The following is a 57,671-nucleotide window of genomic DNA, read 5'->3' on the forward strand; positions in this document are numbered from 1 at the left end:
TGTTTTTTTATACCTCTGCAGAAAGTGAAGATTTAATTGCCCGTAAACATGAAGTGATGGATAACGTTATCCCGGCCTCAAACTCCACCATGGCGCAGAACTTAAAGAAACTGGGTTTGCTTTTTGATGTAGAAGAATATACTGAAAAAGCTTCTGAAATGCTCGCTGCGGTTCATCCGAGGATTAAAAGCTATGGTTCTGCCTACTCAAACTGGGCCATTCAGTTGTTAAATGAAATTTACGGTATAAATGAAATTGCCATAACCGGTTTCGAAACCGATAGTATTAAATTAGCATTAAGCGGCCATTATATTCCAAACAAAATTACATTGGGTGGAACAAAAAGTAACCTCCCGCTGTTAAAAGGTAAGCAAAGCAATGAAACAAAAGTTTATATTTGCCGAAATAAAGTATGCCAGTTGCCGGTTAACACTGTTGAGGAAGCATTATTGTATGTACAATAAATTAATTTAAATGAATATTTCACCAAACTCTGTAGTAGCGTTAACTTACGAATTGCATACTACTAACGAAGAAGGACAACAAGTTTTTGTAGAAAAAGCTGACGAACAAAATCCTTTAGTATTTTTATATGGCGTTGGCATGATGTTGCCTAAATTTGAAGAGCATTTAACCGGTTTAAAAACTGGCGATGAGTATGCTTTCGAGCTATCTGCAGCAGATGGTTATGGCGACATCGATCCAGGGGCTTTTGCCGACCTGCCAAAAACAATGTTTACCGAAGCAGGTGGCGAACTGCCAAATGTTGGTGATGTAATCCCTCTACAAGATAATAACGGTAATCAGTTCAGGGCAGGCGTTACTGCAGTTCACGATGAAACCATTTCAGTAGATTTAAATCACCCAATGGCTGGTAAAAATTTATTGTTCAGCGGCGTGATTTTAAATGTACGTGAAGCAACTCAAGACGAATTGGCGCATGGTCATGCACATGGAGCTGATGGACATTCAGGTCACTAAATAATATAACATATCGATTTCAAAGGAGTCAGGTTTAAATAGCAATTGCCGTTTAAACCTGGCTCTTTTGTTGATATCTATGCCTAATCCTGAAAAACCTCTTCTAAAACAAGTTTAAAGCCGGGTATTATCCTGGTAGTGACTTCTTCGCCCTCGGTAAGCAGTTTGGTAGGCTGAAACTTGCCTTTGTCATCGAGGATATACCTGAAAAATGTTTTATCCGAAGAACTTACAATCCAGTATTCTTTAACACCAGCTTCTTCGTACACTTCATATTTGTTGATCAGTTCCTTTTTATTATTGCCAGGTGATAGAATCTCTACAACGATATCTGGTGCTCCAATGCAGCCCCGTTTATCGAGTTTAGCAGGATCACATACCACCACAATATCGGGTTGAACTACGGTAAAAACATCTCTGTCATCTTGCGTTTTCTTAGCTAAACGTACATCAAAAGGTGCTGAATAAACTTCGCATTGATGGCCATTTAAGGCATTGTAAATTGGTACATAGATTCTTCCTGATATTTTCTGATGAATCCTGGAAGGAGCTGGGCTCATTTCAAAAATGTAGCCTTTAATAATTTCTAAACGCTCTTCAAATTCAAAACGCATATAGTCTGCATAACTGTAAATAGCAGAAAAATCTACCTCATTAAGGGTTTTAATAGGAGGAAGCTCTTCTTCGGTAGGATATGGCTTGATATTTTTCATATGAGGTATTTAACCAAATATACTAAATATCTTAGTTTTTTAGAAATCAATTTTCAGCCGCAGTCCACCATTGGTAAGGTTAAGGTTTTCTTTAGAAAAAGTTTTCATAGGCAGCCTTAAAAAGGGCTCTATCGAAATATTATTCTTTTTGGATATTTTTTGCTTATAGCCCAGAGAGAAATTGTAAAATCCGATATATTTATCAGGGTCTATACTGGCTTCGGGCTGTGGCTCAACCGTTTTTTCCTTCACGATTAGGGTTTTGGAATCGGCATAACCATTTACTGCCGGGGAAGAAAAGCTCTGAACCTGGTTTACGATATAACTGTTTTGCTGCGAATTGTTTAAAACGGCAAGTGCAGAAACCCCAATATTCGTATAAAGCTTATCACTGATATTGTATTTTAATTCTAAAGGAATATTAATTCCGCGTACTTTAGCATCAACAGCAGCCAGATTTTTGCCTGATAGGGTTTGTGGTGCAGAAGCGTCTAGCGATTCTGTTGCACTGATTGAGGCATATGATATACCAGAGCTTATTGATAACTTGTTGGCAATGGCATACGATAAAGAAAATCCGTAATTCATGTTTACTTTATTGTCGTTACCCATAGCAGGGGCAACATATACATCAGGTTGCCATTTCGAATTTTCATTGGTTTTAGAGGAGGCCTTTTGCTGATCTGCACGACTATCCTTTGCTAACAATTCCTCAAATGTTATTTTTTTATTTGGCAGCGTTTTTTTGTTTTCGGTTAAAATCTCAAAGTTTTTAGAGCTAAAAGCCGAAATGCGGTTACCCGCAAGCTTATTGTCTAATACATTATCGTTTACAGGCACTAAATAACCCGAATTATCGGCATCACCGAAGTGATTGTTTGCTTCAAGGGGTAAAGTTGTTCTTTCTGCAGTTTTAATTGGAAGCTCAGTTCCATTAAGGTTGTTTAAAACAATGGTATTTTCATTTAATCGGTCGGCGCTGTTTTTTGCAGGAGCGTGGTGATTAAGCCCGGTGATTGAGTTTTGTGGTGTTTTAGGTTTAACAGTTGCAAGATCAGTTTTTTGACTGACATTGTTCAGGATGAAAAATACGCCGCCAAAAACCAAAATCAGGGCAGCAGCAGCCCAGAAGGGCCAATATACTATTCCCCTTTTCTTCTTTTCTTTCTCCGAAAAGCGCTCCCAAGCACCAGCAGGATAAGTTTCCTCATGGTTTTTGAGCTGCGTGGCAATATGCTCAATTAATTCCTTATCCATTTTTCTCGTATGAATTGACCATGGTATTTAAATAAAGGGTACGTAACTTATTTTTAGAACGCGTTAAATACACGCGGCTCGAACTTTCAGGGATATTCAGCATCTTCGATATCTCATCGTGTGCAAAACCTTCAATTTCGTATAAGTTAAACACCAGTCTTTGTGTGTCTGGTAAGTGATTTAATAAATTTAAAATATCGTTAACATGAAGTTCTGAAGCAACCGAAACCGGTGCAACCGGATGTTCATTTTCAGCCAGGTCATCTACGTAGTACTGCACCTTCGAACTCCGTATTTTATCTATTGCAGTTCTTGAAGCAATCTGGGCAATCCAGCCTTTAAACGACCGAAGCAGTTCTTCAGGATTATTGGGGGCCTTAAAGCCGGCAACATGTTTAAAAATCTTGATAAAACTGTCGTTTACAAGCTCTTCACTGTCTGAAGTGTTCTTGGTATACCTTAAAATAATGCCCATTAAATAGCCATAAAATGATTTGTACATCATTTCTTTACAGCTATTGTCGTTTTTTACACAGCCTTTTAAAATTTCCTCAAAACTGAGTATTTTTTTTATCACCCTTGTAAAGGACTATTTATTAAAGGTTTATCATGATTAATTGCTTGCAAATTTAAGAAAATAACACCGCCCAATTTTTGGACGGTGCTAATTTTCGATCTCACAGGTAGAGTGGATTTTCTTATTTATTCGTCATTACCGATAAACCCAGTCCGGTACTATCCGTTTTACTGGTTAAACCTTTCGCCCAAATGGTATAAATCTTTCCTTTTTCAATTTTAATTGAGGGTAAACTTACCTTAACGGTACCGCTTTGCTTCAATTGAAAAGTATAACTGTCATTAGGTGCAATATTGGTAAAGGTGGTAAATTCTTTGAAAGCTTTTGCGGTAAATAAAGGCGCATCGGTTCCGGCTATCGCTAAATCGTAGGTAGCCGTTCCAGGACTTAAGTTTACAAAACGAACTTTGGCCTTATCTGTTTCAGGTGCTTTTAAATCATCTTCAAGAACTAAGAGTTTTGTCGATTTTAACGTGTCAACAACAAATACCGAATAAAATGATCCTGATTTTAAACTGACAGAAGAAGTTGTTAAATATTTTAAAGAATCTTTTTTAGCCACACCTGCCAGTCTTATTCCCGGGTAAGCTGCATAATATCCTAAATCCTTAGTGTAGGTAAAAAAGTTTATTTTTTGATTGTCCAGAATAAAATCCAGGGGGCCTGTACCTGGCGATGCATGTACAAAACCAATTCCTGCTGCTTCTATCGGATCATTATTGAAATCCTTTTTACAGGCGGTAATGGTTAAAGTTATTGCAAAGAGAGAGAGTATAATTTTTGCCGTAATGCTAAAATTTTTCAAATTCGTTTTCATTTTAATGTTAAATCAATTTATAAAGCAAATTGGTTAATGGCCATTAACGTTTTTTCTTGTAAAACGGTTTATGAGACGAAAACGCTACAGTCGTTCTAAATTTTTTATAAAGAAAAAGCCACATGGTGTTGCATGTGGCTTTAACGCTGTATTTTATAACGAAGGCTTACGCATACATTTCTTCGCGGAGTTTGGCAACATCGCTACTGTTAATGTACTCATCATAAGTCATTAATTTATCGATCGTACCTTTTGGTGTGATCTCGATAATGCGGTTGGCCACCGTTTCCGTTAACTGGTGATCCCGTGAAGTAAACAGGATGGTACCTTTAAAATCTTTCATACCGTTGTTCAGGGCTTCGATAGATTCGAGATCAAGGTGGTTGGTAGGCTCATCAAACATTAATAAATTGGCCTGTTGCAGCATCATTCTGGAGAACATGCAGCGCATTTTTTCACCTCCCGAAAGCACTTTTACGTTTTTAAGTACCTCTTCACCTGAGAATAACATCCTGCCTAAAAAGCTGCGCACAAACTGCTCATCGGCATCCGTTCCGGAGTATTCGCGTAGCCAATCAACAAGGTTTTCATCTTTACCGGCAAAATACGCAGAGTTATCGTTCGGGATATCGGCTGTGCTGATGGTAACACCCCACTTAAATTCTCCTTTATGATCTGTATCCCTGCCGGTTAAAATATCATAAAAGGCCGCGGTGGCTAAACTGTTCTGAGATAAAACGGCAATTTTATCCCCTTTATTTACCATGAAAGTGATTTTATCGAACAATACACCATCGTTCCCGTTTTTGCTCAGGTTTTCTACCTGTAAAATCTGGTCGCCGGCTTCACGACCGGTATTGTTGAATATAATAGCCGGGTATTTTCTGCTCGACGCCTTAATTTCCGCGATATCAATCTTATCCAAAGCTTTTTTACGGGAAGTAGCCTGTTTTGATTTAGAAGCATTTGCACTGAATCTGCGGATAAATTCCTGAAGTTCCTTTACCTTATCCTCCATCTTCTTATTCTGGTCGCTGCGCTGTTTTAAGGCCAGTTGGCTCGATTCGTACCAGAAAGAATAGTTACCGGTATAAATACTCATTTTAGCGAAGTCGATATCCACAATATGGGTACAAACAGCATCTAAAAAGTGCCTGTCGTGAGATACAACCAATACAATATTCTGGTAGTCGGCCAAAAAGTTTTCTAACCAGGCAATGGTTTCAATATCCAAATCGTTGGTAGGCTCATCCAATAACAAAATATCCGGATTGCCAAACAGGGCCTGCGCCAATAACACACGTACTTTTTGCGTATTATCCAGTTCTTTTAACAATTTATAGTGGTCTTCTTCGGCTATGCCCAAATTGCTCAACATGGTGGCAGCGTTGCTTTCCATATTCCAGCCATCCATTTCTGCAAAAAGATTTTCAAGCTCTCCGGCGCGTTCGCCATCTTTCTCTGAGAAATCTTCCTTCATATAAATGGCATCTTTTTCTTTCATGATGGCATAAAGTTCTTTATGGCCAATCATTACGGTTTCTAATACCGAAAACTCATCAAATTCATAGTGGTTTTGTTTTAAAACCGCCATTCTTTCGCCCGGAGTAAAAGCTACGCTACCCGAGGTTTGACTAACTTCTCCTGATAAAATTTTCAGGAAAGTAGATTTACCTGCACCGTTAGCCCCAATTACACCATAGCAATTGCCCTGGGTAAATTTTAGGTTAACATCTTCAAATAATGTGCGTTTGCCGTACCGTAACGATAAATTAGAAACTGAAATCATGCTATAATTGAAATAAGCCGCAAAGATACGCAAAAAGGTTGAGGGAAGGAAAGTGTTTAATAGTTTGGTTGTTGGAAAGTTTTAATACTGAACTTTTATAAGTTGGAAGGGGTAGGAAATGTAGGGCCTGGTTCTTTGTGGCAGGTGGAGCCCCGTTATCCGCTTTACTCCGTTTAACTCCGTGTTCGCTGCTACCGGGTTTATTTTACAAAGGGGGCAGCTTTTGGCCAGTTGTTAAACCCCAAAGCTTTAAATTAAGAAGATAAATAAATGGTCTTAAGTCAGAATCTTAATTCAGACAGCGTATGGTGTTAAGCTTCCCAACCCAGTTGGGAATGACAATTTATCTTGAGGTACTCTGTTTTAAAATATTTATTTTAGCCTCATGCTAAACCACACCTTGCTCGAAAACATTAAAACTACCCTTCAGAAAAGCAAAGTAGAAAAATTAGCGGCCATAGCTTCTGAAGAAACCTTTTCGGCGAAAGACCTGATCGATTTAAGTTTTTATCATGATGAACAGGTCGGATTCCGGGCCGCATGGATTTTAGAGCATGTATACACCGCCCATCAGCATAGGTTTTTACTCTTTGTGCTGTATTTCCTGGAGAAATTTCCAAAGCAGGCCAATTTATCGGCATTGCGGCATTATGTTAAAATACTGGCCTTTATGACCAGGAAAAATGCCCCGATCGAAATCAGGAAGGTTATCGCCGGTTATGATACCGGTCATTTGGTTGAGGTTGTTTTTGCCTGGTTGATTGATGAGAAGATCCCTGTGGCTGTAAAATCACATTGTTTGAATATTTTAGCCAATTTAAATGTCAAACACAGCTGGATCAGGGAAGAATTGTTGCAAACCATGGATTTCCTGGTAGATAAAGAAAGTATAGCTTTTTTTGCAAAAGTTAAACAGGTCAGGAAACAGTTATCAATTCGCAGCTGACAGTTTTCAGTTAACAATTGGTTGGCAATTTTAGTTGGTCTTTTCTTAGCCCTCAAATTTTTCTTTGGTTAACGCAGAGTCAAATCTTAGTGCATTTAGCCCTAAACCCTACACCTCCAACCTTACGCCTTATCTAACTTCCGCCTTTTACCTTATATTTACCAAATGAGCGCAACATACGATATTGTATCAAAAATTATAAAAGAACGTCGCAGTATTTTCCCTGCCAGCTATATAAAAAAAGAGATTCCGGTTGAGGTAATCAACCAGATTTTAGAAACAGCCAATTACGCACCAACACATAAGTTAACCCAGCCCTGGCGTTTTGTGGTTATCCGCAAGGCTGGACTGGCCAAATTGGGTGAGGAGCTCGGTAGACTATATAAGGAGCTGGTTTCTCCACAGCAATTTCTTCAAAAAAAGTACGATAGTTTTGCAGAAAAAACAAGTCAGGCCGATTGTATTATCGCCATCAACATGAAAGTGAGTGGTAAAATACCCGAGTGGGAAGAGTTGGCTGCCGTTTCCTGCGCGGTTCAAAATATGGCTTTAACTGCAGAAAGTTTACAGGTTGGAGCATATTGGAGCTCTCCTCCATTAATTAACGATTTAGGGAGTTTCTTAGGCCTGGGTGAGGATGAAAAATGTATCGGCCTGTTCTATATGGGATATCATAACGAAAAACCCTGGACACCCAACCGGACTCCGATGGCAGAAAAGGTGAGGTGGATAGAAGGGTAGTTTTACAGTCCTGAGTCTTTAGTTCTGAGTCTAATTTAGCAATGGTTTATGACCATTATACTATGGACCATCAAACCATGAACCATTCTACATCGTCCATCTTACATCATCCATGAATTAAATGTCTGTTTTAAAATCTAAACTCTATCAGCTTTGCTTAACTTTTATCCAAAACAGGATAGAAAACATCGAATATTCGCTGCAACAGGCCCGGCAGGCATCTAATGACGACACAAAAAGCAGTGCTGGCGATAAATATGAAACCACCCGCGAAATGATGCAGCAGGAAATAGACCTTAACAATAAACTGCTTTACGAGGCCGGGCAGCAGAAAATTGCCCTGCAACAGATCGAACATGTAGAATCAGATCAGCTGGTTAAAAATGGCAGCGTGGTATTAACCTCCGAAGGTAATTTCTACATTAGCATTAGTGCCGGAGAATTAAATACCGGTGGACAGAAATTTTTTGCTGTATCTCAGGCTTCGCCCATCGGTAAATTATTGATAGGTAAAGCGAAAGACGAAGGCTTTAAATTTAACGGGAAAGATTATATTGTGAAAGCAATATTATAGTTTACAGTTGGCATTGGCAGTTCCTATTTAAATAATTAACCAATGCAGTTCCCGCTAATTTAAGATGATAACCGCAAAATTCGTTTTCAGTTAACCGGTTTAAACAATTAACCGATTAACCAATCGCTAATTAAACTGATAACTGCCAGCTCATTTTATTCCCATCCGCTGCGCAAAAGCCGGTACCAGGTAAGCCTTTAAGTCGATATAAGGAATAAATACAACAATCTGGCCTTGCGCATAACTGGCTACTTCGTAAGGGTTGTACATAAAAGCTATGCCATTGGCATTAAAATAAAAGTTGTTATTGGGTTTAATGAAATCGTCAAAAAGTACAGTGCTTAAGGCATCATTGGCTTTAATATTGTATTCTTTACGGAGATTGCGTTCTAAAATGCGTTGCAGCGTATTGGAATCTATTTCAACAATGTCGCTCAATACCAGTTGTTTTTTATTCTTAACATCCAAACAATACATGATGCTGCTGTAATTGCCATGTGCCCCACCGGTATAGGTATCAGCCAGGAAATCGATCACTACGTAACCGTTATCGTTATAATTTACAGCTTGCTGGCTGTTGTTGGTATAGTTCAGCCAGGCCTCAAAATCATTGCCACGGCTACCTTTTGATTGTTCTGCTACCTGCAGCTTATAGTCTTTAAAATAATCAGCAGCAATATTTTTAAAGCCGGTTGTAAGGCCTGTCTGAGCTTTGATGCCGTAAATTTTTTTAAGTTCGGTAGTTAACCAGTTGCCATATTCGTCTGTATTTTTGCTTTCCAGGTACTCGAAGCTGATTTGTGCTGCAGGCGATTTGGACTGATTGGCAAATGCCTTTACCGAATCTTCGTAAATGCCGGCATTGAACCGGTAACTCCCATCGGGATATTTTTCTGTTAAGGCTATCGGATATTTTTTTGTTTTGTCGCCGCTTTCCCAGGTGCCATTAAAACCATTCCCGGTCCATTTTAAGGTTAAATGTGGCGACTTAAAATCCTGTTTAAAGTAGGGTTCATAATAACTGTATTCAGTAAGTAAAATGCTGTCTTTACCGATCAGGGTATCGGTTGAGAGGTTAAGCCATGAACCATCATAATAATAACTCCCACTTACATCATCATTAACCTTTTGCAGATGCACAACTACTTTTTTCCCGGCAATGCTGCCTTCCAATCTCTTGTAGAACGTTTCGGTAAGTTCGGCTTTGCTTTGCGTAATGCTGTCCGTTTTTCCGGCATTATTATTCCCGTTTTTGGAGTTGTTACAGGCCGAGAGTATTGCTAATCCGAAAAAACATAATAAAAAAGAGTATTTCATAGGGCTTTTGTTATAGGCGTCTTAATGCTGCAAGGTTTTCATGTTAGCATTCATTTTTCGACCTTTCAACTTTAAGCTTCTTTTAATTAACCTTTTTACTTAGATTTTGTTTTATTAAAGCTCTTGTTAATACTGTAATAAAGGTTTTTTGCAGTGTATCTTCCGGGGTCAATTATCCTCCTGATGGTATAAAGCGGATAGTTTTCATCTCTCGCGGTAGATAGGATAAATGCAGCCTTAAAGCCATGTTCTTTTAGTTTATGCAGGGTAGAGGATTTGAAAACTCCGTAAGGAAAAGCAAAATATTCTACTTTTTTTCCGGTAATCTGCTCCAGTTTTTTGGTTGGTTCATCGATTTGTGTTGTCCAGTCGGCATCAGTAAAAGTGGCAAAGTTTTTATGATCGTAGGTATGGCTGGCAATTGTATTTCCCTCTTCAGCTAACTGTTTAATCTGCTCTTTCGTCATGTAATTGATACGGCCTTTTCTGCCAATCGATACCGTCATGATAAAATAAACCCCTTTAAAACCATATTTTTTCAGTGTAGTGTTTCCAACCGTAAACTGATCTTCATCTGTATCGTCAAACGTAATCATAATTGGTTTTTCGGGTAATTTAGCGCCGTAAACCAAATATTGGTATAACTGATCAGGTAAAATAGAATGGTAACCACTATCAGCCAGCATTTTCATATGTTCCCTGAATTTATCAGGGGCGATAATATCATCGTGTGCTCTTTTACTATCGCTGGCAATATTGTTCCTGATCTGGTGGTAACACAGAACAGGCACCTCTCTTCTTGCCAAAATGGTTTTGTTATCGGCAGGTGGGGTAGTTGCAGTATCTATTTTAGCCGTTTCAGCAGTGTTGATAACCGCTGTTTTTTCTTTTGAAGCTTTGGAGGGCTGGCAGGAGGTTAAAAATAGGGTAGAAACCGCCGCACAGAGCAAGAAACTCTTCATCACGTATTGTCTTATTTAAAAGCTGTTTTTAATGCTGTTGCTTAATGTTTTTGGCGACCAGTAGCCGCTGGCAATTATCCGGCGAATGGTAAACAATGGGTCTTTTTCATCACGTTTGGTTGACAATTGGTAAGCCATTCTAAAACCACGTTTTTTAAGTTCGGGGATACCTTCTGCATTCCATAAACCAAAAGGATAAGCAAATTCTGTCATTTTTTTGCCGGTAATTTCTTCCAGTTTTTTTGTCGGTTTATCCAATTGCTCTTCCCAATCCTTACCCGCATATTTTTTAAAGTTTTTATGATCATAGGTGTGGCTGCCGATAACATTTCCTTCATCCGAAAGTTGTTTGATCTGCTCCTTGGTCATATAATCAACAAACTTTCCTTTTCTTCCGATCGAAACGGTCATGATAAAATAAACAGCTTTATAACCCAGTTTCTGTAAAGTTGGTCGTACAACGGTAAACTGGTCCATGTCGGTATCATCAAAAGTTAACATAATCGGCTTGCTCGGTAATGCAGCACCTGTATTCAGGTAAGCATAAAGCTGGTCGGGCAAAATAGTGTGGTAACCGCTATCGGCCAGCATTTTCATCTGGTCTTTAAAGTTTTGTATCTCAACGATATAATCTTTACCCACCTTTCCATCGGTCGGCTTCCAGTTTCTCACCTGGTGATAACATAAAATAGGTACCTGTTTACGGGCCAGGATGGTTTTGGCATCGGCAACTTTTATCTTCGAAACATCCACTGGTGTATTCGCTTTTTCAACGGTTTTAACGGTAGAATCTTGATCAGCAGAATTTGCTGTTTGTGATTTAGACTGGCAGCTGGCAGCTAAAATGGCGCAAGCACTTATAATGGTTAAAAAACTGTATTTCATTTTTAGGATATAGGTTTACAAAACTATAAAATCCACCAATTATTCAGCTATCAAAATAAATAGTGTTAATAATTATTTTAAGCGAATAAATTACACTAACTATCTCTTTTATTACATACTAAAGTGCATTTAATGTGCTTTATTAAATAATTTAGCAGCTCAAACAAATTTTAATGAATAAACTTTATAAACTCCTGCTGGGTGCGCAGTTTTTATCTTTAACGATAGCCGCACAAACCAAAACATTTACCATAACCGAAAATATCCAACCACAGCCTAAGGCAAATTATCAACTTGCATCGCGTTTTTCGCCGAATAAGCTGAAGAAAATGGTGTACTCTACTGCAGTAGACCCACATTGGTTAAAATTAAGCAACCGTTTCTGGTATACTTTCGAAACCCCAAAAGGAAAATTCTGGTACCTGGTTGATCCGGCATCAAAAAGCAAAAAAGTGATGTTCGACAATTCTAAACTGGCTGCAGGCATTACGCTGGTTGTGCGCGATCCTTTTGATGCAGAACATTTGCCTCTCGAAAACCTGAAATTTGCTGCAGATGAAAAAAGCATTTCTTTTGAAGTTAAAAGCAGCGTTGATGAGCTGAAAAAAGACCGCAAAGACAAAAAAGCCGCGGATTCCATGCAGAAGAAAATCTATTCTTTTAAATACGAACTGGCTACCGCAAAACTGACCGAAATTCCGAATTTCAGCAAGCCAAAGCCGAAACCAACCTGGGGTTCAGTAGCCCCCGATTCATCGGCTATCATCTTCTCCCGTAATTATAATCTTTACTGGATGGATAAGGAGAATTACAAAAAAGCAGTGAAAAATGAAGATGACAGTACCATTGTTGAGCATCAGTTAACCAAAGATGGGGTGAAATTTTATTCTTACGGTAGTGATGGCGATGGGGAAAACAATGTAGAAAATGAAAAAAACAATAAAAAACGCCGTGGTGCTTACGTACTTTGGTCGCCAAATTCGAAATATTTTGTATTAGACCGGACCGATTCACGTAAGGTGAAAGACCTTTGGGTAATTAACAGCGTTACGCCCGGGCGCCCAACTTTGGAAACCTATAAATACCAGATGCCGGGAGAGGCCGAAGCACCGCAAGATGAGGTTTTATTGTTTGATTTTGCCGCAAAATCGTATAAAAAACTCAATGTGTCTGCATTTAAAGATCAAAGTGTTTCGGTATGGAGCAAGCCTTCGTTAAACAAAGACCGCGATAACGAATTCCGTCCATCAATTTGGTTGGGTAACGATAGCCGTTTTTATTTTTCGCGCACCAGCCGCGATTTAAAACGTATCGATATCGGTACCGTTGATATCGCCACCGGAAAAGTTACTCCATTAATTGATGAGCGCTTTAATACCTATGTTGAAGTAAACCGGCCGGGTTTGGTAAATGATGGAAAAGAACTGATCCACTGGAGCGAACGCGATGGCTGGGCGCATTTTTACCTTTTTGATGAAAATGGTAAATTGAAAAACCAGATTACCAAAGGTGCTTTCCATTGCGAAAGCATTGTCAATATCGATGAAAAAAAACGCATACTTTATTTTACCGCTAACGGCCGTGAAGGCAAAGAAGATCCTTATTACCTGCATTTATACAGCATCAATTTCGATGGTTCGAACCTAAAATTACTAAATGCCGGCGATTTCGACCATTTGTCGAATATGAACGATAACAGTACTTTCTTTGTTGATAATTACTCACGGGTAAATACCGCACCAAAAGCTACCCTGTACGATGGCAGCGGTAAAAAAGTAATGGATCTGGAAACAACAGACCTTTCTTTACTAATGGCAGCCGGATATAAATTCCCGGAACCATTTAAGGTAAAAGCAGATGATGGGATTACCGATCTATACGGTGTAATGTATAAACCTTTCGATTTTGACCCGAATAAAAAATACCCGATTATAGAGTACGTGTATCCGGGTCCGCAAACAGAGGCAGTAAATAAGGCGTTCAGCAAAAGTATGGACCGTACCGATCGTTTGGCACAATTCGGTTACATTGTAATTACCGTAGGTAACCGTGGCGGTAATCCTTCGCGTTCTAAATGGTACCATACTTATGGTTATGGCAACCTGCGCGACTATGGATTAGCCGATAAAAAAACAGCTGTAGAGCAATTGACAGCCAAATATTCTTATATAGATGAATCTAAAGTGGGCATTACAGGCCACTCAGGTGGTGGTTTTATGTCGACAGCGGCCATGTTGGTCTATCCTGATTTCTTTAAAGTTGCAGTTTCGAATGCCGGAAATCACGATAACAGCATCTACAACCGTTGGTGGAGCGAGAAACATCATGGAGTGAAAGAAACTATTTCTTTAAAAGGCGATACTTCATTTAAGTATAGCATCGATAAAAACCCTGATCTTGCTAAAAACCTTAAAGGCCATTTATTGTTGATGCATGGCGATGTAGATAATAACGTGCATCCGGCAAACTCGATCAGGGTTGCCAACGCATTAATGAAAGCAGGTAAACGTTTCGATTTTCTGATTATTCCTGGCCAGCGCCATGGTTTTGGCGATATGACAGAGTATGCCTTCTGGAAATTGGCCGATCATTTTAATAAATACTTAATTGGTGATTTTGCCGAACCGAGCGATGTTGATTTAATAGAAATGGATAGGGATATTGAGCAGAATGGGAAATAATCATTGAACAAATACTATAATTCCTACCTTCCTATACAATGGTTCGTGTCTTCACAAGCCATTTTTGTTTTCTACAAATTTTTGTTTTTTTGGAAAGCAGTACTGGTAGTTCTTCGGTTATTTTAGCCCTGCTATTGCCCATAGCCCCGATTTGAATTTCTCTTGAGTACAATATTTGTATTAAATCGGGAGCTATTTGGCGCTATCAGGTTGGGTTAGGTTGGGCTTGTGTTTCAAATGTAGACTGTTCAATTGCAAAGTTTTTCTTTTGCCGTGGTTCGTGTCTTCATTTCTCTTTAAAAAAAAGCCTCCCGGCTTTTAGGCTGGGAGGTTTTTCTTAAGTTTAAGGTAATCCTTTGGTTATTTTGATCTTATTTGTATAGGTAATTAATTGCAATTACGTCGTTTGCATTAAATGTACGGTCGCCACCATTAGAGCAGGCCAGCATAAATGAAGCTGCATCTGGTTTTGATGGTGTGCCCGGAATTCTTATTGCTCCCACGGTCGATTTACCTTCATTACCTGAACCGCTGGCACCGCAACTGAAGGCACGGTTCATGTAGTCGGTATGACGGAAACCAATACAATGCCCTACTTCGTGTTGAATTACTGAAGCCAGGTACAACAAATTTGGATTGCTGCCATAAGCCGCTTCGTTGGTATTCATTTTAATCTGATTGTAAGGATTACCTGAAGAAGTTGGGAAACCTGCAGAACCTAAGGTGATAAAACCACCACTCGGACCTTCGTTGAAGCCAACAACATCGATATTGCCAGTGGTTCCGGTAGTGGCTCTTTGGAATGTGATACGAAGGCCCAGCGAATTATATCTCGAAATCATGGTATTAACCGCATCGCTATAAACCTGAGGCAGGTTAGTTACCGAAATGGTAATTACTCGCGGTAAAGAGGTAACGATGTTGGTGGTACGGTACTGTTCGGTTTCGGCAATATTTAAATCTGTCCCTTTTGAAGTTTCAGTTAAATTATCTTCGGTTAAAAGGATGTCACCTTCAACGAGATAACCCTCGTTTACCTTGCGGAGATTATCGGTACTAAAGCCTAAAGATTTAATCCTAGCTAATTTGTCTGCAGTAATATCCGTCTTATTTTGGATTTCACTCTCTGTATTATTACTCTTACATGAATATAGAGTAGTGAATAGCAGGCATAATGCTGCCATTGATAAAAAATTAGATGTTTTCATTTTGTTTAGGTTTGATTTTTTTAAAATCGAATAAGTTAGTTAATAAAATTGGCGGATTACCTTATAGATCACCAATTTAGTGAAGATAATTTATGTAACCAAAATTTTATATAAAATAATGACTTGGTCAATATTGTATGTTTAATTATGTTATTTTGTCTTTTTTTAAGTCTAGTTAAAGGCATACATACTGTCTTGAAACAATAGAAATGTATTTTAAAAAAATGTTAAAACGCCACTTCTTTTATTTCTTATTCTTTTGGAAAGCAGTGCCGGTAGTTCTTCGGTTATTTTAGCCCTGCTATTGCTTATAGTCCCGATTTGAATTTCTCTTGAGTACAATATTTGTATTAAATCGGGAGCTATTTGGCGCTATCAGGTTTGGTTAGGTTGGGCTTGTGTTTCAAATGCAGACTGTTCAATTGCAAAGTTTTTCTTTTGCCGTGGTTCGTGTCTTCATTTCTCTTTAAAAAAAAAGCCTCCCGGCTTTTGCATCTGGGAGGCTTTTTTTTAGGCTATAAGGTAATCCTTTTGGTAGTTTTGATCTTATTTGTATAGGTAGTTGATTGCAATTACGTCGTTTGCATTAAAAGTACGGTTTCCACCATTAGAACAGGCCAGCATAAACGAGGCTGAATCTGGACCGGAAGGAGTTCCTGGTATCCTGATTGCACCAACATTTGATGCACCTTCGTTGCCGGCACCACTCGCACCACAACTGAAGGCACGGTTCATGTAATCGGTGTGACGGAAACCAATGCAGTGGCCAACCTCGTGCTGGATTACTGAAGCCAGATACAATAAATTTGGGTTTGTGCCATAAGCTGCTGCATTAGTGTTCATCCTGATCTGGTTGTAAGGATTACCTGAAGAAGTTGGGAAACCTGCAGAACCTAAGGTAATAAAGCCACCGCTCGGACCCTCATTAAAGCCAACAACATTGATGTTTCCAGTGGTTCCGGCCGCGGCTCTTTGGAAAGTGATACGAAGGCCCAGCGAGTTATATCTCGAAATCATGGTATTAACCGCATCGCTATAAACCTGAGGGAGGTTAGTTACCGAAATGGTAATTACACGCGGTAAGGAGGTAACGATGTTGGTGGTGCGGTACTGTTCGGTTTCGGCAATGTTTAAATTTGCACCTTTCGCATTTTCAGTTAAATTATCATCGGTTAAGAGGATATCGCCTTCAACCAGATAACCTTCGTCTATTTTGCGGAGATTATCGGTACTAAAGCCTAAAGATTTAATCTTAGCTAATTTATCTGCAGAAATATCAGTCTTATTTTGGACTTCACTTTCTGTATTATTACTCTTACAAGAATATAAAGTAGTGAATAGCAGGCACAATGCCGCCATTGATAAAAAATTGGATGTTTTCATTCTGTTTAGGTTTGATTCTTTTAAATTAAATAAGTTAGTTAATAAAATTGGTGGATTACCTTATAAATCCTAATTTAGTGAAGATAATTAATGTAACCAAAATTTTATAAATAAATAATATTTGAAAGTCAGATCTGTATTTTTAATTATATGTATTTGTCTGTTTGTAGCCCGCTTAAAGGCACAGGAACAACCTGCGGGAATAGAAAAATATTTTGAAAAATTTATTTCTAAAACCTTGCTTTCTCCGAAATTGAGTTCTGGTCAGCCTGTTTTGGTGAAGTTTGACCACGTATTAACTGCTGCTGAAATTCAGTTGTTAAATCCCCAAAAAAGGCTGTCGGGCAATTGCTTTATCGTGCAAAAATCGATCGTTCAGGATCTTTCCGGCAATGTGGTTTATCAGCAACAGGCCAACGGGCTTTGGAAAGTGAGCGACAGGTTGATGCAAGTGCTTAATAAAAGCGGTAAAAAGAGCGATTCTATTCAGGTCAGGTTGTCACTTAAAAATAACCATGCACTGCCCGGTACCGGTACAGTTTTACGGATTAAAGCTGTCGATCAGGTCAATGCTGTTTATACGGTTTATATTTTACCTGCAGATTTAATGCAGTTGCTGGAAAATGAAGCTGTTTTATATGCTGATGTTTTACCCGTAGCCAAAGAAGAGGTAGTGATTAATGGCATCGATCTGGGATTAAACCAGATTTCCAATGCCCATAGCCTTTTCCCGGGTGTTGATGGTACGGGTATAAATGTTTCCATTAAAGAAGGGATGTACGATATAAACGACCTTGATCTGTTAGGTAAAACATTACCGGGCGCTTTAACCGGTAAAACGCCTACCAGCCATGCTACTATTATGGCTACTTTAGCATCCGGCAACGGCAATTCTTTTATCCGTGGTTTAGGTGCTGCCCCAAAGGCTAAACTGGCTTATTCTGATTTTTCGAACCTGATGCCCGATTTGGTCAGTGATTTGAGCAAACTTCAGATCAGGGTACAAAACCATTCTTACGGTACTGATATCGACAATAATTATGGTATGGAGGCTGCTGCTTATGATAAACAGGTTTTCGAAACCGATACGTTGATCCATGTTTTTTCGGCCGGAAATATAGGAACATCAACACCATCAGGCGGCTTATATCAGGGGATAACTGCCAGGGCAAATTTAACGGGTAATTTTAAGCAGGCCAAAAATTTATTGGTAATAGGGGGCATCAATCGGGAAAATATTTCTGAAAGCCGGAGCAGTAAAGGACCAGCTTATGATGGCCGGGTAAAACCGGAGCTGGTAGCCCTTGGCGAAGATGGAACATCGGGTTCAGCAGCCATTACCAGTGGTTCGGTTGCTTTGTTGGAACAATTTTATCTGCAGAAATATAAAAGGGCACCTTCGGCTGCAGTGGTCCGTGCAGCCTTGATTAACGCAGCAGATGATCTGGGGGCGCCACAGGTTGATTTTGTATACGGTTATGGTAAGTTAAATGTAGCTCAAGCCTTAAAAACTTTTGATGAAAACCGGGCTTCTTTATATAATGTAGCTAAAAACCAGGATTTGGTTCTGCCTTTGTTGGTGCCATCCAATGTGGCCGAACTTAAAGTTACCATTACCTGGAACGATCCCCCGGCAACAGTAAATGCTGCCCAGAGTATAGTTAACGGTTTGGATTTAAGCCTCAAAAATCCTTCGGGGAATTTAACGCTGCCTTGGGTTTTAAGTACTTACCCTCATTTAGATTCGCTTGCGAAGCCAGCCGTACGTAAAGCAGACCTGATTAATACTGTACAACAGGTAAGTTTAGATAATCCGGATGTCGGCAACTATACTATCCATATTAAAGGCAATAGGATAACACAGGGGAACAACCAGCCCTTTGCACTTGCGTATCGTTATAAACTCAAAAATACCTTTTCGTTTATCAGCCCGGGTCAAAATGGATACATTTTTGCCAATGAAAATAATTATATCCGTTGGGAGAATACCTATGCGGCCAAAACCGGAAATTTATCGGTGAGTTACGATGATGGGGCAACCTGGAAATCAATTGCCCAGGATATTAACCTTAGTGAAGGTTTTTACAGCTGGGATGCACCAGATCAGTTTTCGAAAGCCCTCATCAGGATGGAGATCGGAGGCAATGTGGTGCAGCGCCAGTCTTTTGTGATTTCCAGTCCTCGGGTATTAAAAGTTGGTTACGCCTGTAAAGATGGCATTGCGCTAAACTGGAACAGGCAACCGGGGGCTAAGGATTATACCCTTTATACTATTGCAGATAATATCTTATCTCCGGTGTTAACCCTTACCGATACCATTGCAAAAATTGATATGAGTAAAATTTCAGGCAAATACTTCGCCGTAGCCGCTAATGGCGAAGGTTTTACTGGGTTAAAAAGCTATACCATAGATTATACGCAGCAGGGGATAACCTGTTACGTAAAAAATTTGTTTGCATCAGTGACTGATGATGCCAGGATAAAGGTTGACCTGAGCATAGGCAGTACTTTGGATTTAAAAAACATTATCTGGGAAAAACAGACCGGACCAAATACGTTTAGTGTTTTACAGCAAACCAAACCAATTGTAAATCAACTCGATTACACCATTTTTGATGATAAACCCAAAGAGGGCATACAATTTTACCGGGTAACTTTCGAAACGGCCAGTGGGCAGGTATACAGCGATCTGGTTTCAGCAGTATTTCTCAAACCGGATCAGTTTTCTTTCTATCCCAATCCCGTAAGTGATTATTTAACTATCCTGAGTGGGGCTTTTGAAGAATATAGTTTATCCATATTTAATATTTTAGGACAGAAAGTTTTCGAAGAAAAAGCAACAAGTTCGAACCGATTTTTACTTAATGCTTTATCCACAGGTGTTTATGTGGGCGTGATTAATAAAAATGGACAGCAGCTTAAAAAGTTTAAATTGATTAAGCAATAAATTTTCGCTTCTGGTCCGTCATTGTTATACAAGAGGTAATACATTCATTAATACACCTGAAAATTTGCTGTTTTCTTCGTATTTTTCGATTTATACGATCCTTTTAAATAAAAAATAATACTGTCAATGAAAAAAATCCTACTGTTTTCCAGTTATGCACTTCTTTTTCTTGGTTCATGCAGGCAAGGAACTAAAAGTGCAGGCAATGATCCCGATTCTTTAGCGATAAAAGCCATTAACGATTCGAGTTTAACCCAATATTTGTCGGTTATTGCTGCCGATAGTTTGCTGGGAAGAAAACCGTTTACCGATGGCGAAACCAAAACCATCAACTATTTAAAAGTGCAGTTCGAAAAGCTTAGACTGGAGCCGGGCAATGGCAACAGCTTTTTCCAGGAGGTACCTATGGTCGAGATTAAATCTACACCAGAAGATAAAATGGTATTTAAAGGAAAAAATACTTCCCTGACCCTAAATTATTTAACTGATTTTGTAGCAGGTACCAGAAGGGTGCAAAATGAGGTCAGCATCAATGGTTCTCCTTTGGTTTTTGCCGGTTACGGTATCGTAGCTCCAGAATATGGCTGGAACGATTACCGTGATCTGGATGTTAAAGGTAAGACAGTTGTGGTATTGATCAACGACCCTGGTTTTGCAGATTCTACTTTGTTTAAAGGTAAAAATATGACTTATTATGGTCGCTGGACCTATAAGTTTGAAGAAGCTGCCCGTCAGGGGGCTACCGGGATAATCATTGTACATGATACCGAACCGGCAGCCTATCCCTGGACAGTGGTGCGCAGTGGATGGTCGAAATCTAAACTTACTTTGCAAAGTGAAGATAATGGAATGAACAGGGCAGTGGTAGAGGGTTGGATTACTTTGGATAAAGCCAAAGCATTATTTGCAATGGATGGCAAATCTTTTGATCAGCTCGCCATTAATGCCCGTAAGAAAGATTTTAAGGCAGTCGATTTAAACATTACCACTTCGCTGAAGGTTAAAAATACCATCAAAAAATCAGTAACCTATAATGTGTTGGCTAAAATTCCAGGTAATAAAAGTAAAGACGAAGCCCTTATTTATTCGGCCCATTGGGATCATTTAGGCGTGGGAGAGAAAATACAAGGCGATTCTATTTATAATGGTGCGGTTGATAATGCCACAGGGGTAGCAGCTTTGTTCGAAATTGCTTCCGCATTTAAAAAATTGCCCAAAGCTCCTGAACGCACCATTTTGTTTATTTCTTATACAGCAGAAGAACAGGGCTTGCTGGGCTCCGAGTTTTATGCCAAACACCCTGCTTTCCCACTGGATAAAACGGTAGCCAATATTAATATGGATATGATGGGCATTGCCGGAAAAACCAAAGATATGGTTGTATATGGCTTCGGACAATCAGAACTGGAAGATTATGCAGCCGAATCTGCCAAAAAACAGGGTAGGGTATTGGTACCTGATCCTGTTCCTTCATCAGGTTTGTATTACCGTTCTGATCATTTTAACCTGGCCAAAGTTGGTGTACCCTCATTATTTACCGGTTCTGGTGTGGATAACCTTAAAAACGGCAGGGAATGGGGGTTAAAGCAGGTGGCCGATTTTACCAAATTCCGCTATCATTCGCCTCAGGATAATTTTGATGCCAAAAGCTGGGATCTTTCAGGCATTGTAGAAGATGTGCGTTTGCTTTTCGATATGGGCTATCGCATCAGTAACGAAGATTCTTATCCGAAATGGAAAAACGGATCAGAGTTTAAAGCCATCAGGGAAAAGAAATAAAACAAAAAGCGTCGCGGTTTCATAACCGCGACGCTTCTTGAAAAAAGTCATTTGTTAAACTTTTCCCGGAGGAAGGTTTAATTAAAAGTAGAACTGAACACCTAATCTTGGTGCAAAAGTATCAGCGTTTAAGCCAAAAGTGTTGGTTTTAACTTTAGCACCGGTTCCTTCAGCTTTAACAGTGTAGTTTTCATAACTTAAGCCTTTAACTGAAAGTTCGATACCGATTTTCTTGGTTGGGAAGAAAGCAAAACCTGGAGCAACTTCTACACCGATTTTGGTAGTTGTACCCAATTTAACTGCATTGTCGCCGTTAGCATCAGTTGCTTTTAATTCGCCGAAAGCCAAAGGCACTGATAATTGTCCGAAGAATTTAAATTGATCTGATAAACCAACATAGTAGCGACCGAAAGGAGCAACTTTAAAAGCGCCGTCTTTTGTTTTTTCACTAACTGTTTTATTGTATTCGTAACCGACAGCGGTACCGATTGCAAAATTGTTGCCAACAAAATAACCAACACTTGGTAATACGGTAAAGCTGAAATCTGCTTTTGGAGCACCATCAACTTTTGTAGAGTTTACACCTACATTACCGCCTAACATAAAATTTCCTTTTTCAGTTTGTGCTTTTGCACCATAAACTAAACCTGCTACTGCTACTAAAGATAATAATAGTTTTTTCATCTTTTTTATTATTTATTTGTTATAAAATATAGTCAATTTTTACTATTTTAATTTCTGACTATATTTGCCTAAAAGTCAACACTTGTGCCAAAAAACTTGGCTAACGTCATCAAAAAATCAGTTTTTGCTTAACTCGTTCGCTTACAAACAGATGTAAATTTGGTGTTAATTCAATATTATTTTCGTGTGACCAAAAATCAATCGATCGATTGATTTTTTAGGTATGACAAATTGACAATCTGACTTTTTTTGTATAAATGTCAGATTTTAGACTGGCAGAAATGGCAGGTTTAGAAGAGCGCCTACAAGTTTTTTGATTAAACCCTGCAGGCCGAAATCAGGTTGTCTATTTTCTTTTGGATGATGGAAATGGTTTTTTCATCCGTTAAATTTCCATCCGCATCGAATTTATTTTGTGCCTGTGCAATCAATACTTCAGGCTGCAAAACAGGGTTCATATTTAAGAATGTAAAAACGGGTAAAAATGCAGTTTGCATCCTAACGGTTCCCCACATGCCTTGTGTAGCGCCCATTATGGCAACCGGTTTATGCATCAATGGCGAATCCTTACCCCGGCTTGCCCAGTCGATGGCATTTTTCAGCCCACCGGGAATGGAATAGTTATATTCAGGCGAGGCGATAATAAAAGCATCGGCATTGGCTAAAGCCGCTCTGAACCTGGTTACGCTTGCTGGCCGCTCTTCTGATTCTGGCAGATCGTTATCTGCATTATAAACAGGGATGTCATCGTAGGAGACAATTTCAAATCCAATACCTTCGGGGATTAACCTGCCTGCCGCTTTAAGCAGCATCGCATTATAAGATCCCTTTCTCAGGCTTCCGCATAAACCAATAATTTTTCTGTTCTTTTCCATAGCTATAAAACCACATCGTAATCAAAATGTTTGGTTTTTGCAAGGACCATGCATAGGAATTAAAAATTTATAATCCTTATTTTTGACCCTATAAGCTACCCGTTATGACTGAAAATACATCTACCACTTCTATTATTGAAAAAACCGTTTTCCCGATACTTTTTGCACTCAGTTTTTCACATCTGTTAAACGATACCATACAATCCCTAATCCCTGCTATTTATCCCGTTATCAAAACAAGTTATCATTTAAGCTTTTCACAGATTGGTTTAATTACGTTAACTTTTCAATTGGCAGCATCGCTTTTACAACCTTTCGTAGGGTTATATACCGATAAAAAACCTCAGCCTTATTCTTTAGCGGTAGGAATGGGATTTACCCTGATCGGGCTTATTTCCCTATCTCAATCGACTCATTTTTATACGATTTTACTTTCTGTTTGTTTTATAGGGATAGGATCTTCTATCTTTCATCCGGAAGCCTCGAGGATGGCACATGCGGCGTCTGGAGGAAAGAGGGGATTGGCACAGTCTGTTTTTCAGTTGGGTGGCAATGCCGGCAGTTCTTTAGGCCCTTTATTGGCCGCCTGGATTATAGTACCTTACGGACAGTTCAGTGTAATCTGGTTTTCGGTAATTGCGCTTTTGGCCATCGTTATTTTAACCTATGTAGGCAATTGGTATAAGGGCTTTATGCTTTCGAGAAGTAAAAAGATTAACTTACAAACGATGGTGAATCAGTTCTCGAGGAGTAAGGTTGTGTTTTCGGTATGTATTTTACTGTTATTGATTTTTTCCAAATACTTTTACATGGCGAGTTTAACCAATTATTTTACTTTTTACCTGATTGATAAATTCCATGTTTCTGTACAAACCTCGCAGATTTATTTATTCATATTTTTATTCTCCGTAGCTGCAGGTACCTTATTGGGTGGTCCTATTGGTGATAAAATTGGGCGAAAATATGTGATATGGGGGTCTATATTGGGTACGGCACCTTTTGCCTTATTATTGCCTCATGCCAGCTTATTCTGGATAGGGGTTTTAATTGTACCTATCGGAATGATTTTAGCTTCGGCATTTTCGGCCATCCTGGTTTATGCACAGGAACTCATCCCCGGAAAGGTGGGCCTGGTTGCCGGACTGTTTTTTGGCTTTGCCTTTGGTATGGGTGGAATAGGGTCGGCACTTTTGGGTAAATTAGCCGATTCTACCAGTATCGGATACGTATTTAATGTTTGTGCATTTTTGCCTTTGATCGGGCTGCTCACCGGTTTTTTGCCCAATATTGAAACCAGGAAGAAATAAAACAAAAAATCCCATCAGCGATGGGATTTTTTGTTTTTATTAGAGAATATTGAGGTTAAAATAGGATATAAATCTTAAAGCCCAGGTTATTGATAAATCCCTGACTGCTTAAATTGAATGAAGTGTATTCATTTTTGATGAAATAGCTATTCGCAGTAACCTCATTTTGCTCTGTTTTACTGTAGGTGATATCTGCAGATAGTAAATTTGTTTCTAACGCAAATCGTTTAGAAACAAACCAGGTAATGCCACCATAAGCACCAACAGCGTATTGGTTAGAGGTATAACTTGTTGATTGTGGGTAGGTGTTGGTGTATAGGCTGTTATTCTTACTATGGGTATAGGCGGCTTTTCCTCCCGCATAGGCAAACAGGGTTTTTACCAATGGAAAATAACGCTGATAACTTAAGTTTCCACCGTAGCTTTTTAGTTCTTGGTTACTCTTGTTATTGTTATAGGTATTTTTATTTAACCCATATGTTAAATCCAATCCAATTTTATTGTTGTCCTTAAAAAAGTAGCCATAACCCAATGTAAATGAGTTGTTTTTTACTTTGTCTTCGTAACCGCTTCCGGTTACTTTGTTTGTCGTTGAATTAACTCCAAAGCTTACCGCATTTGTTCCTTTTGTTTGCGAGAAACCACATAGGGAGATACTCATGGCAATAGCCGTAACTAATAATTGTTTTTTCATTTGTGTTTTTGTGTATTTAATTATAAAATAAAAAGCCCAACCAGGCTAGTTGCTTAGTTTATTTGTTTTGGGTAATCTGCTGTTTTAATGCGTTTAATTGCAGATGCTATTTCTGGTTTGCACTAAGGATAAAATAATACATTTCGATGGGAGAGGTATTAGTATTCCCACCTATTTTACCTGTAATAGATTTGAGCTTTCCATTTTCTTCCGGAAAGATGCTTTTGTAATATTCGACCTGGGCATCACCTATTGATTTTATCTTCCCGTTTTCTTCCGGAAAGATGCTTTTATAGTATTCAATATTAATATTGCCGATTGATTTGACTTTTCCATCTTCTTCAGGAAAGATACTTCTGTAATATGTAATTGTCATATCGCCAATTGCTTTGATCTTTCCATTTTCTTCCGGGAAAATGCTTTTGTAATATTCTATTTTTTTATCACCGATAGATTTAATTTTACCGTTTTCCTCTGGAAAAATACTTTTATAGTACTCAAATTTCTGATCACCTATTGATTTTATCTTTCCGTTCTCTTCCGGAAAAATACTTTTATAGTATTCTATTTTGTTATTGTCTATAAACTCTGGTTTTCCATCTTCTTCAGGAAAAATACTTCTGTAATATTTAATATTATTAATTTCTGTACTCTGGGCTTCTGCGCTGAAAGAACAGGCAAATAGCAGGCTTAGGCTTAAAAAAATTAAGCTTAAGCGGTTGAATGTATTTCTCATTTTATTGGATGCTAAAAATGGTAATTAAACGTAAATGTTGGGGTGAAATTTTGCAGGGCAAACCTCAGGTTATTGGTTTTATCGTAGTTGTAAAGCGATTCTTCTGCATAATAATTCTGATGGAAGAAAGATACAACGGGTAATGAAAACTCCAATGCCCCATGTTTTGATACGAAATAGCTGAAGCCAGGACTGATACTTGCTCCCCATCCCTTTATTTTAGCATCTGTCCGGATCAGGTAACCTGCATCGTCGATTCTGTTGAAGGTGTTAATTTGCAGGAGCAGATTGGCCTGCATGAAAAACTTGAAGTGCTCTTTCACATCGATGTATTTACGTACGAAAGGAGAGATGCCAAGGCTAAATTCCTTTACGCCTCTTTGTTCTTCGTAAATTCCATATTCATCATTCCATGCGATATACGTTTCGCCCCTGAGCTTTGAAAGGTTTAACGGAACTTCTAAACCTATGGCCAAATTGTTGGCTAAAAAGTAGCCTCCCCTCGGGGCTAAGGTAAAAGTGTTTAAGCTTCGTGATGAACTGTTTTGTTTGGAGGTTCCGAAACTGAGGCTTCCTCCAATAAAGCCCGAGCCTTTTTCAGTTTGGGCATGGCTGCGCCAACTGATGGTGCACAGGAGCACCATAATGATTAATTTAGGTTTCATTTTGTTTGTGTTTTTGTGTGTAATCAATAATAAACATTATTGTAACAAAAAACAAAAAAATGAACTATTATACTAGTTACATAAAGGGTTTTCTTTGTGAGTGGATTATAAATCCAAAGTTCGGGGGATTGTAAATCCAGGCTAAATAAAGTGAAGCCGATGCCTATGTAAATGCTCAGCAAAGCCAAATCGATCTCGGACCAGATCTCTTCCTGCCTGTACGGACAGACGTTCCACTGTTTTTTCAGTCGGGACGATAACCTTTTGAACTAATCATGTAGCTTTAAAGCAAAAAAATCCCATAGAAATTAATCTATGGGATTTGATGATTACGTTTTTTAATCAGCTTTTTGGTTCAGGAACACAAAATTATGATCAAACATATCCAGCTTAATTTTACTGTCTTTATCTATCTTACCTGCCAATATCTCTTTTGACAGTTCGTTTAGGATTCTTTTTTGGATCACTCTTTTAAGTGGTCGGGCACCAAACTGCGGATCATAACCCAACTGTGCCAACCAATCTAGTGCCTCATCGCTGGCTTCCATTTCTATACCCATTTCTGCCAGGGTAAGTTGTACATGTTTAAACTGTAAACTCACAATATTTCTGATTTCGCTGCGGTTTAACGGCGTAAACATAATCAGCTCATCGATCCTGTTTAAGAATTCCGGACGTATGGTCTGTTTCAATACCTCAAACAGTTCGTTTTTGGTTTTGGCAATTACCTCATCGCGGTTTTCATCGCTTAAATTTTTAAAATTATCCTGGATCAAATGTGCACCGATGTTCGAGGTCATGATGATAATGGTGTTTTTAAAATTCACCGTTCTGCCTTTGTTGTCGGTTAAACGGCCATCATCCAATACCTGTAAAAGGATGTTAAATACATCCGGATGCGCTTTTTCAATCTCATCAAGCAATACTACCGAATAAGGTTTGCGCCTAACTGCTTCAGTTAATTGTCCGCCTTCATCGTAGCCCACATATCCCGGAGGCGCCCCGATCAGACGCGATACGGCATGGCGTTCCTGGTATTCACTCATATCAATGCGGGTTAAAGCATTTTCATCATTGAATAAAAACTCGGCTAAAGCCTTAGCCAATTCAGTTTTACCTACGCCTGTGGTACCCAGAAAGATAAATGAACCAATCGGTTTACGTTTATCCTGCAGGCCAGCCCTGGAGCGACGGATCGCATCCGAAATGGCTTCGATCGCTTCATCCTGGCCGGCTACACGGCGGTGCAGTTCCTCTTCTAAATGAAGTAGTTTTTCGCGCTCACTGGCAATCAGTTTGGTAACCGGTATGCCTGTCCAGCGTCCTACCACTCCGGCAATATCATCCGCGGTAACTTCTTCTTTAAGCATGCGGCTATCTGTCTGCTGGCTTTCTAAATCGGCTTTAAGTTTCTCAACTTTATCCTGGGCCTCTTTAATCTTTCCGTAGCGGATTTCGGCAACTTTACCATAATCTCCTGCACGTTCAGCTTGTTCAGCCTCTAATTTATAGTGTTCAATCTGTTCTAATTCGGTATTTACGGCATCTACCAGGTCTTTTTCGCCTTGCCATTTTGCTTTGAATTCATCACGCTCGGCTGATAGGTTAGCGATTTCCTCTGAAAGTTCTTTAACCTTTCTATCATCCTTTTCGCGTTTAATGGCCTCTCGTTCTATCTCTAAACGCATAATCTCGCGGTCTAAAGCATCAACGTGTTCTGGTACACTATCCATTTCCATACGCAGTTTAGATGCAGCCTCGTCCATTAAGTCGATGGCTTTATCCGGTAAGAAACGGTCGGAAATATACCGCTGGCTCATTTCTACTGCTGCAATAATGGCCTCATCTTTAATCCTTACCTTATGGTGGGTTTCGTAACGCTCTTTTAATCCACGGAGGATCGAAATGGCATCCTGGGTATCAGGCTCTTCCACCATTACCTTTTGGAAACGGCGTTCCAAAGCTTTATCTTTTTCAAGATATTTTTGATATTCATCTAAAGTAGTTGCACCAATGGCCCTTAATTCTCCGCGGGCAAGCGCAGGTTTTAAGATATTTGCCGCGTCCATTGCCCCCTCGCCACCACCGGCACCCACTAAAGTATGGATCTCATCAATAAAGAGGATAATATCGCCGTCACTTTGGGTAACTTCTTTAACTACGGCTTTTAAACGCTCTTCAAATTCGCCTTTGTATTTTGCACCTGCAATTAAGGCACCCATATCAAGCGAATAAACGACTTTACTTTTCAGGTTTTCGGGCACGTCGCCTTTAATGATCCTAAAGGCAATGCCTTCTGCAATAGCCGTTTTACCTACACCAGGTTCTCCGATCAATATCGGGTTATTTTTGGTTCTGCGCGATAAAATCTGGATAACCCGTCGGATTTCCTCATCGCGGCCGATTACCGGATCCAGTTTTCCACTTTCGGCATACTCATTCAGGTTGCGCGCATATTTGCTCAAAGCCTGGTAAGTTGCCTCGGCATTTTGGTCGGTTACCCGGTTATCGCCACGTAATTCTATAATGGCTTTTTTAAGGTCTTTCTCGTTAACGCCCTGCTCTTTTAATAACTTAGATGTGCTGTCGTTAACGGCCAGGATACCTAGTAACAAATGTTCAACCGATACAAATTCATCTTTAAATTCTTTTAAAAATGTTTGCGCTTTCTGCAAAACGCTATTGGCATTAGATGACAGATAGACATTGCTTCCACTCACCTTCGGGAATTTGGCAATCTCTGCATCCAGATTTTGATTTAATGAATTAAGGTTCACGTTCAGTTTCTTTAAAACATAAGAAACTACGTTTTCATCAACAGTAAGCAAACCTTTAAGCAGGTGTGCCGTTTCAATAGCCTGTTGCTGGTTGCCCTGGGCTATTTCAGAAGCCTGTTGAATTGCTTCCTGGGCTTTTATGGTAAAATTGTTGAAGTTCATATTTCCTTTTAAGTCAAAACAAATGCCATAACTGTTTTGATTTTACAATCGGAAATTTTGTCGCTAAGTTTTTGTTTTAAATGACTAAATTGCTGATTTATAGTATTTTATTCTGAAATTTTGTCGTATGCAGATTTTAAACTTGCAAGGCTTGCATTTAAGTTGCCAACTGTTAACTTCCAACTGCTTTGGGCATTCTACTAATTCTGATCAATGGGAAAAGGGGCGGGCTTTACAGGGCTGCGCTTCGCTCCGGTACCAATGAAAGATCGGTACTGAATACTTACAACCCTAAGGCGGAATCACTGGTTTCATTTCTGAACGCTGTGAAGAATCTCTAGCTACACTACTTAGATTTTGAAGTGATATTAATCGATGAAATCAGTAATCTATCGCTTAAAGATCCTTCGTGCCCCAGGATGACAACATCAGAAACAAAACCACTAATAAGCTACGAGGTCTTGATTATTTTCCGGCTTTATGCTCAATCACATATTTACCCGCTACTAAATCTATTTTTCCGGTGTTGTTTAGCTTCCCATTTATATAATTATCCATACCACGCGTAAGTGGCAAATTAATGGTCGCCGTGGAATTTGCTGGAATGGTAATATCGTATCTGATTCCATTATTAATTCTTTTCCATGCACTTACAATTTTGCCATACGGACCAATGTGACTGGCTTCAAAAGAATTTAGACCCTCCATAATATGCGGATCCAATATCACATGTTTAAAGCCAGGCTGTGTTTCATCCGGCTTAATACCACCTGGCGATTTGTATAGCCATGCACCAATTTCTCCGAACATAATATGGTTCATAGAAATATCCGATTTTGCATCTATAGGCCAGTTTTCGTACAAGGTAGTAGCGCCATTTTCCATCCACCAGCCCCAGCTTGGATAGGTTTTTTGAGCAGCAACTTTATAAGCAATATCATTGTAGCCGTTTTCACTCAATGCATTTAAAATGGCCTTTGTACCCAGTAAACCTACATCCAAATGGAAGTTATCAGCCTCTACGCGTTTGGCCAGGTTTTCGGCAACAAGGGCAATCGATTCTTCAGGAACAATTTTCCAGTACAACGGAACACTCATTTCGGTTTGGGTACCAGTGTGGTAAATTCCTTTTTCTTTGTTCAGGTATTTTGCATTAAAAGCATCTTTAATTTTTTTTGCCTGGGCGGTGTACTTTTCATAATCATCATTTTTACCTAAAATTTTTGCTGCCTTTGCCAAAATAACCACATCGGCATAATAATAACAGGTTGAAGTCAGTTCGACAGGAGATTTGGATTTCACCGGAATCCAATCGCCCAAGCCCCAGGTAGTTAAGCCAGTCGGGTAAGTTTCATTAATGTGGTTTACGTATCTTCTGATATTTTCATAACAATCGGCAAGTAGTTTTTTGTCGCCATAAAACAGGTAAACATTCCATGGAATAATGGCAATGGTGCTGGTCCAATCGGGCCCATTGCCCCATTCGTAACCCCAGCCATCGGTAGGGATAATGGAAGGTAAAACACCATTTGGTTGTTGTTCATCACGGTGATCGGCGAGCCATTTCTCGTAAATGGTAATACCGTCAAACCCATAAAGACCAGTTTCTATCGCAATCTGAGCATCGCCCGTCCATCCATTTTTCTCTCTCTGCGGACAATCTGTGGGGTAGCCAAAAAGATTCGACAGGTAAGAATTATTGGTGGCGTAATAGATTTTATTAATAATCGGTTCTGATGATTTAACATCGCCCATCACCGGGACATCACTATGCATAAAGTAACCCAGCAGATTTTCTTTTTTCAATTCGATAGGAGCAGAACTGCTTACTTCAACATATTGAAAACCTTTATAATTAAAATGCGGCATAAAACTTTGTTCTCTTTTTCCGTTTAAAATCAGGATGTCGGTTTGGAAAGGATCGGTATCATCTGTTGGGCGGTAATGGGCATCAATATTCGATATATCCACATGCCCATTGGCATATAAACGCTCTCCATGTTTCAGTTTTATCACCGTTCCTGCCGGGCCGCTTACCGTGATTTTGCTTACCCCCGAAATATTTCTGCCCAGATCGAAAACATAAGTAGTATCATTAAATTTCCTTAAACTTTTGCTGGCTATTTCTTCAACATTGCGGATAGGATGCATAGCCTGTGCAACAATATTTTTAGACGGTGCGGAACGGTAGATCACATTTTTCCAAGCTGTATCGTCGAAATTTGGCATGTTCCAACCTGCTTTTTCCAGGCGGGCATCGTAGTGTTCGGCAGTATAAATACTATTAAAAATAATCGGACTTAAAGCTGTTTTCCATTCTTTACCCGATTTAATGGTTTCCGTTGTGCCATCTTCATAAGTGATACGTAGGTCGAGGCAAAAAGCTGGCCTGTTGCGCCATGGTGCGCGGTCGAAATACCAAACTGCAGTAGATTGGTGGTTGTACCAACCATTGCCTAGCAATACGCCAATAGCATTTTTGCCTTGACTGATGGCATTGGTTACATCGTAAGTAACGTATAATGTTCGTCTATCAAAACGAGTGTACATCGGGTCCATCCGGTGATTGCCAATTTTTTTGCCGTTGATAGAGAGTTCGTACAAGCCTGCCGCGGCGATGTAGGCCCTGGCCGACCTGATTTTTTTATTTGCGGTAAAAGTCTTTCTGAAATAGGGAGCAGGTTTAAGCTGGGTATTCTCGGTATCCGAAATCCAGGCGCCCTGCCAGTTTTGCATTTTCATTATGCCGGTTTCAAAGCTGGCGATATATGTTTTATTTGATTTCTTTTGCCCTCCATCAGCAATATCTACCCGCCAGAAATATTTAGTAAAAGGTTTTAGTGGATGACCTGAATAAATAACCAGATTATTATCTGATTTAACCCAGCCCGTATTCCAAAGTTTTGCATTGGCTTTAACAAGCGAGGCCGAATCGGTATCTAAAAGAATGCGGTAAGCTGTTTGTTTGGCACCTTGGCTGGTATCGTTCATTTGCCAGGTAAAACGCGGGCTAGGATTATCTAAGCCGATTGGGTTAACCAAATATTCGGTTTTTAAAGCGGTAAGTGATTGAGCAAATGTTTTGGAAAGAGGAGCAAGAGCAAAAAATAAAGTAGTTACCTGAAGAAATCTGAGGTTCATAGCGTAAAGGTTATAAAACTAAGATATTAAAATAATGTGCTGTTGTAAGAACGCAATAGAATTTTTACGCATAAAAAAAGACGGGCTTTAACCCGTCTTATATTGTTGAAATTACTTAGCTCTTATAGACTAGCTTAATTTTTCTTTCAGTTTTTCGGTCTGATGATCAGCCAGTTTTTGTAAAGGACCGGATGCCAGCATTTTCATCATCATATTTAAATCTGCTGAGATGATGTGTTTAGCAGTGGTCGTACCATTTCCGTTATCTGAAACTGTCCATTTTAATTCTACATCAAAAGGTGCTTTTTCACTCGGAATTGCTGTTATTTCCTGGTTTTCAACGCGGTTAGAAATCTTTATGGCCAGCTTTGCCATATTTTGGATGGTAAAGCGTGCATCATCTTCAGTTGATTCCCAGTTGTAAATATTTTCGGGCATCAGTTGCTGATGATTGTTCATATTAGATAGAAAAGCATAAACCTCAGCAACCGGTTTATTAACTTCTACTGTGCTTTCGATAACAGTCATTATATATTTTTATAGGTTTTGTATTCTTGTTTCAAAATTAAGACTCCGGACTTAAAACTTGTCCTTGTCCCCATTCTGAAGGGTTTAGGCGCCATTTGCCTAATAATTCCATGTCGCTTTTAGCAATAATGCTGTGCTCAGCAGCATAATCTATTAAAGCCGCATAATTTGACAGGGTAAGATAACGGCATTTTGCAGCGGCGAAATTTTCGTCTGCCTTTTCAAAGCCGTAGGTAAAGATTGCAGCTAAACCGGCTACTGATAAACCTGCAGCTCTTAGCGCTTCAACAGCCTGTAAGCTGCTTTTTCCGGTCGAAATTAAATCTTCTATCACCACAACCCGTTGTCCTTCAACTACTTCCCCCTCAATTAAGCTTCCTGTGCCGTGTTCTTTTGCCTTAGCCCTTACGTAAATAAAAGGTAAGCCCAGTTCTTGCGCAACCAAAACGCCCTGCGGGATGCCAGCAGTTGCCACTCCGGCAATAACATCCACAGAACCAAATTCTTCCTGGATGGCCTGTGCCAGTTTCTGACGGATATAAGTTCTAACCTGGGGATGGGAAAGGGTAACCCTATTGTCGCAATAAATTGGCGATTTCCAGCCTGATGCCCAGGTAAAGGGATTGTTTGGCTGTAATTTAATTGCTTTTATCTGTAATAAAAATTCCGCTACTTTTAATTCAATATCACTTTTATTATACATGGCTCAAAATTACAGATTTATTTGTGTTTGTCATAACGTTTATTAAGCCCCTTTGTTTTGCATTAGGGAAAAGAAAAATGTAAGAATCGGGATTTGAATTCGACATTTCAATACTACAAATATCGGAAATTTTGATGGATGCTAAAAGCGATTTCTCGCCACTTGCTGTAAATCAGTACAATAAAGAATCGGTGGGATCGAAAAGGGATTAAAATCTTACAGACTTAGCGCTATAACCTCTACGGAAATGATGAATGTGGTTTTGTTCCGATTTTTACAATTTTGCCACCAGGTATTGCACTAAATTTACGATCTTGTAATTACTCAGGATATGGAATTTAAACAGTTTGTACCTTCAGATACTTTAAAGCCTTATATCAGGCATTATTACATTTTTAAATCGGATGTTGATTCTGTTTTTGAAGATGTAGTATTTCCCAGTGGGGATATGGAGGTGATATTTAATCTTGGCAATGGAAGTTGGGAATCTTTTGTGGGAGATCGTTTTAAGAAAACGCCGAAGGTAGAACTCTGGGGACAGATTACCAAACCTTTATCCATTAGGTCAACAGGTAAACACACGATGTTGGGCATCAAATTTTACACACACTCTGCATCATACTTTTTTAATGAGCAAATGGGGCTTTTTAATGATTGTATTACCGATCTGCAAGCTGTAATAGGAGGTAGTGCAAATACTATCCATCAAAAGTTATTAGAAACCGAAGGCGAGCAGAACAGGATCGACCTGTTAGAAGCATTTCTTTTAAAAAGGTTGATCAGTCACGAGAAAAAATCCTTTCACATTACTAAAGTGGCCGATATTTTAAATAGTATTTTAAAAGATGCTTCGGTCAGTAATATCACCACCATCGCCTCAAGGCATAATATTACTACACGTTATCTGCAGCGGCTATTACAACAGCATACAGGGCTTTCGCCAAAATCTTACGATAAGATCAACCGTTTTCAACAGAGTTTAAAAATGATCTCTAAAAATGATCAGCCTTTTACCGCCATTGCTTATGCCTGTGGGTATTTTGATCAGTCACACTTTATAAGGGATTTTAAATCTTTCACAGGGCTTACCCCTTCGAGTTACCTGGATAACCTTACTCCGGTAAATCAATTGCTTTTTCCATAATTTTAATCTGTTCGGATTTGTACAATCCGATGCTTTTTTAGTGCTATATCTTTGGTATATAATCAATTAAACAAGATATAGCATGAATTCTTTTGAAACATTTAAACACCTGCACAAAAACAGCAGCCCGCTTTTAATAGGGAATATATGGGATGTAAAAAGTGCAGAAACTTTTCAATCAGCAGGCTTCCGGGCAATCGGTATATCCAGTCAGGCCATTTCCAATGCCCTTGGCTATCCTGATGGGGAAAATCTACCTTTCGAATACCTGCTCCGCATCAGTCAGCGCATTACAGAGGTGGTTGATCTTCCCCTGACGGTTGATATGGAAGCTGGGTACAGTCGTAATTTGGATGAGATTTTGAAAAATATCGAAAAACTACATGATCATGGTGCGATTGGTATAAACCTCGAAGATACCATACCAGGTGAAAAGAGAAGCTTAACGCCGGCAGCTTCTTTTGCGGAGACTGTTGCAGCAGTGGCAGAACACATCAGGCGTAAAAGATTGAATATTTTTCTCAACATCCGTACCGATGGCTTTCTATTGGGATTGCCCCATGCGTTGGAAGAAACCCTAAAGCGGGTAAAACTTTACGAGAAAGCAGGTGCCGATGGCATTTTTGTACCTTGTATTACTCAGCGTGATGATATCAAAACTGTAGTTCAATCTACTTCTTTACCCATTAACGTAATGTGTATGCCCGATCTTCCAGGTTTTAAAGAACTGGAATTGCTGGGGGTTAAGCGCATCAGTATGGGTGGTTTTCTTTTTAATAAAGTATATGATTATGCAGGTGTACTTGCCCGTAAAATATTGGCAGAGCAAGAATTTTCAAGCATTTTTTCGTAAACATTAATCCAAATCAATATGAATTTACCAAAAAGGGCAGAGGACGCCCACTCGGCATTAGCTGCCGCATTTAATACTGGCGATCTGGCCACGGTTCTTAGTCTGTACGATACGTCAGGTGTCATTGTTCCTGAACCTGGAAAACCTGTATCAGGACGACAGGAATTTGAAGAAGCGGTTAAAGCGATCTTAGCCATTAAAGGAAGGATGGAAATCAATACCGTTTATTGTTTGCAAACCGGAAACCTTGCAGTGGGAAGATCGGAGTGGAATATTACCGACGGGGATGAAGTGAAAGTAAAGGCAAAAGGTATTGAGCTGATGAAGCAGGGAGAAGATGGGCTATGGAGAATTCTGATCGACCATGCTTTTGGAGCGGAAGCAGATCTGATCGCTTAGGGTTACCAATAACGCAAAAAAAAAATCGTCATTTCGAACCGGGTGCAATAGAGGTTAGAACCACGTAGCTCCCGTGAAGCTAAATCTGTTTTAGATAGATTTTTTCCTGAAAGTTCGGGATTAAGCTTCGGTCGAGTTGACGATTTTTTTTTGAATTTATACCGCCGATTTGCTTCAAGAAGCTTTATTTCAAATAGATAGAATGATGAAATAAGTTTAATTTCAGTTCCGATTCATCCTATTTTAAGGTCTTTAGCAGCAGTAATTTTGATCATAATAAAAAGATACAGGATGAAAACAAACAAAATTTTATTGGCCATTTTACTGCTGATTACAGTTTGCCAAACCAGGGATATTCTGGATCCGGAAATAAGAAAAATACAGTGGAATAAACAAAGGTTATTTAAAGTAGCAGTAAGATTTAGCCAATATTTAATTGCATTTGAAAAAGAAAGAACATCAGGAACAGTTCTCCATTTTATGAGAAAAGATGATGCTTGCGAAAGTATTTGCCTGAGTTTTAAATTACCTTTGATCTGCGCGAATACTGTAACATCATTTGACCCCCATCGTCTTAATCAAAATCTTAAAATTATGATCGTCTTAAAATCAGACTATTTCAGTTCGCATGAGCGCCTTACCCGTTTTATCAACGAAAACCACATTAAACGTGAAGATATTTTAGCCATTACACAGGCTCCCGGCTGCTTTGCCATCTTTTTTTACGCTGATGATGCTGTTGTAGAAATTACACACGGATTGTTTTCCTGATGAGAACCTTCGTTATCTCAAACAGTTACCGAAAGCACGGATATCCCTTTTGTTTCGAACTCAGTAACATCAGGGTTATTGTAGTCGGTAACTAAAATATTCACCAGCGATAAATCATTAAACTTTAAGTACGATGTTTTTCCTACTTTACGGGCATCACAAAGTATATAAACACAATCGCTTTGCAATGCCATAGCCAGGGTATTCGAAGCTTCATGCTCACTGCCGGCATATAATCCCTCCACGGTAATCCCATCTACCCCTAAAAAAGCTTTTGAAGCACGGTATCTGGCAATATGTTCATATGCTGTAGTTCCGTGAACGGCTTGCCTGGTTGCATCAACTTCCCCTCCAATAAGATTAATGGTTACTGCACTGTCCAGTAATTCATTTACTACAGGTAGTGAATTGGTAATCACCTTTATTTTTTTGTTTTTGATAAATTGGCATAACCTGAAGGCCGTGCTTCCGCAGTCTATAAATATCACATCGCCATCAATAATGTCTGCTGCAGCCCTTTTACAGATCGCATCTTTTGCTTTAATATTTACCCCAGCTTTATTGACAAATGAAACCGGCTTAATTACTTCACTTATTTTCATTGCCCCACCATGGGTGCGGTACAGGAGTCCATTAGCAGCCATAGCGGTCAGGTCTCTTCGTACGGTAACTTCAGATACATTAATTTCGGCTGCTAACTGCCTGATCTCTACTTCGCCAAACTTCTCTAAAAGCTCAAGGATTTTATATGCCCTTTTTTGAAATGTCATAAATAATGATTTAATTCGATCAAAAATAATCATAAAAAATCAAAAATAATCATTCATGAAACCTGTTAATATTCTGAAAACAGAAATTTTATCCGATAATTGGTATACCCTCAAAAAAGTAAGTTTCGAAATGACCGGAAATAATGGTGTTAAATCTATTTTAGAACGCGAGGCTTATGACAGGGGTAATGGCGCTACAATTTTGTTGTATAATCAACAATCTAAAAAGATTGTCCTTACCCGCCAGTTCAGAATTCCCACATTTATTAATGGAAATGATACAGGTTACCTGATTGAGTGCTGTGCCGGACTGTTGGATGAGGATAATCCGGAAGATTGTATCAGGAGAGAAACCGAGGAAGAAACCGGATTTAGAATTGCCCGGGTAGAAAAAGTTTTCGAGGCCTATATGTCGCCAGGCTCGGTTACCGAGCGCTTATACTTTTTTGTGGCGGCCTATTCACATGAAATGAAACGGCATAACGGAGGAGGACTGCAAGAAGAAAATGAAGACATAGAAGTACTGGAATTGCCTTTCGAAAGGGCATTGGAAATGATAACTACGGGAGAAATAAAAGATGGCAAAACCATTATGCTTCTGCAGTATGCCCAGTTAAAGGGATTGATGTTGTAGCGGAATGTTTGAATTTTGCAATGATTTATTTGATTTGCGTAATTGTTCTTATTGAACTGCTGTTTACATTTGTTATGGTTTAATTAATTTTAAATTTTTATGATAGCAACAAAAGGATATGCGGCACAAAATGCCGAAACGGATTTAGCACCCTGGAATTTTGAGCGTAGGGAAGTGGGACCTCATGACGTGCAGTTCGAAATACTTTTCTGTGGGGTTTGCCACTCAGACCTGCACCAGATTAAAAATGATTGGTTTCCGGGAATATTCCCAATGGTTCCGGGGCATGAAATTGTGGGCAGGGTGATAAAGGTTGGCGACCATGTTAAGAAATTTAAGGTAGGCGATCTTGCGGGTACAGGTTGTATGGTAGATTCCTGCCAGATCTGCGAAAACTGCAAGCAGGGGCTTGAACAATATTGTTTAGAAGGAAATACCCAAACTTACAATAGTTTAGAAAGAGATGGTAAAACACCAACTTATGGTGGATATTCCAATACGATTGTGGTAAGAGAAGAATTTGTACTTCATGTACCAGACAAATTAAATCTTGCTGCGGTAGCACCACTTTTATGTGCCGGGATTACCACTTACTCTCCATTAAGACATTGGAAAGTTGGAAAAGGGCATAAACTGGCCGTACTGGGCTTAGGTGGTTTGGGCCATATGGCGGTGAAGTTCGGTGTAGCTTTTGGTGCTGAAGTAACAGTATTGAGCACTTCGCCTAAAAAAGAAGAAGATGCCAAAAAATTGGGTGCCCATCATTTTGTGGTTACTACCGATCCTGCTCAGGTTAAAGCAGCCAGAGGTACATTCGACTTTATACTGGACACTGTATCTGCAGAACATGATTTTAACATGTACCTTTCCTTATTGAGAACAAACGGGGTACACATTTGTGTAGGTGTTCCGCCTAAACCGGCAGAAATTGCTGCTTTCAGTTTGCTGGGCGGTAGAAAAAGTCTGGCCGGATCAGGTATCGGTGGTATTGCCGAAACTCAGGAAATGCTTGATTTCTGCGCAGAAAACAACATTGTATCTGATATTGAACTGATTGATATTAAAGATATTCATCAGGCCTACGAGCGCATGCTAAAAGGCGATGTGCGTTACAGGTTTGTAATCGATATGGCTACATTGTAATTTTGACCGGATCAAAAATTATGGGGATTTAGGGATATTAATGTTTCTAAATCCCCTTTTTTTAAAAAGTGTCTTTATAATCTAAAACATGCCCGTTTTTCTCTACAAATTCGGCCAGGGGGATGTGGTGTTCGGATTCTACTTTCGCAACCTGCCTTTCATTTTCAGTTAACAGGTTACCCAATGTATTCAGCGAATCTTTAAGGTAAGATACGGATAACATCCGTGAAATCCTGTTTCTGATTTTATCAGCAAGAAATAATTCGACCATGATCAGGCTGATCAGAAAAAGGTAATGGTTAAAGATAATGTTATTGGTTCTTCGGGCAAAGGTGGGGAGGCCAAGTACTCCAAAAAATAAATCTATAATTAAAGGAATGCCGATAATTGCGATGAGTGAAAAACCGTTAACCTTTAATGCAATTTCTTTTTCGGCTTTTCTGAGTTGTTCACTAAGGGCAGAAAACTTGCTTTTAAAAGGAATTTCCCTGTTATGCTGCTGTTGCTCCAGTTTTTGAAGTGCTTTACCGTGTTCGATATCGATTTTCCGCACCTGCTCTACAATGTGCGTTTCGGCATTGTTCAGCTTTTCCTGATCTTCTACTATAGATTCCTGTTCGGCAATAATCTTGTCCATAATCAACAGGTCTTCCGGGATACCATGACGAAGTTTTTGTTCTGCAGCTATAATGCGGTTATCCAATTGTTTAAACTGCCTTTTAAGTTCGGTAATTTCTTTATTAAAATGCTCTTTTTTTTGAGCATAGGTATTTTCGAGGCTGTTAAGTGCCGCAACGTATTCGAAATCTGCCAGAAGCTGTTCGTTACCGGCAAAACGCTGATAAAGCCCATTTAATTTGATGAATAGCTCGCCGATTGATTTTTCCGGATCAGAAAGATCATTTCGGTATGCTTCCAGATCTTTTTCGGATAATGAAGGTATGGGCATAGTAGATTAAAAAACTAAAATTATGAAAAATATTTCTGCTTGAAGGAATTATAAAAGCTGTTTTCCGTTCAAATGTTCCATTATTACAATTAAACTATTTTTTTTACAATCTAGTGTATGCAGTGGTTCCAAAGCACATTTTTTCAGTAATACAATGTTATTATTCGTCCGTTTAAAAACGGGGATTTAATCGATCGAAATATTTTTTTCATTTTTTTATCAGTTTAATAAATTATTATATATTTGTATTAAGCAAGGGGTGAGAGCCTTGCATCAATCTTTGATTGAGAGCGTTAATTTAGATAAGGTTACAACATGATTTGTTGTAACCTTTTTTTATACCTTATAAATAATTCAACAATTTTTCTACTTTAGGGAAAGCAAATGCATGCGTTTTCGCCGAAATTAAAATATCCTGTAAAGGGGTAGGAGAAGAAGTGATATAAAACGGCCATTTATGCTCATTTAAATATGCTTTAAAACTATATGCCAAGAAACTATAGAATTTATATCAACGATAATACCTTGTTCATCTCTGATTTTTTACCAGAACAGAAAGAGAAAATACAGCAGCTTGAATTTCAGGATTTTAATCTGCAGACGTTCTACAAAAAATTAAAAAACGGGTCTAAAAAGAGTTATATTTTCTTGACAAAAAATCCGAAAGAAACCTTTCAGAAATTAAAGAAAGACTGTACCATTATTAAAGCCGCAGGCGGTTTGGTAGAAAGCGCGAATGGCAATTACCTTTTTATCTTTAGGAATAAAAAGTGGGATCTGCCCAAAGGAAAACTTGAAGAGGATGAGAAAATGAAGGAAGCCGCAGTTCGGGAGGTAGAGGAAGAATGTGGGATCAGGGTTTTTAAACGGGAAGAAAAGCTTTGTAAAACCTATCATGTGTATCCGATGGGAACCAAAATGGTGATCAAGAAAACCAATTGGTACAAAATGAAGGTTAAAGGTGAACCTAAATTGGTACCTCAAAAAGAGGAAGGTATTGATGAAGCGGTTTGGCTGGATAAAAACCACATTTCGCCTGTGATTAAAAATACATTTCCTTCTATTATGGATGTATTGAGGGCCGGCGGGATTTTGTAGATTCCTCTGTTGCCATCGTCATGCTGAACTTGTTTCAGCATCTTTTTACCACAGATATCTTGTGGTGTCAGATATTTCTATCTGACACAGATCGGAACAATTATAGATGGGATTTCGACGTACTTTAACTGTTAGCTGGTAACAGCTGACAGCAACAATACATCTGACAGCACAGATTACTCATAATCCAATTCATCAACTACTTTTTTAACCTGTTTTAGATATCTGCCGTAATAAAACCAGGCCCATAGTTCGGTTATTACTCCAATAATCAGAATCGTAATAAAACAGTTCAATATCAGGAATACAGGGGATAAATTAGTTAAAATCTTTGCAAAAACAGAGGCTTTCTCAATAAAGAGGTAGGCTGACATAAATCCTACCGCTATAAAAGCAATAATATAGGTGAGGGCTTTATATAACTCAACGTTCAGTTTCATTTCATAATAAAACCAGAGGATATTTTTGCGGGTATCCATACTCATATCGTAAGAATTTTTATAAAACGTATAGAATTTAAAAAAATAGTAAGCAGTAAAACCGCAGGTGGTGGCATATGTAATGAGATACACCTGTTTTATGGCTGTTGAAAATCCCGCCAGGAAAGGGATAAAAACCATCAATAGCAGAAAGAAAAGTTGATAATAAAACTCATGTTTCATTTTCGCCCTAATCTTGTCGATAGGAGTATTAGCCTGCTTTATTTTAAGCATGTCGGTAGAAATGTTGTTTCCTTCTGAACTTTCAGCATTCCATTCATTTTTTATATCGTCAAAATTCATAACCGTTTTTCTTTATGATGAATTGTAATTTTTCTTTTGTTCTGTTGAGTTTAACACGGGCATTAACTTCGCTTATTCCCAGGTTTCCGGCGATATCACGATGGGATTGGTTTTCGAGAAAGAGGAAGATTAATGCTTTTTCAATTGCATTTAATTCTTGAACGGCAGTGTATAAATAGGTCAGTTTTTCTTCTTTTCCTTCATTTTCGTTTATATCCATTACATCGATGTTCTCATCCAACGGTGCTTTGTCTACTTTTTTGTTATCCTTTTTAAAATAGACTAAGGCCGTATTTAAACACACACGGTACATCCAAGTGGTAAACTTGCTGTTTCCTTTAAAAGTAGGGTAGGCTTTCCATAGCTGCAGTATAATTTCCTGAAACAGATCACGTTGATCTTCAGCATCGTTCATATACATTTTGGAAATCTTATGTATAATCGCTTTGTGCTGATTGATCAGGTTGAGAAATATATTTTCTGTTTCTTTCATTGTATTCCGAATAGGTAACAGATTTTTAAAAACGTTACAATTAAGTTAAAAATATATTTAACCACAGATAAAGAAGATGAACGCAGATGAGATCTTAAAAAATAAAAATCATCACGATCCGATAGCTAGCAATGAAGGGAAGGACTGATACTATGCGAAGGTCTATAGTTGGCACATCATAACTAACACAGAAATCATGCTATATAAGTAAGCTGGTTATGCCAATAAACACATCATATAGGAACCCTTAAGAGAAATATTCTTTAGACAAACCTGGATTTAAATCTGTGTTTACCTATGGTTAATAAAAACTATAAAAAGCTAAGTGCCTCTTTAGGTACAAATGGACTTACATCACCTTGGTTTCTTAAAATATCGCGAACAATGGTTGAGCTGATGGCCGAGTATTCGGGTTTGCTTAAAAGCAGGATGGTTTCTACCTCCGGCATCATGGTCTGATTGATCTGTGCAATGGCCCTTTCATATTCGAAATCGGCAGCAGAGCGGATACCGCGAACCATATATGTAGCATCAATTTTCCTGCAAAAATCTACCGTTAAGCCTTCGTAGGTCTGAATTTCAATGTTCTGGTAGCCTTTAAAAACAGTTTGTAAGATCTGAAGGCGTTGTTCGGCACTTAAAAAATTCTGTTTGGAACTGTTTAAGCCAATACCAACTACAATTTTATCGAAAAGTGGAATAGCCCGTTGCAGAATGTTTACATGGGCAATGGTTATCGGATCAAACGAGCCTGGAAATAACGCTATCTTCATGATTCAAATATAGATTTTTATGGTGAGATGAGGAATAGTTTAGCGCCTGGTGTTTGGAGGTTAATGTGAATGGACTGATGAGCTAATTTTCCGTCATCAAAATAAGCAATTACCCCTTAACTCATCCTGAGCCTACAGTTGGCACCTGCATTGAACTAATGACCAATGACTAATGAACCCATGACCAATTTAACTGAACTCAAAAAAACTGAAAGAAGAATTTCCATATTTCCTCGTTTCCGTGTAACCTGGCTGATTGCTCAGTTTCATATTACTCTGGTGTTCTACAACCAGTAATCCATCTGGTTTAAGTAATTGCTGTTCTTTAACCAACACCGGAATTTGTGGGATATTCGGCAGATTATATGGTGGATCGGCGAAAATCAGGTCGTAACTGCCACTCATTTGTTTTAAGAGTTTAAAAACATCGCCTTTTCGTACCTCGATCTGATCAAACTGATGCTGCTTAGCGGTACTTTTTACCCAGTTAACACAACCATAATCCATATCAACAGCTAAAATGCGTTCTGCACCGCGTGAGGCAAATTCGAAGGTCAGGTTTCCTGTACCACAGAATAAGTCGAGTACGCTACAGTTTTCAAAATCGTATTTATTGTTAAGGATATTAAACAGCGCTTCTTTTGCCATATCTGTAGTAGGGCGTACAGGTAAATTTGCAGGGGGTTGCAAACGGATTCCTTTCAGTTTACCACCAATTATTCGCATAAATCTAAAGCAAGCAAGCCACTGAAATAATGTTTAGGCATATCGGCCAACAATTCGCTGTTCTGTTTTCCGGCCGGAAAGAAGAAATAAAGTCGATTGAAGTATTTTAACAAACAGTTGTAATGTTCATCATCTTCATTAATAATGCCCTGGATGTAAACAGGAATGGTATCATTTAAGCCCAATTGTTCAATCATCAGCAACAGGAAATAATTAAACTCCTCGGCGGTTTCAGATTCGTAATGGTTCTGAAAAACAACCTTTTTATCCTTGGTATACAGTATGTTGAATGAGACTGCAGTAAAGTCGATTAATAAAGATTCGTCGGCCAAATGATTAAACAAAGCTATTAAAGGCTCTGATTGCGTAAATAAATCAGTTTCCTGTGGTAAGCTCGCTTTAATTTCATCATTTAGGCAAAAAACGGTATTAAAACCGAGTGATTTATTGTGTTTGGTATAAACTTTAGCATCAGTGCCCAGGTATTGGGCATAAACACTTAAATTTTCATCATCAAACCATTCATCAGGGATGAAAATGAAATTGGAAGTATGTATAGCTGCTTTAACCGTGGCGTATTTTAAAGATAGGTGGTGGTCTGTTTCAAAAGCCAGTCTGAGGTCTTTCCTGACGTCTGCACAGCCCTGTTTATCAAAAATGAGGTTAATCTCTTCAGTATCCTTACTTACCACGGCATAAGAAAAACTGTCATTCGTTATTTTTAACAGTAAATGGCAGTTTGCGGATGCATCCGGATTAAAGTTCGGGTCGACCAATAAGAGACTATTGTTACTCATTGAAACAAAAATAGAGTTTTTTAAGGATTAACAGTATAATGAGGTTAAATTTTTGATTTTACCTCCTGGCAGTTTAGTTTTTTACCACAGAAACATAACATTCAGGGAAAAAAATAGCCATTTGCTTTCTAATGGCCTGGTGAACCTTTTACCACCTGAGTTCACTTTTAATCGGTTTATATGGCTTAAAAATATTCCATTAACCTGGTGTTTTTGCAATGCTTGGTGGTTAAATGAACATTTAAAGTATTTGTGTTCACCTGCGAAAATCTGTGGTTAAAATGTCAGTGTTTTTTTACCAAAATCAAACCTTTTACCTGCTCAAAAATCAAATATTCGGCTTAAATTCGGAACATGAGTTACAGGCCTACCTATAAAGCAGCAAACACCATTGCAGCAACCATTGAGCAACATTTTGTTAAACTACACCAAAATGCAATTACAAAGGGCGAGATAGATTTGGCTACTCAACCTGACAGGGGAATTATCGAAGCCATTATAGACGTTGCTTTTTGGAGCAGCCTTCGTAAGGAAGAAGGGCATTCGCCAAGGATATCGATTGCATTTTTACAGCCATCGCAAACCTCTAAACCGTTGGTTTTTGCAAAGAGATTACCCTTAAATGCCAATACTTTAACAAAAATTGCACCCGGAATTGAACGGTCTGGTATACACCTTGGGGTTTGGGAAGAAGATGGTGAGCTTTATATCTGGGGTACTACTTTAAATATTCCCAATTTCTGCTTTGTGGTGGATGTTTCTGAGCCTGGCTTAATCGTAATTAAACACCGCCGGATTTATGGCATCGGTAAATTTACCAATGTAGCTGTGTTAAAGGGGGAGCAGATCCGCATTGTTGATGACAGGAGCTGTACCAATAGGGATTGTCCGCCGGTTTTGCAGGCCTTGTTGGATTTAACCGTTTTGGCGAGCTGGAACGATCCGATCAATATCCTCATCCAGTTTTCGGTATCGATGCGCGCGCATGGCAGGGGTGGAGCTTTGTTGATTGTGCCTAAAGGCGACACAAAATGGGAGGAATCCATTATCCACCCGATACAATACCTGGTAGAGCCCCCATTTTGCGGATTATCAAACCTTGCCAAACAGAACGGAAATCAGAGCGAAATCTTCTCGCAGGGTGCTGTTCGCCGAGAAGTAGAACATCTGGCAGGTTTAACCGCGGTTGATGGCGCAACAATTATTAATGAAGAGTTTGATCTTATTGCTTTTGGTGCCAAAATTGGCCGGGCAAAGGGGAAACCTACCGTAGAGCAGATTGCTTTCTCAGAGCCCATTGTAGGCGGAGAGGATAAGATTTTATATCCTGGTCAGTTGGGCGGTACCAGGCATTTTTCTGTTGCGCAGTTCGTGAACGATCAGCCGCAGGCTATTGGTTTTGTAGCCTCGCAGGATGGTCATTTTACCATTTTCAGCTACAGTAAAAAACAAAATATGGTCATGGCGCATCGCATTGAAACATTACTGCTGTAGTTAAATTGCTTAATTGTTACATTGTTTTATAATTGAGGTAAGGAGCACTTAGAAAAGAGCACTATCTTTGCCTCCTAAACCGTATTGCAGCGGCATCCCCCGGTTTTTTCGCCGGGGATATAGCGGAAAGACGGACGTTCGGAACCGGTGAGCAGTGCAATTGCTTTTCAAACAAAAAAGATTGTTTTTTGAGAACAGTAGCGGTAAACGGTTAACCAATTTATACAATTAACCCCAAATGATCCAGGATAAAAGCCAGCTTATTGCTGCCGCATACGAACATACACCAACCAAAGAACAATTGCTTTTTTGCGAGCGAATGTCGGTGTTTTTACAACAGGAAGAGGAGTACCGCTGTTTTGTATTAAAAGGTTATGCGGGTACAGGTAAAACCACTTCTGTAGCGGCCCTGGTTAAGGTGCTGGCTAAATTTAACCTGCGCAGCGAATTGCTTGCCCCAACGGGAAGGGCAGCAAAGGTGATGAGCCAGTATTCGTACCGGAAAGCATTAACCATACATAAGCGGATTTACCGGAAACGTTCGGCAGCATCGCCAGAAATGCAGTTTCAGCTGGCCCCAAATCTTTCCGAAAATACACTGTTTATTATCGATGAGGCTTCGATGATTGCCGATGAGTTTAATGAAACAGGTTCTTCAATATTGAGGGATCTGCTGGAATTTGTATATAACTCCAAAAACTGTTTCCTGCTTTTTGTAGGCGATACGGCGCAGTTACCTCCCGTGGGTAGTTTAGATAGCCCTGCATTGAATGAGCAATACCTAAAAGATAAATTTGCCCTGGAGGTATCGTCGGTTGAATTGAAAGAAGTGGTACGGCAGGGAAAAAAATCGGGCATTCTGGCCAATGCCACCATGCTCAGGAACCAGATTGCCAAAAATCCGGAAAATCCCTTGCCTAAATTCCTGACTAAAAACTACAGCGATATTTATAACATGCCTGGTGCACGCTTGGTAGAGGGGTTAGAATATGCCTACCGAAAATTTGGAATGGAAAATACACTGGTGGTTTGCCGTTCCAATAAAGCTGCAAATGTGTATAACCAGCAGATTAGGGCGAGGTTGTTATACCGCGAAGAGGAACTAACAGGGGGGGATCAGGTTATGGTGGTACGGAACAATTATTTCTGGCTACCTGATAATGAAGATACCGCTTTTATAGCCAATGGCGATATGGCTAAAGTGATCCGCGTAAGGGGAGAGGAAGAGCGTTATGGTTTCCGCTTTGCCGATGCCACTTTAGAGTTTATGGATTTCCCTGCGGCCGGACAGATCAGTTGCAAAGTTATGCTTGATACACTGAATTTAGAAAGTGCCAACCTGCCTTATGAGCAGAACAAGCGACTTTTTGATGGATTAAATGAAGATTACGAACATATTGCCAATAAAAGGCAACGGATGCTGGCCATTAAGGCTGATCCTTTTTATAATGCGCTGCAGATTAAGTTTGCTTATGCGGTTACCTGTCATAAGGCTCAGGGCGGACAATGGGATGCAGTTTTTGCCGATCAGGGTTATCTTACCGAAGAGATGATCGATCTGGATTTTCTCCGCTGGTTATATACAGCGGTAACCCGTGCGAAAAAAGAGTTATATTTAGTGAATTTTGCGCCACAGCTTTTTGCGAAGACGGCGTTGGAGGATTATTTTTAGAAGATAATTGTACCGGTTGTTAATAGATAACCACTAACACACAATTTTTTGTCTCGTGCCAATGTGGTGCTTAAGCTTAATTTTATTTATGCTTTTATAGTCAAACTTACTAACCAATTATATATGAAATTTGCCTTTAGTCTTAAAAATAAGCTTAAAATTGCTTTCTTACTTTTATGTATCATGTGCTGCACTTTATTGATCCGTTTTTTGGAAGATAAAAGTGTAGAGAAAATCAATGCTTCGTTTATTTCGATGTATAACGATAGGCTTATTCCGGCTACAGATTTATATTTCATTGCTGAGAATTTATACCATAAAAATGCAATTCTTCAGAAGGCATTGCTCGGAAACGACGTTTTACAGGGTTCAACGGTGCTTGTGAAAATGAATAAACATAACCGTAGCATAGATTCGCTGATCACTAAGTATGAACTTACTTTGTTGGTAAAACAAGAACAAAGCTTTTTAAATGAGCTTAAAAGGGCATTACTTGTTCAGCAGGGCTTGGAAGCTAAAATACTCAGTTTGGCCGGTGCTGAAGGGCGGATAATTTATGAGTCGGTGGGAAAAAATGCAGCTGATCAAACGTTGGCCAAGCTATCGGCCCTCATTAAAATACAATCTAAAGTGGGTAACGACCTGATTAAAGGCTCAAAGATTTTTGTTTCAGGAACGAAAGTATATTCTACATTTCAGGTTATTTTAGCTGTTGTGATCGGAATTATGATTGTAGCTATTATTTCGGCTTCGAATGTGGTGAAGATTCATAGCGATAAATTTAACCTGAATTAAACTCTCCGATTCCACTACCCTTGACAGCCTTCAATAAAATGGCCGTCATGGCGAGGAGGAACGACAAAGCTTTCTCGAAATGACGATTTCCCGAGCAGGTGTATACAGATTTCTCCCGGCCTCTGCGGGCAGGTATTCCGTTTTACGACGGTCGAAATGGCGATTTGTATAGTGCTAATTTTATTATTATTCAGCTTCGTCGTCTGTAATCAGTCTGATGGAATCGTCGGAAAGAACGATCAAACGTTCTTTGTATAATGATCCGATCGTCTTTTTGAAGGCACTTTTGCTGATCTGGAAACGGTGATAGATATCTTCCGGAGAGCTTTTGTCGCCCAGTTCGATGATGCCACCACTTTTTTTCAGTTCTTTTAACACCAGCTCTTTCGAGTGGAGGATATGGCCATAACCGCTGGGTTGCAGGGTTAAGTCGATCTTGCCTTCTACCCGGATTTTCTTAATCCAGCCTTTACGCCTTTCGCCGGGTTGAACGTTATGGAAAACCTCGTTATAGTAAAGTAAACCAATGTAGGTATTGTTGATGATGGCATTGTAACCGAGATCCGTTTCCTCGGTAATCAGTAAGCTTACTTCATCACCTTCTTCAAAATCAAAACCATCTTCTTCTACAAAATCGTACAATTTTGAAGATGCCAATAAGCGGCCGTTATTTTCATCCAAATACAGGTACACTACATATTTGTAGCCCTTTTGCATTGGTCTTTTTTGTTCACGGTTAGGTACGTACACATCTTTATCGATACCCAGATCCATAAAAACACCATCTTCGCCATCGGAAACTACTTTTAAGAAAGCAAAATCGCCAACTTCGGCATAGGCTTTTTGGGTCGTTCCGGTTAAGCGGCCATCTTTTTGTATAAAAACAAAAACTCTGATATTATCGCCAATTTCTGCACCTTTTGGTACATATTGGTAAGGTAGGATTACCTGTTTATCACCATCAGTTAAGTTTAATCCGGCTTCTGTTTTGCTTAAAATCCTTAACTCGTTGTATTTACCTATTTCAATCATTTTATTGGGGCTTAACCATTTTCTTCAATGGCTTTACTGCAAAGGTAGCAATGTTTAGTGGTAAATTGGTTTTAAATCATCGGAGATAATTTTGAGCTGTAGTCCATCATATCGTATAGGTTCCATTGATTTCATCTCGTATCAAAGAACTGAAGCGAATTCAGGATGGCTTTTATATTTATAATACCATCTTGATGGCTGTTAATAACTAACGTTAATTACAAAATTAAGGATGGTTATTAAAAAATATATATTTTAGTGGCTGATCTAAAAACATATCAACAGAATGAATAAGCTGATACCTCCATTTTTTTTAAGTGACGAATATTTTATTGACGAGAAGGTAAACTTCCTGAAGTTTGCAAACGAATACAAGGTTTATAACGATCAGGGCGCTCAGATCGGCGTTATTAAACAACGTATTTCGGGCTGGCAAAAGGTTTTAACATTATTGATCGATAAGCGAATGATGCCTTTTAAACTTGAAATTACCGATACCAACGATCAGTTACAGGCCACCATTACAAGGGGCTGGACCTTTTGGATGTCGAAAATTATTGTTACCGATCCACAAGGAATTGAAGTAGGAATAATTAAACAAAAGTTTAAATTTTTTAAGCCAACTTTTACCATTTCGAGTCCGGTAACCGGAGAAGAAATTGCCAAAATATCGGGCGATTGGAAAGCCTGGAATTTTACCATCACCAATAATTTGGGTGCAGAAATGGGTAAGATCAGTAAAAAATGGGCTGGTGCTTTGAAAGAAATTTTTACCACCGCAGATAAATACAATGTTTCCATTGATCCGAGTTATGCCGAAAGCAATCAAAAAGTGGCAATTGTGGCCACTGCCATTACGATTGATATGGTGCTGAAAGAGAGTAAATAATTGCATTGGTGAATGAGGGCATGATGAGTTATTGAAAGGCAAATGCTTACGAATAAGTTACATTCTCTCATTCAATAATTACACTTTTAATCATTTCTTTGGGCTAAATTTGGGACCTACAATTTAAGGTATCTTCATTGATATGAAAAAAACCAAAGAGGCCAAAAAGCCAGGTATTTTCAGTCTGCTTGGAAATTACAAAGGCTTAATTTTTTTGCTGATTTTTTTTGCCCTGCTCAGTAACGGGATCAACCTGCTTTTACCTAAAATTATTGCCAGTGGTATCGATTCTTATACCAGGCATACCTTCGATTTTAAACACATCCTGTTCCAGTTTTTGCTCGCTATTGTATTGGTTTTTATCTTTACTTATTTACAAAGTATGGTACAGACTTATGCATCAGAACGTGTTGCAAAAGATTTAAGGGCCAAACTTTCTGATCAGATTTCGAGGCAAAGCCATGCTTATATTATTCAGGCTAATCCTTCTAAGTTACTGACCAACCTTACTGCCGATACCGATTCGATCAAAATGTTTGTTTCGCAGGCTGTTGTTTCGATCTGTTCGTCTATATTTTTAATTGTTGGAGCAAGTATCCTGCTGCTCATGATCAATTGGAAACTGGCACTTTGTGTAATCGCTATCGTGCCGATTATTGGCGGTGCTTTTTTTTACGTGCTGAGCAAGGTAAAAGTGCTTTTCAAAAAGAGCAGGGAAGTAATTGATTGGTTGAATAAGGTGATCAGCGAAAGTATTTTGGGTTCCGCCCTGATCCGTGTAATCAATTCACAGATGTTGGAGTACCATAAATTTTTAGATGCCAACGCGAAAGCAAGGGATCTGGGAATATCCATCCTCCGCATGTTTGCCGCATTAATTCCGGTTATTGTTTTCACAGCCAACTTAGCCGGGTTATGCATTTTGGTATTGGGAGGCCATTTTGTGATTACCAATTCGATGAGCCTGGGAGAGTTTACCGCTTTTAGCAGTTACCTTACCCTTATTATATTCCCCATTTTGGTAATTGGTTTTATGAGCAATGTCATTGCCCAGGCTACAGCTTCTTACCAAAGAATTGAACATGTACTGAATGCCCCGCAAATTGCCCATCCCGGAACGTTAAAAAGCTCCTTAAAAGGAGATGTTGAAGCGAAAGATATTACTTTAAGTTTTGGGCAAAAACCAGTTTTAAAGTCGGTATCTTTTTCTGCTAAAGCAGGTTCTAAAACGGCCATTATCGGTCCTACGGCCGCCGGAAAAACCCAGTTGCTATATATTTTAACGGGTTTGACAGATGCTGATGCCGGATCGGTATTGTACGACGGACAGGAGATTAAGCAGTATAAACAGGAAGACTTCCATAAACAGGTAGGGTTTGTTTTTCAGGATAGCATTATGTTTAACATGAGCATCAGGGAGAATATTGCCTTCAGTAATACGGTTACGGATGAATCTTTGGCTAAAGCCATTGCAACAGCCGAGTTGAAAGATTTTATAGCTGCTTTGCCCGATCAATTAAATACGGTTGTTTCGGAGCGGGGAAATAGTCTTTCGGGCGGACAAAAGCAGCGGATCATGTTGGCGAGGGCACTGGCCGTAAATCCGAAAATCTTATTGCTCGATGATTTTACTGCCCGTGTTGATACCAATACGGAGAAAAGGATTCTGGAGAATATCCAGCAGCATTATCCCGGTTTAACTTTAATTTCCATTACCCAAAAAATAGCTTCTGTTGAACATTATGATAAAGTGATCTTGCTGATGCAGGGAGAAATCATTGCAGAAGGAACTCACCAGGAACTACTGAAAAATAGTCCTGAATACGTTCAGATTTACAATTCACAACAGAGTACCAGTAATTATGAACTACAACCTTAACCAGCTTAGCGCCAGGCAGGAAAAGCAATCGACTTACAAGGCGCTGAAAAGCCTGCTCAAACTGATTTCTGCTGAGCGTAAAAACCTTTGGCTGGCACTTATTGCCATTTTGGTTAATTCTGGCTTATTGCTTTTGGGACCATTATTGGTTGGTCATACCGTAGATACCTATATCCGTACCAAACAGTTTCATGGTGTGCTTATTTTTGGAGGCATCTTGTTGGTGATGTATATGGTTGCTATGGTTACGGGATATACTCAAACCAGGTTGATGGGCGGAGTAGGGCAACGGATGCTTTATACCTTGCGTAACGCAATATTTAATAAGCTACAGGAACTCCCGGTTTCATTTTTTAACCAGAATAAAGCTGGTGATCTGATTTCGAGGGTAAACAACGATACCGACAAACTTAACCAGTTTTTCTCTCAATCCTTAATGCAGTTTATCGGCAGTATTGTAACCATGATTGGAGCAGGTATTTTCTTGCTCTCCATCAATATAGAATTAGGGGCTGCTGCGCTGGCGCCTGCCGTGGTTATTGTACTTTTTACCGTTGCATTATCGCCATGGGTAAAAGGAAAAAATGCTAAAAACCTAAAAAGCGTTGGCGGAATGAGTGCCGAAATACAGGAAAGTCTCAATAATTTTAAAGTGATTATTGCCTTTAACCGCAGGGACTATTTCAGAAAACGTTTTGATGAGGCGAATAATCAAAACTACAAAACGGCAATTGGTGCGGGTTTGGCAAACAACATTTTTGTGCCTGTTTATGGTTTGTTGTCCAGTACAGCACAGATGATTACCTTATTGTTCGGTATTCATTTGATTTCTACGGATAACTTTACCCTCGGTTTACTGGTGAGTTACATCTCTTATACCACCAACTTTTATAACCCATTAAGGCAGTTGGCTGCACTTTGGACCAGTTTTCAGGTGGCGATGGCCGGTTGGGACAGGATTTCACAAATTTTATCACTGGAGAACAATTTAAAACAAATAGCGGTTGATGAAACCGTAACTTCTGATGCCCTGCTGGAATTTAAAAACGTACACTTTTCTTACGATGAGCGTAAAGAAATACTGCACCATATTAATTTAAGGTTCGAAAAAGGTAAAACATATGCCTTAATTGGACCAACCGGGGGCGGAAAAACCACAACTGCTTCGCTAATTTCGCGTTTATACGATGCTACACAAGGAACTGTTTTATTAAATGGCAAAGATATCCGGTCGTTTTCTGCTGAAGAGCGAACACAAAAAATCGGGTTTATACTACAGGAGCCATTTTTGTTTACCGGAACCGTAAAAGAGAATATTTTATACGGTAACAGCCAATATAAAGAGGTGGGTGATGAGCAGCTGGAGAAAATAATTGAAGATGCCAATTTAAATGCACTTTTGGCCCTGTTTGATGAAGGATTGAACACACCGATTATTTCAGGCTCTGATAGCATCAGTTTAGGCCAAAAACAGCTCATTGCCTTTATGCGTGCGGTACTTAGAAACCCTGAACTGTTAATTCTTGATGAAGCTACGGCGAATATTGATACCATAACCGAACAGCTTTTGAGCAGCATTTTGAACAAACTTTCGAAAGAAACTACCCTGGTGATTATTGCCCACCGTTTAAATACCATCGAAAATGCAGATGAAATCTACTTTGTAAATGAAGGCGAAGTGCAAAAAGCCGGTACGCTGAACGATGCATTAAATATGTTACTGAAAGGGAAACGGGTAAGTTAAGATCGTTATAAACTCATCAGCTTTTTGAAACCTGATAAACTTTAAAAAAATACAAATGAAAAAATATTTCTTCTTTTTGATCTTTTCAGCCTTAAGCTTTTCTGGTTTTGCACAAAATGCTGGACAGGAACTTTTTGTACAGGATAGCTTAACGTTAATTTCTTCACAGTTTAAGTTTACCGAGGGCACATCGGTTGATAAGTGGGGAAATGTTTTTTTTACCGATCAGCCGAATGATAAAATCTGGAAATATGGTATTGATGGCAAACTGAGCTTGTATATGGACAAGGCCGGAAGGGCAAACGGTACATATTTTGATAAAAAAGGCAACCTGATTGTTTGTGCCGACGAACATAACGAGATCTGGTCTATCGATAAAAACAAAAAGATAAAAGTGCTCTTCAGCGATTTTGAGGGCAAAAAGGTAAACGGGCCAAACGATATCTGGTTAGATAATAAAGGCGGTATCTATTTTACCGACCCATATTACCAACGCGATTATTGGACAAGGAAATCGCCTGAAATCGTGGGGCAAAAAGTGTATTACCTTCCTAAAGGTAAAAAAGAAGCTATTGTGGTTGCAGATGATGTAATTAAACCAAATGGTATTGTAGGTACCCCGGATGGAAAATTCCTGTACATTGCTGATATGGAAGCCAATAGGACATACCGTTATGCGATTGGTACCGATGCCAAATTATCGGATCGGAAGCTTATCCTTAATCAAAACTCAGACGGTATGACCCTAGATAACAACGGAAATATTTATGTAACCGGAAAAGGTGTAAATATATATAAACCGAGTGGGGAAAAGATAGGCCATATCGATGTGCCCGAAGGTTGGTGCGGTAACATTTGTTTTGGTGGAAAAGACAGGAACAAGCTTTTTATTGCCGCTTCAAAATCATTATATGTGATTCCGGTAAATGCAAAAGGAGTAGAGTAAAGTATGGTTTTAGTCGTTTAAAGTGGCTTAAAGCTATAAAAAATACGGATGAACTAAACAAAAATTTTTTTTTGTTCAGTTTATTCAACCCTTAAAAATATTAAACTCATTATTTAGTTTTGGATTCCTACTTATAGGGATAGACGACTATGAAAAAGCCCTCTCAGGATTGAAGGGCTTTTTTAATTTTACTGTCATTGTCGTCCCGGATGTATTAAGGCGTCTTTTTATATTGACAGCCCTGTTTAATGTGTCATATTTAAATATTCCTGCTAATCTTTAAGTTACATCACCAACAACAGTTAGTTCAGCTGAGCATATCGGAGCGGTCTTTAGCTTTTATTTTAAGCCTCCCGGAACAGGTTAATGATTGAATCGGTACCATCGGATCTTGTCGGTCAGGAATTGTATAGGTCCTGTTACATTTAACCTTAATTGGAATAATTTTTTAAATTAGCATATATTCATAAAAACCCGATAAGCTTATGGAAAATCTAAAAGAAGAGACCAAAATCAAAGCTTTCCTCAGCAGGATAAAAGCAGAGTGGCCGGGAGTTGTTGAGCGCTTTGAGTTTAAAACAGGAAGTGTAATTTACGTTCACCTAAAGGAAGGCATATCAAGTATGGATTTTCTCGGCAAACTTTCCAGAAAGGTAGAGCGTTTTGTCGATTTCAGTATGCCAATCATCTTGTATCATATTGAGAGTGACGGCATGAACTTAAGATCGCATCCTATTAATTGGTATTCATCCATTACGCAAGGAAAATCTTTTTAACACCTTAAATAGCCCTGCTTGGTATCTGACGGTAAAATGGTTACCATAATTTTTTACTGTATAAATCTTTTTGAGCATAATTGGCAATTTTGTTTGCCAGTAATTTTGGTTTTTGGGTTTTAATCCTATTTTTGGTTTTTAATTTAAAAACATCCAGTATAATGAAAAACGGAACAGTAAAATTTTTTAACTCAGAAAAAGGCTTCGGCTTTATTAAAGAAGAAGGTGGATCTGAGATTTTTGTGCATGCATCAGGCCTGATCGATGAGATCAGAGAAAATGATACAGTTGAATACGAAGTTCAAGAAGGCAAAAAAGGCCTTAATGCAGTAAAAGTAAGAGTTGTTTAATTCTTCCCGAAAAAGATTTTGAGCAGGATTTAGTCCTGCTTTTTTTTGCTCCAATATTTTAGTAACCGGATATACCGGTTAATGAACAAAAAGGTTGAAAAAATTTCCTTCTCATTCCTAGCAGATTACCACGCTGATTTTCTTTACCCGCTATCTGCACATTTGTTTTTTAAATTGGATTTTTATTTTTGCCCCTGCCGAAATACCCGGCCTGAACCAAACAAACTAACTATTTTTGCAACTTTCTATTTTTTCAATCCAGGAATCTGTTATAAACAATAAACCGCCAGATCGGGGAACTTTTATGGCTGCAGCACAATTTGTAATGGCACTTAACTTTGCCCACGAATTTGAGCTTTTAAGCTTATCAGCAATGAATGCTCAACCCGAGCATGCTAAAAAAGGCGGACTGGTATTTGTACGTAATGGCCGACTTAAAATGCATCCTGAAATTTATGATCATTTAGCGCTGATATCAATATCTTCTATCTGTGCCGGAAGTGTTTATTTCCATGGGCGGGATAAAATTGCTGCAGAAATTGTAAACCTTCCTTACCGGGAGGGACTTTTAAATCTGGAGGGCGGAGAAGAGGATTATATGGCGTTTAAACGTTTGTGTAGCCCTGTATCCCGGTTTTTTTTACTGCAGGCTAAAAAAGTGCAATGGTCTGCAATCCTTTCTGCCTTCCGGTTTTTCATGATGGAAGGGATTTGGGATGTGGTTAATTTTATCGTCCATGCCATGCAGCGGGCAGATGCCGATGTACTTGCCTGTGCGCAACTTTTGGAAAGCATGCAAAAACAACCTTGGTACCCAGCTTTTTGTAGTTCACTTCATGATTTTCGTGCCACCCGTTACCCTTTAAATAAAGTAGGTTTAGAATCAGAGCTGCCAGAGATGGCCTAATTATTTTAGGTAATTTTCTATTAAAG

The 57,671-nt window shown here is 39.1% G+C and carries 54 protein-coding genes (2 of these 54 running past the window's edge); 26 read left to right on the forward strand and 28 right to left on the reverse strand.

Annotated features, from left to right (window positions below; all coding sequences use genetic code 11):
• Positions 1-464, forward strand: partial view of a thioredoxin domain-containing protein gene (locus tag GGQ60_RS01520; RefSeq protein WP_183759629.1) — the 3' portion only. Its footprint begins 1,546 nt before the window's first position; only the last 464 of its 2,010 coding nucleotides appear in the window; its start codon lies off the left edge, out of view; the stop codon is at positions 462-464.
• A gap of 10 nt (positions 465-474) precedes the next feature.
• A complete protein-coding gene (locus GGQ60_RS01525) occupies positions 475-981 on the forward strand; it encodes an FKBP-type peptidyl-prolyl cis-trans isomerase (protein WP_183759630.1) in 507 nt (168 codons plus the stop codon).
• 83 nt (positions 982-1,064) lie between these two features.
• Here the strand turns inward: GGQ60_RS01525 and GGQ60_RS01530 are convergent, their stop codons facing one another.
• The 5 genes from GGQ60_RS01530 to GGQ60_RS01550 form a co-directional block, all read right to left on the reverse strand.
• A complete protein-coding gene (locus tag GGQ60_RS01530) occupies positions 1,065-1,694 on the reverse strand; it encodes a Uma2 family endonuclease (RefSeq protein WP_183759631.1) in 630 nt (209 codons plus the stop codon).
• A gap of 39 nt (positions 1,695-1,733) precedes the next feature.
• Positions 1,734-2,951, reverse strand: coding sequence for an outer membrane beta-barrel protein (locus GGQ60_RS01535; protein ID WP_183759632.1), 1,218 nt, complete (start codon positions 2,949-2,951; stop codon positions 1,734-1,736).
• Positions 2,944-3,528, reverse strand: coding sequence for an RNA polymerase sigma factor (locus tag GGQ60_RS01540; protein WP_183759633.1), 585 nt, complete (start codon positions 3,526-3,528; stop codon positions 2,944-2,946). Before GGQ60_RS01540 ends, GGQ60_RS01535 begins: the two co-directional genes overlap by 8 nt.
• A 121-nt stretch (positions 3,529-3,649) precedes the next feature.
• A complete protein-coding gene (locus GGQ60_RS01545) occupies positions 3,650-4,345 on the reverse strand; it encodes a DUF4397 domain-containing protein (protein WP_183759634.1) in 696 nt (231 codons plus the stop codon).
• 166 nt (positions 4,346-4,511) lie between these two features.
• Complete coding sequence (locus GGQ60_RS01550; RefSeq protein ID WP_183759635.1) at positions 4,512-6,134, reverse strand: ABC-F family ATP-binding cassette domain-containing protein; 1,623 nt, start codon at positions 6,132-6,134, stop codon at positions 4,512-4,514.
• A gap of 385 nt (positions 6,135-6,519) precedes the next feature.
• Here GGQ60_RS01550 and GGQ60_RS01555 point away from each other — a divergent pair, with 385 nt between their 5' ends.
• The 3 genes from GGQ60_RS01555 (at position 6,520) to GGQ60_RS01565 (ending at position 8,395) form a co-directional block, all read left to right on the forward strand.
• Positions 6,520-7,080, forward strand: a complete 561-nt coding sequence (locus GGQ60_RS01555) for a HEAT-like fold family protein (RefSeq protein ID WP_183759636.1) — start codon at positions 6,520-6,522, stop codon at positions 7,078-7,080.
• Positions 7,081-7,245: 165 nt separating this feature from the next.
• The gene (locus tag GGQ60_RS01560; protein ID WP_183759637.1) at positions 7,246-7,821 is read left to right on the forward strand and encodes a nitroreductase family protein; all 576 of its coding nucleotides are present in this window, start codon (positions 7,246-7,248) and stop codon (positions 7,819-7,821) included.
• Positions 7,822-7,942: 121 nt separating this feature from the next.
• Positions 7,943-8,395: a 3-oxoacyl-ACP synthase gene (locus tag GGQ60_RS01565; protein WP_183759638.1), complete on the forward strand. Its 453-nt coding sequence runs from the start codon at positions 7,943-7,945 to the stop codon at positions 8,393-8,395.
• A gap of 150 nt (positions 8,396-8,545) precedes the next feature.
• Here the strand turns inward: GGQ60_RS01565 and GGQ60_RS01570 are convergent, their stop codons facing one another.
• From GGQ60_RS01570 to GGQ60_RS01580, 3 genes are all read right to left on the reverse strand, one after another.
• Positions 8,546-9,712: a PdaC/RsiV family protein gene (locus GGQ60_RS01570; protein ID WP_183759639.1), complete on the reverse strand. Its 1,167-nt coding sequence runs from the start codon at positions 9,710-9,712 to the stop codon at positions 8,546-8,548.
• 95 nt (positions 9,713-9,807) lie between these two features.
• Entirely contained in the window at positions 9,808-10,674 is an 867-nt protein-coding gene (locus tag GGQ60_RS01575) for a polysaccharide deacetylase family protein (protein WP_183759640.1), read from the reverse strand.
• 15 nt (positions 10,675-10,689) lie between these two features.
• Entirely contained in the window at positions 10,690-11,559 is an 870-nt protein-coding gene (locus tag GGQ60_RS01580; protein ID WP_183759641.1) for a polysaccharide deacetylase family protein, read from the reverse strand.
• A gap of 173 nt (positions 11,560-11,732) precedes the next feature.
• On the opposite strand from GGQ60_RS01580, the gene GGQ60_RS01585 reads away from it, so the two are divergent.
• Complete coding sequence (locus GGQ60_RS01585; RefSeq protein ID WP_183759642.1) at positions 11,733-14,240, forward strand: S9 family peptidase; 2,508 nt, start codon at positions 11,733-11,735, stop codon at positions 14,238-14,240.
• 371 nt (positions 14,241-14,611) lie between these two features.
• Here the strand turns inward: GGQ60_RS01585 and GGQ60_RS01590 are convergent, their stop codons facing one another.
• The gene (locus GGQ60_RS01590) at positions 14,612-15,448 is read right to left on the reverse strand and encodes a M57 family metalloprotease (RefSeq protein ID WP_221235853.1); all 837 of its coding nucleotides are present in this window, start codon (positions 15,446-15,448) and stop codon (positions 14,612-14,614) included.
• A gap of 546 nt (positions 15,449-15,994) precedes the next feature.
• On the reverse strand, positions 15,995-16,831 hold the full coding sequence (locus GGQ60_RS01595; protein ID WP_183759643.1) for a M57 family metalloprotease: 837 nt from the start codon (positions 16,829-16,831) through the stop codon (positions 15,995-15,997).
• Between the two features lie 121 nt (positions 16,832-16,952).
• On the opposite strand from GGQ60_RS01595, the gene GGQ60_RS01600 reads away from it, so the two are divergent.
• A complete protein-coding gene (locus GGQ60_RS01600; protein WP_183759644.1) occupies positions 16,953-19,778 on the forward strand; it encodes a S8 family serine peptidase in 2,826 nt (941 codons plus the stop codon).
• A 126-nt stretch (positions 19,779-19,904) separates the two neighbouring features.
• Positions 19,905-21,557, forward strand: coding sequence for a M28 family metallopeptidase (locus tag GGQ60_RS01605; RefSeq protein WP_183759645.1), 1,653 nt, complete (start codon positions 19,905-19,907; stop codon positions 21,555-21,557).
• Between the two features lie 81 nt (positions 21,558-21,638).
• Here GGQ60_RS01605 and GGQ60_RS01610 read toward each other — a convergent pair whose 3' ends face one another.
• Entirely contained in the window at positions 21,639-22,241 is a 603-nt protein-coding gene (locus GGQ60_RS01610; protein ID WP_183759646.1) for an outer membrane beta-barrel protein, read from the reverse strand.
• Between the two features lie 317 nt (positions 22,242-22,558).
• The gene (locus GGQ60_RS01615; RefSeq protein ID WP_183759647.1) at positions 22,559-23,116 is read right to left on the reverse strand and encodes an NADPH-dependent FMN reductase; all 558 of its coding nucleotides are present in this window, start codon (positions 23,114-23,116) and stop codon (positions 22,559-22,561) included.
• Positions 23,117-23,220: 104 nt separating this feature from the next.
• Between GGQ60_RS01615 and GGQ60_RS01620 the strand changes: the two genes are divergently transcribed.
• Complete coding sequence (locus GGQ60_RS01620; protein ID WP_183759648.1) at positions 23,221-24,423, forward strand: MFS transporter; 1,203 nt, start codon at positions 23,221-23,223, stop codon at positions 24,421-24,423.
• A gap of 55 nt (positions 24,424-24,478) precedes the next feature.
• Here GGQ60_RS01620 and GGQ60_RS01625 read toward each other — a convergent pair whose 3' ends face one another.
• From GGQ60_RS01625 to pyrE, 7 genes are all read right to left on the reverse strand, one after another.
• Positions 24,479-25,117 carry an outer membrane protein gene (locus GGQ60_RS01625; protein ID WP_183759649.1) on the reverse strand — a complete coding sequence of 213 codons (639 nt, stop codon included), beginning with the start codon at positions 25,115-25,117 and terminating at the stop codon, positions 24,479-24,481.
• A gap of 106 nt (positions 25,118-25,223) precedes the next feature.
• Positions 25,224-25,853: a hypothetical protein gene (locus GGQ60_RS01630; RefSeq protein WP_183759650.1), complete on the reverse strand. Its 630-nt coding sequence runs from the start codon at positions 25,851-25,853 to the stop codon at positions 25,224-25,226.
• Between the two features lie 11 nt (positions 25,854-25,864).
• On the reverse strand, positions 25,865-26,518 hold the full coding sequence (locus GGQ60_RS01635) for a hypothetical protein (protein WP_183759651.1): 654 nt from the start codon (positions 26,516-26,518) through the stop codon (positions 25,865-25,867).
• A 338-nt stretch (positions 26,519-26,856) separates the two neighbouring features.
• Positions 26,857-29,457, reverse strand: a complete 2,601-nt coding sequence (clpB, locus tag GGQ60_RS01640) for an ATP-dependent chaperone ClpB (RefSeq protein ID WP_183759652.1) — start codon at positions 29,455-29,457, stop codon at positions 26,857-26,859.
• Between the two features lie 465 nt (positions 29,458-29,922).
• Positions 29,923-32,598: an alpha-L-rhamnosidase gene (locus tag GGQ60_RS01645; protein ID WP_183759653.1), complete on the reverse strand. Its 2,676-nt coding sequence runs from the start codon at positions 32,596-32,598 to the stop codon at positions 29,923-29,925.
• Between the two features lie 129 nt (positions 32,599-32,727).
• Positions 32,728-33,126 (reverse strand): SRPBCC family protein, encoded by a 399-nt coding sequence (locus tag GGQ60_RS01650; protein WP_183759654.1) that lies wholly within the window; start codon positions 33,124-33,126, stop codon positions 32,728-32,730.
• Positions 33,127-33,163: 37 nt separating this feature from the next.
• Positions 33,164-33,829 (reverse strand): orotate phosphoribosyltransferase, encoded by a 666-nt coding sequence (gene pyrE / locus GGQ60_RS01655; RefSeq protein ID WP_183759655.1) that lies wholly within the window; start codon positions 33,827-33,829, stop codon positions 33,164-33,166.
• A 331-nt stretch (positions 33,830-34,160) separates the two neighbouring features.
• On the opposite strand from pyrE, the gene GGQ60_RS01660 reads away from it, so the two are divergent.
• The 4 genes from GGQ60_RS01660 (at position 34,161) to GGQ60_RS01675 (ending at position 36,996) form a co-directional block, all read left to right on the forward strand.
• Positions 34,161-34,973, forward strand: coding sequence for a helix-turn-helix transcriptional regulator (locus GGQ60_RS01660; RefSeq protein ID WP_183759656.1), 813 nt, complete (start codon positions 34,161-34,163; stop codon positions 34,971-34,973).
• Positions 34,974-35,055: 82 nt separating this feature from the next.
• On the forward strand, positions 35,056-35,826 hold the full coding sequence (locus GGQ60_RS01665; RefSeq protein ID WP_183759657.1) for an isocitrate lyase/PEP mutase family protein: 771 nt from the start codon (positions 35,056-35,058) through the stop codon (positions 35,824-35,826).
• An 18-nt stretch (positions 35,827-35,844) separates the two neighbouring features.
• The gene (locus tag GGQ60_RS01670; RefSeq protein WP_183759658.1) at positions 35,845-36,225 is read left to right on the forward strand and encodes a YybH family protein; all 381 of its coding nucleotides are present in this window, start codon (positions 35,845-35,847) and stop codon (positions 36,223-36,225) included.
• 291 nt (positions 36,226-36,516) lie between these two features.
• Positions 36,517-36,996 carry a hypothetical protein gene (locus GGQ60_RS01675; protein WP_183759659.1) on the forward strand — a complete coding sequence of 160 codons (480 nt, stop codon included), beginning with the start codon at positions 36,517-36,519 and terminating at the stop codon, positions 36,994-36,996.
• A gap of 17 nt (positions 36,997-37,013) precedes the next feature.
• On the opposite strand, the gene GGQ60_RS01680 is transcribed toward GGQ60_RS01675, so the two are convergent.
• Positions 37,014-37,766: a DeoR/GlpR family DNA-binding transcription regulator gene (locus tag GGQ60_RS01680; RefSeq protein WP_183759660.1), complete on the reverse strand. Its 753-nt coding sequence runs from the start codon at positions 37,764-37,766 to the stop codon at positions 37,014-37,016.
• 55 nt (positions 37,767-37,821) lie between these two features.
• Here GGQ60_RS01680 and nudK point away from each other — a divergent pair, with 55 nt between their 5' ends.
• On the forward strand, positions 37,822-38,400 hold the full coding sequence (gene nudK, locus GGQ60_RS01685; RefSeq protein WP_183759661.1) for a GDP-mannose pyrophosphatase NudK: 579 nt from the start codon (positions 37,822-37,824) through the stop codon (positions 38,398-38,400).
• Positions 38,401-38,499: 99 nt separating this feature from the next.
• The gene (locus GGQ60_RS01690; RefSeq protein ID WP_183759662.1) at positions 38,500-39,543 is read left to right on the forward strand and encodes an NAD(P)-dependent alcohol dehydrogenase; all 1,044 of its coding nucleotides are present in this window, start codon (positions 38,500-38,502) and stop codon (positions 39,541-39,543) included.
• Between the two features lie 61 nt (positions 39,544-39,604).
• On the opposite strand, the gene GGQ60_RS01695 is transcribed toward GGQ60_RS01690, so the two are convergent.
• Positions 39,605-40,492, reverse strand: a complete 888-nt coding sequence (locus tag GGQ60_RS01695) for a hypothetical protein (protein WP_183759663.1) — start codon at positions 40,490-40,492, stop codon at positions 39,605-39,607.
• Positions 40,493-40,978: 486 nt separating this feature from the next.
• Between GGQ60_RS01695 and GGQ60_RS01700 the strand changes: the two genes are divergently transcribed.
• Positions 40,979-41,590: an NUDIX hydrolase gene (locus tag GGQ60_RS01700; protein WP_183759664.1), complete on the forward strand. Its 612-nt coding sequence runs from the start codon at positions 40,979-40,981 to the stop codon at positions 41,588-41,590.
• A gap of 176 nt (positions 41,591-41,766) precedes the next feature.
• On the opposite strand, the gene GGQ60_RS01705 is transcribed toward GGQ60_RS01700, so the two are convergent.
• The 5 genes from GGQ60_RS01705 to GGQ60_RS01725 all read right to left on the reverse strand — a co-directional run bounded on the left by GGQ60_RS01705 (position 41,767) and on the right by GGQ60_RS01725 (position 45,161).
• Positions 41,767-42,372, reverse strand: coding sequence for a hypothetical protein (locus GGQ60_RS01705; RefSeq protein ID WP_183759665.1), 606 nt, complete (start codon positions 42,370-42,372; stop codon positions 41,767-41,769).
• Positions 42,362-42,865 carry an RNA polymerase sigma factor gene (locus GGQ60_RS01710; RefSeq protein WP_183759666.1) on the reverse strand — a complete coding sequence of 168 codons (504 nt, stop codon included), beginning with the start codon at positions 42,863-42,865 and terminating at the stop codon, positions 42,362-42,364. Before GGQ60_RS01710 ends, GGQ60_RS01705 begins: the two co-directional genes overlap by 11 nt.
• A gap of 311 nt (positions 42,866-43,176) precedes the next feature.
• Complete coding sequence (coaD, locus tag GGQ60_RS01715; protein WP_183759667.1) at positions 43,177-43,638, reverse strand: pantetheine-phosphate adenylyltransferase; 462 nt, start codon at positions 43,636-43,638, stop codon at positions 43,177-43,179.
• A gap of 189 nt (positions 43,639-43,827) precedes the next feature.
• The gene (gene rsmD, locus GGQ60_RS01720) at positions 43,828-44,364 is read right to left on the reverse strand and encodes a 16S rRNA (guanine(966)-N(2))-methyltransferase RsmD (RefSeq protein WP_183759668.1); all 537 of its coding nucleotides are present in this window, start codon (positions 44,362-44,364) and stop codon (positions 43,828-43,830) included.
• On the reverse strand, positions 44,355-45,161 hold the full coding sequence (locus GGQ60_RS01725) for a DUF3822 family protein (protein WP_183759669.1): 807 nt from the start codon (positions 45,159-45,161) through the stop codon (positions 44,355-44,357). The genes rsmD and GGQ60_RS01725 overlap by 10 nt, the downstream gene beginning before the upstream one ends.
• Before the next feature lie 354 nt (positions 45,162-45,515).
• Here GGQ60_RS01725 and GGQ60_RS01730 point away from each other — a divergent pair, with 354 nt between their 5' ends.
• The 3 genes from GGQ60_RS01730 to GGQ60_RS01740 all read left to right on the forward strand — a co-directional run bounded on the left by GGQ60_RS01730 (position 45,516) and on the right by GGQ60_RS01740 (position 49,122).
• Positions 45,516-46,655, forward strand: a complete 1,140-nt coding sequence (locus tag GGQ60_RS01730) for a putative sensor domain DACNV-containing protein (protein WP_183759670.1) — start codon at positions 45,516-45,518, stop codon at positions 46,653-46,655.
• 238 nt (positions 46,656-46,893) lie between these two features.
• On the forward strand, positions 46,894-48,327 hold the full coding sequence (locus tag GGQ60_RS01735) for an ATP-dependent DNA helicase (RefSeq protein WP_183759671.1): 1,434 nt from the start codon (positions 46,894-46,896) through the stop codon (positions 48,325-48,327).
• A 123-nt stretch (positions 48,328-48,450) separates the two neighbouring features.
• A complete protein-coding gene (locus tag GGQ60_RS01740) occupies positions 48,451-49,122 on the forward strand; it encodes an MCP four helix bundle domain-containing protein (RefSeq protein ID WP_183759672.1) in 672 nt (223 codons plus the stop codon).
• Positions 49,123-49,308: 186 nt separating this feature from the next.
• Here the strand turns inward: GGQ60_RS01740 and GGQ60_RS01745 are convergent, their stop codons facing one another.
• Positions 49,309-50,154: a CvfB family protein gene (locus tag GGQ60_RS01745; RefSeq protein ID WP_183759673.1), complete on the reverse strand. Its 846-nt coding sequence runs from the start codon at positions 50,152-50,154 to the stop codon at positions 49,309-49,311.
• Between the two features lie 286 nt (positions 50,155-50,440).
• Between GGQ60_RS01745 and GGQ60_RS01750 the strand changes: the two genes are divergently transcribed.
• From GGQ60_RS01750 to GGQ60_RS01780, 7 genes are all read left to right on the forward strand, one after another.
• Entirely contained in the window at positions 50,441-51,043 is a 603-nt protein-coding gene (locus GGQ60_RS01750) for an LURP-one-related/scramblase family protein (protein WP_183759674.1), read from the forward strand.
• A 142-nt stretch (positions 51,044-51,185) separates the two neighbouring features.
• Positions 51,186-52,922, forward strand: a complete 1,737-nt coding sequence (locus GGQ60_RS01755; protein ID WP_183759675.1) for an ABC transporter ATP-binding protein — start codon at positions 51,186-51,188, stop codon at positions 52,920-52,922.
• A complete protein-coding gene (locus GGQ60_RS01760) occupies positions 52,906-54,666 on the forward strand; it encodes an ABC transporter ATP-binding protein (RefSeq protein WP_183759676.1) in 1,761 nt (586 codons plus the stop codon). Before GGQ60_RS01755 ends, GGQ60_RS01760 begins: the two co-directional genes overlap by 17 nt.
• 55 nt (positions 54,667-54,721) lie before the next feature.
• Positions 54,722-55,612 carry an SMP-30/gluconolactonase/LRE family protein gene (locus tag GGQ60_RS01765; RefSeq protein ID WP_183759677.1) on the forward strand — a complete coding sequence of 297 codons (891 nt, stop codon included), beginning with the start codon at positions 54,722-54,724 and terminating at the stop codon, positions 55,610-55,612.
• A 485-nt stretch (positions 55,613-56,097) separates the two neighbouring features.
• Positions 56,098-56,388 (forward strand): hypothetical protein, encoded by a 291-nt coding sequence (locus tag GGQ60_RS01770; RefSeq protein WP_183759678.1) that lies wholly within the window; start codon positions 56,098-56,100, stop codon positions 56,386-56,388.
• A gap of 161 nt (positions 56,389-56,549) precedes the next feature.
• Positions 56,550-56,738, forward strand: coding sequence for a cold-shock protein (locus tag GGQ60_RS01775; RefSeq protein ID WP_183759679.1), 189 nt, complete (start codon positions 56,550-56,552; stop codon positions 56,736-56,738).
• 304 nt (positions 56,739-57,042) lie between these two features.
• Complete coding sequence (locus tag GGQ60_RS01780) at positions 57,043-57,645, forward strand: hypothetical protein (RefSeq protein ID WP_183759680.1); 603 nt, start codon at positions 57,043-57,045, stop codon at positions 57,643-57,645.
• Here the strand turns inward: GGQ60_RS01780 and GGQ60_RS01785 are convergent, their stop codons facing one another.
• On the reverse strand, positions 57,646-57,671 hold the final stretch of the coding sequence (locus tag GGQ60_RS01785) for a hypothetical protein (protein WP_183759681.1). It continues 316 nt past the right edge of the window; 26 of the gene's 342 nt are visible here — the last part of the coding sequence; the start codon falls outside the window, past its right edge — the gene reads right to left on this strand; it ends in the stop codon at positions 57,646-57,648.

It is taken from the genome of Pedobacter zeae (assembly GCF_014196715.1).
Classification (GTDB): domain Bacteria; phylum Bacteroidota; class Bacteroidia; order Sphingobacteriales; family Sphingobacteriaceae; genus Pedobacter; species Pedobacter zeae.

Excerpts from the sequence above, each read along its gene's own strand:
- GGQ60_RS01530 (WP_183759631.1), bottom strand. The coding sequence starts at position 1,694 with ATGAAAAATATCAAGCCATATCCTACCGAAGAAGAGCTTCCTCCTATT.
- GGQ60_RS01740 (WP_183759672.1), top strand. The coding sequence starts at position 48,451 with ATGAAATTTGCCTTTAGTCTTAAAAATAAGCTTAAAATTGCTTTCTTA.
- GGQ60_RS01650 (WP_183759654.1), bottom strand. The coding sequence starts at position 33,126 with ATGACTGTTATCGAAAGCACAGTAGAAGTTAATAAACCGGTTGCTGAG.
- GGQ60_RS01690 (WP_183759662.1), top strand. The coding sequence starts at position 38,500 with ATGATAGCAACAAAAGGATATGCGGCACAAAATGCCGAAACGGATTTA.
- GGQ60_RS01745 (WP_183759673.1), bottom strand. The coding sequence starts at position 50,154 with ATGATTGAAATAGGTAAATACAACGAGTTAAGGATTTTAAGCAAAACA.
- clpB (WP_183759652.1), bottom strand. The coding sequence starts at position 29,457 with ATGAACTTCAACAATTTTACCATAAAAGCCCAGGAAGCAATTCAACAG.
- GGQ60_RS01555 (WP_183759636.1), top strand. The coding sequence starts at position 6,520 with ATGCTAAACCACACCTTGCTCGAAAACATTAAAACTACCCTTCAGAAA.
- GGQ60_RS01770 (WP_183759678.1), top strand. The coding sequence starts at position 56,098 with ATGGAAAATCTAAAAGAAGAGACCAAAATCAAAGCTTTCCTCAGCAGG.
- GGQ60_RS01755 (WP_183759675.1), top strand. The coding sequence starts at position 51,186 with ATGAAAAAAACCAAAGAGGCCAAAAAGCCAGGTATTTTCAGTCTGCTT.
- GGQ60_RS01660 (WP_183759656.1), top strand. The coding sequence starts at position 34,161 with ATGGAATTTAAACAGTTTGTACCTTCAGATACTTTAAAGCCTTATATC.
- GGQ60_RS01610 (WP_183759646.1), bottom strand. The coding sequence starts at position 22,241 with ATGAAAAAACTATTATTATCTTTAGTAGCAGTAGCAGGTTTAGTTTAT.
- GGQ60_RS01700 (WP_183759664.1), top strand. The coding sequence starts at position 40,979 with ATGCCAAGAAACTATAGAATTTATATCAACGATAATACCTTGTTCATC.
- GGQ60_RS01705 (WP_183759665.1), bottom strand. The coding sequence starts at position 42,372 with ATGAATTTTGACGATATAAAAAATGAATGGAATGCTGAAAGTTCAGAA.
- rsmD (WP_183759668.1), bottom strand. The coding sequence starts at position 44,364 with ATGCGAATAATTGGTGGTAAACTGAAAGGAATCCGTTTGCAACCCCCT.
- GGQ60_RS01585 (WP_183759642.1), top strand. The coding sequence starts at position 11,733 with ATGAATAAACTTTATAAACTCCTGCTGGGTGCGCAGTTTTTATCTTTA.
- nudK (WP_183759661.1), top strand. The coding sequence starts at position 37,822 with ATGAAACCTGTTAATATTCTGAAAACAGAAATTTTATCCGATAATTGG.
- GGQ60_RS01775 (WP_183759679.1), top strand. The coding sequence starts at position 56,550 with ATGAAAAACGGAACAGTAAAATTTTTTAACTCAGAAAAAGGCTTCGGC.
- GGQ60_RS01545 (WP_183759634.1), bottom strand. The coding sequence starts at position 4,345 with ATGAAAACGAATTTGAAAAATTTTAGCATTACGGCAAAAATTATACTC.
- GGQ60_RS01630 (WP_183759650.1), bottom strand. The coding sequence starts at position 25,853 with ATGAGAAATACATTCAACCGCTTAAGCTTAATTTTTTTAAGCCTAAGC.
- GGQ60_RS01680 (WP_183759660.1), bottom strand. The coding sequence starts at position 37,766 with ATGACATTTCAAAAAAGGGCATATAAAATCCTTGAGCTTTTAGAGAAG.
- GGQ60_RS01735 (WP_183759671.1), top strand. The coding sequence starts at position 46,894 with ATGATCCAGGATAAAAGCCAGCTTATTGCTGCCGCATACGAACATACA.
- GGQ60_RS01615 (WP_183759647.1), bottom strand. The coding sequence starts at position 23,116 with ATGGAAAAGAACAGAAAAATTATTGGTTTATGCGGAAGCCTGAGAAAG.
- GGQ60_RS01525 (WP_183759630.1), top strand. The coding sequence starts at position 475 with ATGAATATTTCACCAAACTCTGTAGTAGCGTTAACTTACGAATTGCAT.
- GGQ60_RS01550 (WP_183759635.1), bottom strand. The coding sequence starts at position 6,134 with ATGATTTCAGTTTCTAATTTATCGTTACGGTACGGCAAACGCACATTA.
- GGQ60_RS01565 (WP_183759638.1), top strand. The coding sequence starts at position 7,943 with ATGTCTGTTTTAAAATCTAAACTCTATCAGCTTTGCTTAACTTTTATC.
- coaD (WP_183759667.1), bottom strand. The coding sequence starts at position 43,638 with ATGAAGATAGCGTTATTTCCAGGCTCGTTTGATCCGATAACCATTGCC.
- GGQ60_RS01590 (WP_221235853.1), bottom strand. The coding sequence starts at position 15,448 with ATGAAAACATCTAATTTTTTATCAATGGCAGCATTATGCCTGCTATTC.
- GGQ60_RS01645 (WP_183759653.1), bottom strand. The coding sequence starts at position 32,598 with ATGAACCTCAGATTTCTTCAGGTAACTACTTTATTTTTTGCTCTTGCT.
- GGQ60_RS01780 (WP_183759680.1), top strand. The coding sequence starts at position 57,043 with ATGGCTGCAGCACAATTTGTAATGGCACTTAACTTTGCCCACGAATTT.
- GGQ60_RS01695 (WP_183759663.1), bottom strand. The coding sequence starts at position 40,492 with ATGCCCATACCTTCATTATCCGAAAAAGATCTGGAAGCATACCGAAAT.
- GGQ60_RS01675 (WP_183759659.1), top strand. The coding sequence starts at position 36,517 with ATGAAAACAAACAAAATTTTATTGGCCATTTTACTGCTGATTACAGTT.
- GGQ60_RS01560 (WP_183759637.1), top strand. The coding sequence starts at position 7,246 with ATGAGCGCAACATACGATATTGTATCAAAAATTATAAAAGAACGTCGC.
- GGQ60_RS01710 (WP_183759666.1), bottom strand. The coding sequence starts at position 42,865 with ATGAAAGAAACAGAAAATATATTTCTCAACCTGATCAATCAGCACAAA.
- GGQ60_RS01535 (WP_183759632.1), bottom strand. The coding sequence starts at position 2,951 with ATGGATAAGGAATTAATTGAGCATATTGCCACGCAGCTCAAAAACCAT.
- GGQ60_RS01625 (WP_183759649.1), bottom strand. The coding sequence starts at position 25,117 with ATGAAAAAACAATTATTAGTTACGGCTATTGCCATGAGTATCTCCCTA.
- GGQ60_RS01670 (WP_183759658.1), top strand. The coding sequence starts at position 35,845 with ATGAATTTACCAAAAAGGGCAGAGGACGCCCACTCGGCATTAGCTGCC.
- GGQ60_RS01580 (WP_183759641.1), bottom strand. The coding sequence starts at position 11,559 with ATGAAATACAGTTTTTTAACCATTATAAGTGCTTGCGCCATTTTAGCT.
- GGQ60_RS01730 (WP_183759670.1), top strand. The coding sequence starts at position 45,516 with ATGAGTTACAGGCCTACCTATAAAGCAGCAAACACCATTGCAGCAACC.
- GGQ60_RS01665 (WP_183759657.1), top strand. The coding sequence starts at position 35,056 with ATGAATTCTTTTGAAACATTTAAACACCTGCACAAAAACAGCAGCCCG.
- GGQ60_RS01570 (WP_183759639.1), bottom strand. The coding sequence starts at position 9,712 with ATGAAATACTCTTTTTTATTATGTTTTTTCGGATTAGCAATACTCTCG.
- GGQ60_RS01575 (WP_183759640.1), bottom strand. The coding sequence starts at position 10,674 with ATGAAGAGTTTCTTGCTCTGTGCGGCGGTTTCTACCCTATTTTTAACC.
- GGQ60_RS01750 (WP_183759674.1), top strand. The coding sequence starts at position 50,441 with ATGAATAAGCTGATACCTCCATTTTTTTTAAGTGACGAATATTTTATT.
- GGQ60_RS01725 (WP_183759669.1), bottom strand. The coding sequence starts at position 45,161 with ATGAGTAACAATAGTCTCTTATTGGTCGACCCGAACTTTAATCCGGAT.
- GGQ60_RS01765 (WP_183759677.1), top strand. The coding sequence starts at position 54,722 with ATGAAAAAATATTTCTTCTTTTTGATCTTTTCAGCCTTAAGCTTTTCT.
- pyrE (WP_183759655.1), bottom strand. The coding sequence starts at position 33,829 with ATGTATAATAAAAGTGATATTGAATTAAAAGTAGCGGAATTTTTATTA.
- GGQ60_RS01595 (WP_183759643.1), bottom strand. The coding sequence starts at position 16,831 with ATGAAAACATCCAATTTTTTATCAATGGCGGCATTGTGCCTGCTATTC.
- GGQ60_RS01760 (WP_183759676.1), top strand. The coding sequence starts at position 52,906 with ATGAACTACAACCTTAACCAGCTTAGCGCCAGGCAGGAAAAGCAATCG.
- GGQ60_RS01620 (WP_183759648.1), top strand. The coding sequence starts at position 23,221 with ATGACTGAAAATACATCTACCACTTCTATTATTGAAAAAACCGTTTTC.
- GGQ60_RS01605 (WP_183759645.1), top strand. The coding sequence starts at position 19,905 with ATGAAAAAAATCCTACTGTTTTCCAGTTATGCACTTCTTTTTCTTGGT.
- GGQ60_RS01635 (WP_183759651.1), bottom strand. The coding sequence starts at position 26,518 with ATGAAACCTAAATTAATCATTATGGTGCTCCTGTGCACCATCAGTTGG.